The organism is Bacillus sp. K2I17 (genome assembly GCF_002209985.1).
Lineage (GTDB): Bacteria > Bacillota > Bacilli > Bacillales > Bacillaceae_G > Bacillus_A > Bacillus_A wiedmannii.
Genome location: NZ_NJGF01000006.1, coordinates 173,015 through 230,685 on the forward strand (window position 1 = coordinate 173,015; position 57,671 = coordinate 230,685).

A 57,671-nucleotide genomic window follows, 5' to 3' on the forward strand; every position below is an offset into this window, starting at 1 on the left:
AAACTCTTTCGCTTGGTAAGGATCTGTATAAATTGAGTTTTCCACTACTATATCTTCTTCTATTCCTAATAATTGCCCTAACTCAGCCTCTACTGTTACTCCATATTGTTTTGCATACGCCGAAACTTCCTGAACAATCTGAATATTTTTTTCAAATGGATGATGCGATGCATCAATCATAACAGAGCTAACTCCTAAATCGATACAATTTTTAATATCACTTATATCTTCATGATGATCCAAATGTAGACTAATTGGTATATCATATCGCTTTCTCGCTGCTTCAATCATATGCAAAAGATATTCTTTTCCCATATATTTTATCGTGCCTGGTGTAGCAGCTATAATAACAGGTGACCTAAGCTCTACTGCGGATTCAATTACTGCTTTTAAAGTTTCTAAATTATGAATATTAAAAGCCGGAACCGCATAACCCTGTTCTTGTGCATTTCTCAGTATAAATTGAGTTGAAACAAGCATACTCTCAAATCCTCTCTTTATTCTTTTTATATTTCATTTCTCCCCCTACAACTGTTCCTATAAGATCTAAATCCTCTGTTAATATAAGAAAATCAGCTCTTTTCCCTGGTGCTATACTTCCAATTTCATTATCAACTCCAATACTTTTAGCAGGAATTAACGATCCCATATGAACACATTCCCATAACGATGCATTTGTCCATTTCTCCATATTCTTCACACCATCAATAAATCGAAGTGTACTTCCCGCTAAAGAACCCGCCTCTGTTCGGGCAATGCCGTCTTGCACTTGGACAACAAATTCTCCTAAATTATATGTGCCATCCCCTAATAAGCCCGCTCGCATACAGTCACTAACTAAACAAGTTTTGTCGTATCCTTTACATTTATATAAAATATTCACTACGCTTGGATGTACATGATGTCCATCTGCAATGATTTCACCATACACATGCTCAGTTGAGAGTACCGCTCCAACAACGCCAGGTTCACGGTGATGTAATCCTCTCATTCCATTAAACGTATGCACAAAAATCGTCGCTCCTGCTTGAATCGCATTCTGGCATATCTCATAGTTTGCATTCGCATGACCAATTGCTACACGGACATTCTTTTTCACAGCATGACGTATACAAGCAATAGCATCTCTTCTCTCTGGTGCCATTGCAATTTTTTTAATAGTCCCTTCTGATGCAACAATCCACTCCTCTAACATTTCAATGGTTGGATCAATAAAATATTTAGGATTTTGTGCACCTTTATATACCTCCGTAAAACAAGGTCCCTCAAGAAAAGATCCAATAATACTTGCCCCTTCTACCCCTCTTTTTTTTGCATGAGCTATATTTTTCAAAGCTTCCATTATATTTTCCGAAGAATCAGTTAATGTTGTGGGCAAAAAGCTCGTAACACCATTTTCCAATAACTTAATAGAGATATTGTTTAACGATTGATATGTGCTATCCATGACATCATGTCCCGCTACACCATGAATATGTGTATCAACAAATCCTGGAGAAATAATTCTACCTTCAAAATCCATTACTAACGCTCCGTCTACTATTTCTTCAACATGTTTTAGAAAGTATCCATTTACAATATGTAAATATCCACTTTCACGAACACCATCTTCTAGTAGATATATAGATGCTTTGACGTAGTAGTTCATAAATTACTATTCCTTTCCTTTATAAGGATGTACTGTTACCCCTTGAACGATACGATTTACACTTCCACTTGGACAAGGGTTATCTGGAGTAATCCCTAATGCAATTGATTTATATAATGCTAAAATTTGTCCGTATAATATATAAATAAACGTAATATACATGTCATCTTTTAGATTTCGTCCTTCATTGCATAAAAACGTATTACAATGTCTCCTTGCTTCTTGATTATCTTGATGTGCTATAACAATAATCTCGCTCCTTTCTTTCTCTTGAAAAATCTCTTTTAATAAATCAAGATCATATTTTTTCGTATACTCATCATTAGATAAAAATAATACAACAACTGTATCCTTATCTAAAATTGATTTCGGTCCGTGCCTAAACCCAAGGGGGGTGTCAAACATAACTGGGATACGACCAGCAGTTAACTCTAGAAATTTTAAAGCAGCCTCTCGAGAAAGCCCTTCAAATACGCCTGATCCTAAAAATACAATTTTACGAAATTCTTTTTCTGCAATTCGTTGAATTTCCCGTTCTTGTTTTTCGATAACACCTTTTCCTAATCTTACAATTTCCATAATGCTAGGTTCTAAAAGATGGATATGATTATAGTTACATAACATAAGTGCAGTTAACATCATAGAGGTAAAGCTTCCTGTCATTGCGAATCCTTGATCATTTGCCTCCGGCGGCATATACATAACAAAAGCGTTCTCTTTATGTTGAAACTGCTTCGCTAAATTTCCTTCTTCATTACATGTTAAAATAATATGATAAACTGAACGAATAATTTGTTCTCCTAATTGTACTGCCGCTAAACTTTCTGGACTATTGCCAGAGCGAGCAAAAGATACTAAAATTGTTGGGATGTCTGGCTGAAGATAGTAATAAGGACTTGAAACTATATTTGTTGTGGGAATACTTTCAATATGCATTTTCTTTAAATTTGTTATTCTTTTTATATATGGAACAATTGTGTCTCCAACAAAAGCGGATGTCCCTGCACCAGTGAAAATAACTCTCACTTGTTCATGCTTTCTTGAAATACTTGAAAAGAAACCTATAATTTCATGATGCTTGCTTTGAAAATTTAAATATACTTGCTCCCAAAGATCTGGCTGTTGTGCAATCTCTTTCGTTGTAAAACATGCTCCATATATTTCTCTTATTTCATCATTTGCATGTAATAACATTTGAGAACCCCCTTAATATTAGTTCATATCTTATCACGTCATCATTACCAGTTGAATTACAATAAGTATAACCATACTTATTGTAATTCAACTGTGTAAGTAAATTTATCTCCTCTTGCAATGGTCTGCGTGTATTCGATTATATTTTCTTTCGCATATGCAATCCGTTCTAGAGATAAAGATGGTTCATTCTTTTCAACTTGTAGCCATGTTGCATGCTCTTTTTCTGCTGCAATCGCTTTGAAATTTTCCACCGCGCGCGTGATATGGACTTGATATTTTGTACGAAAAATCTCGTACATTGGTGTTTCTTCTAATTCTTTCTTCGTTAAATATGGAAAGAACTTTACAGGAATATAAGATGTTTCAAATAGCATCGGTTCTTTATCAGCTAACCTTAGTCTTGTAATTTGATATACCTCTTCTTCATGATTAAGATTCATAATTTTCGATATTTTTTTATCGCAATGAATTATGGAAAATGATACGACTGTTGATGATGGAACCTTTCCAAATTTTTTCATTTCTTCTGTGAAACTATAAAAACGAACAAGACTTTGATTAAATACACGAGGTGAGACAAAACTCCCTTTACCATGTTTTTTATAAATATATCCTTCTTTTTCCATTTCTTGCATTGTCTGTCTTACTGTCGTTCTACTTACATCATGAATCTCACATAGCTCGCGTTCTGATGGAAGCTTATCATGTTCTTGTAAATTCCCAGCTTCAATTTGCTCCACAATAATATCCATTAATTGGTAGTATAATGGTGTTCGATTATCTTTTGCAATCATGTTTTACTCCCTCATCTATAAAGTTGTTATAACCAGTTTATGGCTATTATATCGAATGAAAATAGGAATTACCATCACTTTCTCACATAGAAAGATAAGCTTATTCCAACTGTTAAAATTTACTTTAATCGTACATTTAATTTGTTCCTTTATATGCGCTCTTCTTATTTTGCTGGATTCATCGATTCTTGTAAGTCTGTCACATATTGCTTAAGATTTACTGTTTCACCCGTTATTCTTGATCTTTCAGCGGCAAAGGCAATCAAATGACTATTTGCCGAAATCATTGCAGACGTTAAACTTTCTGTTTTATTGCTTTTTACCTTTTCGATAAAATCAGTCATAATTGCATTATCTGCTCCCATATGTCCACCTTCTATTGTTTCTGGGTAAATCGTTTCAACCTCACCTGAAAAATATTTGACCTTCAATTCATTTAATACATCATGACCATGAATTTCACCATGTGTTCCCATAATTTTAAACGTACGGCAACACTCTTTCGTAAATGCAGACATTGTAAAAGCAACTGTTACATCATTATCAAATAGCAAATTTACCACTTGATGATCTACAACATCATTGTCACAATGGTACACACAACGCCCATAAGGTCCTTTTTTTAGTGCCTCCAGTCTATTTTCAATGCTTGTATCAATAGAAACTACATTCGCTGGCCATTCATCTCTCTCGTGTAAATACCATTTTAAAGCAGAATATTGGCAGTTTTCTTCAACTTCACAACCATCTGTACAACGTAACGTCGAACCCTTAGGTGCATGTTCGGATTTAAAATGAGTCAAACTTCCAAAAGATGAAATCTTTTCACACTCTGCACCCACAAGCCATTGTAGCACATCCATATCATGACAACATTTTTGCAAAATCATTGAACTTGATTCAGATTTATTACGCCAATTCCCTCTTACAAAACTATGCGCTTGATGCCAATGACCAACATTTTCATTCCATTGAATTGAAACGATGTCCCCTATCTTCTTTTGATCAACAATTTCTTTTAAAGTCCTATAAAACGGTGCATACCTTAATACGTGACATACTGTTAATAATGCGTTATATCTCGTGGCAGCCTCTGCAATTTCCAATGTCTCTGTAGGGCTTGGTGACATTGGTTTTTCTAATAAAATTTTGTATCCCTTCTCAATCGCTTGCATAACAGGTTTATAATGAAACCGGTCGGGCGAACAAATAAGCAATACATCACAAAGCTTTTCTTTCGCTAATAACTCTTCCCATGTTTCAAATTGCATATCTTCCGAAACGCTATGCATTTCAGAGAATTTCCGTCTTTTTGCATTATCCAATTCTGCAACCGCAACAAAAGTTATCTCTGTTGGATGTTCTAACGCGTAAGAAGCATAAGCGTACATTCCACGACTTCCTGCCCCAATTAATGCCGCTGTAATCATTTATATCCTCTCCTATTCTATTATTCTTATTTTCCACCTGTAATTGTAATTCCTTCAATAAATTGTTTTTGTAAAAAAACAAACAATAACAACATTGGTAAAATCGCTAAAAATGATCCCGCCATTAGTACCGGATAGTTTGTTGCATATTGCCCTTGTAGTGAAGATAAACCAACTGACAATGTCATCATATCTGGTGAATTATTTACAATCATCGGCCACATCAATTCATTCCAAGACCAGAGTGTTGTAAATATACCAAGCGCAATTAAACCTGGTTTCGCAAGAGGCAGCATAACATACCAATAAATTTGGAAGTGATTGCAACCATCTAATCTTGCTGCTTCTTCTAGTTCCTTTGGAACGCCCATAAAAAACTGACGTAATAAAAAGGTACCAAATGCACTAAATAACCCAGGTACAATTACCGCTTGTAATGTATTCAACCAATCCAGTTTTACCATAATTAAATATTGTGGAAGCAAAAACACTTGAGCCGGAACCATTAGGACGGAAAGAGTTAGTAAAAACAGTACATTTCTACCTGGAAATTGTATTCTAGCAAAAGCATAAGCTGCTAATGAGCATAAAAACAACTGCCCGACCGTTCTAGCTATTGTAACAATTACAGTATTCATCATAAATTTAAAAAATGGTAATAAGTTGAATATTTCCGTATAGTTACTCCACATAAATTGAGATGGGATAATAACTGGTGAAACTTGAACAGATTCTGTATAAGTTTTTAGAGACGTTAATATCATCCAAATAAAAGGACCAATGGTTAATAAGGCACCTATGATAAGTATTGCATGAATCATAATTGTATTTTTATTGACTGCACCTACTCTTTTATTCATCATAATGCACCCACTTTTTCTGTAATATCATTTGAATCGCTGTAATGATTAATATAATAATTAATAATACAACTGCTATGGCTGCCGAATATCCTTTCTCATTTAAAATAAAGGCATTTTGATAAAATAAATAAACAATAGATTGTGTATTTTCAATTACATTACTTGTTCTACCAATCATCATAAAGATGAGATCGAATACTTGAAATGCTCCAATTAAAGACATAATCGTTACGAAGAAAATAACTGGCGATAAAAGTGGCAATGTAATCTTAAAGAAAATTGTAATTGGCCGGGCTCCATCCATAATTGCCGCTTCATAGTATGTTTTAGGGATGTTTTGGAGACCAGATAGAAAAATAACCATGTTATATCCTATCCCCCCCCAAATCGCAACTATAATAATTGAATATAATGCAATGTTAGGGTTGGTAAGCCAATTAGGACCATCAATTCCAAACCATGATAACATGTAATTGAGTAACCCATAGTCAGAATTATAGATCCATTTCCATACCATAGCGATTGCAGCAGGCATTGTAATAACAGGTAAAAAATATAATGTTCTATAAAGGGATTTCCCTTTAATGTTTTGATTTAATAGCACCGCTAATATGATGGATAAAAATATACCGATTGGAACAGTAAGCACGATATAAATAAATGTATTTTGAAAAGCCTTTCCTAAATCTTTATCAGTAAACATCTTTTTATAGTTTTCTAGTCCAATCCATTCATAGCTACCAAACGCATCCCACGCTGTAAAACTAAAATAAATATTTTGCACAATTGGCCACATATAAAAAATGAATAACCCTAACATAGTTGGGGCAATCATGACATATGCCCATATATAATCTAATTTCTTTTTCTTTTTATATTTTTTTTGTATATGTGTGTTTTTTTGCTCCACTACCTTTATTGATAGATCCTCCATCTCTTCACTCCTCCCATAATTTTTGATTTAAAGCAAGGAGAGGATCCCTCTCCTTATTTTTTAGAAAGAACTTCATTTGCTTTCTCTGTTAATTCTTTTGTTGCTTCTTCAACATTCAATTCTCCTCCCCATACCCTTTTTAATACTTTTGTTTCTTGCTCCCATAAAGCTCCTGTATTTTTCACACTCGGTAATGGGTAAGAATATTCAAGACCAGTGATATACGCTTGTAAATTCAAGTTTGGAACGGATTTAACCCACGCTTCTTGTGTTCCATTAAAAGCAGGAATGACTGTTCCAGTTTCTGCAAACACATCTGCTGCCTCTTTAGAACCTAAATATTTCACAAATTCCCAAGCTGCATCCGGATATTTTGTTTTCGCTGAGATGACATTTGCTAGACCATGAATCATAACAGCTCTTTCTTTCCCTTTTGGCATAACAGCAATATTTAAATCAGGATTTTTCTTATATTCTGGTACCATCCAAGGCCCGTCAAAAATCATCGCTACTTTACCTGATAAAAACAAATCAGATGCTGTTGTCTCTGTCATTTGAGCAAATGTTGGTGATAATCCTTCTTTAATAAAACTAATGTTATAATTAATTGCTTCAATTGCTTGTGGTTTATTAAATCCTACTGTTTTTTTATCTTTAGAAAGAACATACCCTTTATTTTGGTAAATGAGATCATAATAACCACCTTGATTTCCCATTGCTGCTGCAAATCCCCAAACACCTTTTTCCTTTTTCGTCAATTGCTTTGCAGCTTCTTTCATTTTCTCCCAATCCCATGAATCATCTGGATATGCTACTCCAGCTTCATCAAATAATTTTTTGTTATACCAAAGTGCCGTTGTATCAAAATCTTTTGGAATACCGTAAGTTTTATTATCTACTGTATATAAATCAACTAAAGATTTTGGGTAATTTTCCAATTTATAATTATCTTTTTTCGCTTTATCATCCAAAGGCATCAATACTTTTCCCGAAGCGTATTTCACGGCATTTGGTCCATTCATCCAAAATACATCCGGCAATGCATTTCCTGTTGCTGCCGTTTCAAGCTTCTGAAAGTACTGTCCGTACGCTGTTAATTCTATTTTCACTTTAATATTCGGATGTTTTTCATTAAACTGTTGAACCACTTTCTCCACTGCTGGTAGTTGTTTCTTATCCCAAAGTGCATACCGTAATTCTATTTTTTCATCTTTAGATGACGTGTTAACTTTTTCGCCACTGTTAGAACATCCTACTATTGCCAATAGCAATGTTGACAAAAAGAAAATAAACCACTTTTTCATCCCTTTTCCTCCTCTAGAAACAATCATCTATATAACAAAATCTTTACTTATGTTTCTTGTAACTCACTGACAACAAATTAAACTAATATAATCAACTTTACAAAAGATTTGGAGCACCTTGTAAATAAAGCGTTTACAAACGAATTTTATTCATTTATAAAAACAATGCTCTTCTCTCCCTTCCTATCAATTTTAGTAGACTTATGTCATTACCAGTTGAAGGAATAAACTATCATTGATATATTATTTATACATATACCAATTCGATCACGACATGATGTTGTCATTACCAGTTGTTATGAAGTATAACACTATCACTTTTTCCTCTGCAATATATTTTCTGAATTTTTTAAATTTTTATCGCAAACTATGTCAATCCATTATCCCTATAGCATTTGTTATTAATAAATAATATAAAGATAAGGAGTGTTCATATGATTCAACAATTAAAAAGATATTACGATAAAGATATAAAAATTAATGAGGCCATACTTTCTGAAGAGTACAGTTGGTTTTTGATTGATGGGAATAGAGTAGGAATTCGTAAATCTCGCTTACATAAACAAGAGTGTCAATTACTTTCATCCCTCTTAACTCCCCTCCATACTGACACATGCTATGAAACAGAAATAGAAAAGTATTGGTACGAAGCGTTATATCAGAGTAAAGATATTCAAATAACATCTGTACGCTTTTTACATTTCTTCACAACGCATCCTATAACGGAACGAGAAGAATTTCATAATGCTTTACATTCAATACTTGGTTTTGATAATCCTACAATATGGGAAACTTCACAAACTGGAGTCCTCATCTTAACAGAAAATATATCTGAATATAGATTGCAAACAGCCCTTGATACGCTGGAAACAGATTTTTTTATATCCTTATCCTTTTTTGTCGGCAGACACTACACCCATACCAATCAAATTTCTCACTTGTATCAATGGGAACGAAATTTATTTTCTTATCTTTCTCCCTATCTATCAAAGAAAATTACATACATTGAACAACTCCTTCCTTATCAATTAATGACCTTATTACCAAAAGAAAAGAGGGAAAAATATACAAATCATTTATTAGCACATGTTTTCAATGATAAAGAGCTAATAGAGAGTATTAAAGTATTCTTCCAATGTAATTTAAATGTATCACTTGCGGCCAAACAATTATATTTACACCGAAATACTTTACAGTATCGAATTGACAAATTTATTGAAAAAACAGGATTGAATATAAAAACATTTGAAGGTGCTGTAGCTGTCTATTTGGCTTTTCTTTCTTTGAACATCTCGTAATTTTGCATAAAAAAATTAACATTTTTTGTGCAACTTGCCAATTCACCTTACAATCAATAAACCTTATAATTCAGTTAATTATAAAAATAGGGGTGATGTATAATGGCCGAACTCGTATTAGATCATATTTTCAAATTATATGATAATAAAACAACTGCTGTTTCTGATTTTAATTTACATATTCAAGATAAAGAATTTATTGTATTTGTTGGTCCTTCTGGTTGTGGAAAATCAACTACTCTACGTATGATTGCAGGTTTAGAAGATATTTCTAATGGCTCATTTTATATTGATGGTAAACTTATGAATGATGTCGCTCCAAAAGATCGTGACATTGCAATGGTATTTCAAAATTATGCACTATACCCACATATGTCTGTTTACGATAATATGGCGTTTGGTTTAAAATTACGAAAACTACCAAAAGATGAAATTAATCATCGCGTAACTGAGGCGGCAAAAATATTAGGTCTTGAAGATTATTTAAAGCGAAAACCAAAAGCATTATCGGGTGGGCAGCGACAGCGTGTTGCATTAGGAAGAGCTATCGTTCGTGACGCAAAAGTATTCTTAATGGACGAGCCTCTATCCAATTTAGATGCTAAATTACGTGTAAGTATGCGTTCAGAAATTTCTAAGCTTCATCGTCGTTTAAACACAACTACTATATATGTAACACATGACCAAACGGAAGCAATGACAATGGCATCACGCCTTGTTGTGATGAAAGATGGTATCATCCAACAAGTTGGTACACCAAAAGAAGTCTATGATACTCCTGAGAATGTTTTTGTTGGCGGATTCATTGGTTCTCCGGCCATGAATTTTTTTACTGGAACATTAAAAGATAACTATTTTCATATAGAAAACATTCGTTTTAAAGTACCAGAAGGACAATTAAAAAAATTGCAGAAAAAGGGATACAACCAAAAAACACTTATACTCGGTATTCGTCCAGAAGACATTCACGATGAACCAATTGTCCTTCAATCTTCTCCCGATTCAACTGTCGAAATTAATATTGAAGTTGCTGAATTATTAGGTGCTGAGACTATGATACATGGAAAACTTGAAAATCAAAGTTTTGTCGCACGAATTAATGCTCGATCAGAACTGAAAGCTGGCGATAAGCTTTCAGTAGCCTTTAGTTTAACAAAAGCACATTTTTTTGATAGTGATACAGAAGTACGTATACGTAACAATTAAACAAGCTTAATTGGTTATCCTAAAGTCAGACGTACGAAAAAAGCTGTGTAGTATGGCCTCTACACAGCTTTTTCCTCTAATCCCCTAAATATATTGAATATACTATTTAACGTTCTAATGAGGGCATTCTACTCTCAAACATTTTGATGTCACTCATTTTATTTTCTCATTATATTCGCAGGGCTAAGGAGTGATTGTCCGTGTACTTAAAAACAAATGAACGCGATTAGTATCACATAACATTGCGATACTAACCATATCAAGCTCGTTACATATCCCTTCAACCAATACTTTGAAACACTCTTCTATAATCATTTATTTCGGAAAAATTAAACAAAAAACCTGAAGAAACTACCTATACTTTGGATACTTAAATTACCACGGACCTTACGATTTTTAGTAGCATTCCGGATCCAGCTTCCCTTTCATTCTATGCCTAAAGGCGATCGGCTTTCTTGTTGGGAAAAAGCTGTACTAACACTAAGTATAAGCGTAACAACTAAGATAATGACTCCTAATCCGATATTCACAAAACAAACTCTTACATTATATGGTATACCCTTTCACAAAAAGAAAATAATAATAAATAAATCCGTTACAGAATGGGAGCTCTCTAAAAATGAAACGAAAAATATTTTCTCTCTTCGCACTAATCTGTTTAACACTACCAATACAAGCTAGTGCATACACATTTCAATCACTACCAATTGCATCAAAGTCAAAACAGTGGTATATCGAAATTGATAAATCCCATAACGCAAACAAGCAAGCAGTGCAGCCAAAACAAGGTGTATACGATACATATCGCTTACTCGTAAAAAACATCGGCAATGATGTGTCAAACGTAGCTGTAGAAATAGTTGATAACACCCCTACCTCTAAAGCTACTTTTAATCCTACTTTGCTAAATAGCAACGTTTCAAAAAATCAGACGAGCTTTGACTACATCGTATTCCCTTTAGATTTTAACAGCCACAATTTCAAAGTCGTCATCACTTGGGAAGAAAAGAATTTCTCTTACAACGGTCATCCGGTAAATGAAGGGAAACAAATGAAACAAACATTTGTATTTAATGAAGAGTAAGCCCTAATTTGATTAGGGCTTACTCTTCATTTACAAAACCAGATTGAATTGCTTCTGTCACTTCTTTTGTGATATCCAGTTTTGTTGCATCGGTGCTAATTTTCTTATGCCAAATATGTACGGAAGGCTTTTCGTTACAAAAATGTTTTATTAATACTAGTTGGTTATATGCTAGCTTATTTTCTCTATGGGTAGCAATATAGACTGTGAAATTTTTTGCTTCAAAGACCTTTTCCTGCAAAGTGTATTGGCTGTCCAATTCCTTTACTACTACATCGTTCAAGTTTTCTATAATCATATAAGTTATTCTCCTTCCCCTTATATCATCAATCAAATCGTCGAATACTTGGTACACATAATACTACTCCAATTGTTACAAGTACTAATATAGCTAGTGTTATAATCGTTATCTCACCACCTATGACAGTAGCTAACCATCCTACAACCACATAACCTAGTGGCAATAAAGCAAATGAACCTAGCATATCAAGGCTTGCCACTCTTCCAAATGCTTCTTCTGGCACAAGCTCTTGTAAACTTGTTTCCCAAATGAGTCCAAATATCATCATACCGAACCCTTCAATTGCCATTAATCCAATTAATGCAGGTGCCCAAGCAATAAACGGCATTATTAAAAGCGCACAACCACTTATTAATACACCACCATAGGCAAGTAATCCCCGCTTATGCCACCGTTCCCTCCCGCCAAATATTAGCGCGACAATTACAGCTCCAACACCAGAAGATGCCATTCCTAATCCATACACGTATGCTTCAAAATGATGATGAACATTAAATAACCATGGAATTAATACGACGATAATTCCTGCATAACAAATATTGATGAAAGAAAAAACTAAAATTGTAATCCATAGCCACGGATGATTTTTTAAAACGAAAACACCTTCCATAAACTCTTGTTTGTAATCGATTTGTCTCTTTTCAATGGATTTTACTTTTTTAAACTTTATTTCTCTTAAAAATATTAAACATAAAAATGATAGCAAATATGTTACTGCATCCAGTCCAAATCCTATTCCAGCAGATGCAACTGACACAATCAATCCTCCAAGAGCCGGTCCAATTAGTCGTATACCTTGATTACTCATTTGCGTTAATGCATTAGCTGCATTTCGAATTTCCGGTACAAATACTTTCGCCCTTACAGCCGCATATGCTGGCTGAAATATCCCTTCCATAAGCCCATATAATGCTACGAGTGCGTATAGAAGTGGAATTGTTAAAACGTCCATAAATATAAGTGTCGCAAGTAAAAGCATTAATATACAGCGAATTATATCTGTAAATAACATTAATTTCACTCGATCAATTCGATCTACTACTAATCCAGCAAACGGTAACGCAAGAATATTAGGAAGCATATACATTGCCATAGTCATTCCCATTACAACTGTTGAACCAGTTAATGAATACACAACGACTGGCAAAATAACCATCGTTATCGAACTGCCTAAAGTCGAAAGTAATTGCCCAATCCATAAAAATTTAAAATGTGGTGACGCTTTAACTGGCAATAACAATTTACCGACATAACTTACATGTTTCTCTGTTCGTATTTCTCCTTGCATACTTCTCTCCTCTTTTCAAATTAAGTTAACACTAAATATAAAACAGAAAATTCAATCTTTAATACTTATAATTATATATGAAACTGTTAAATTATTGGTAAAAATAAAAAAGGTGTTTTCATAAATGAAAACACCTTTTTTTATATTATAATTTTAAGTTCTTCTTCAATGTCCAATATTTTTCTTGAGTATTTTCAAATGAAAATTCTACCCAACCGTTTGGATCTTCACGATATACAGTTACTTTCTTACCATTTTCTAATTTTCCAACTTCATTTTGTGTAATATTTGGTACACTCTTAATTGTATAACCAAATGGATATGGCACTTGATAGTAAGAACCTACTAATTGAACCGTAGCCGTTGCATCTTTTGCATAATCTTTATATGGGATGTCTTTTCCTAATGCCTCTACATTTAATGTATTAGGATTTTTCGGTAATCGTTTTACATTTTCATAATCTTTCTTGTTAAACGGTTTAATACGCTCCATAATATTAGCGATTTTGCCAGCCCATTCTTTATCTGTTGCATACTTTTCATTCATAGCAGGTAATGTGTAACCATTAAAATGATTAGCACCTTCTTCTAAGTAGTTCTTCCTTACATAATCAGCATTGTAAGAAATACTTTCCTTGTATGACGGTAAATATTTTGCATATGCAAATGGGTCACGGTCATATGCTCTTAAGCCAAATAAATTATGTTTACGATATGCAATTTCTGATTTACCGTACGCTGATTCTAAGATTGCATGTGCAGCTAAATATAGTGCGCTCACACCATACTCATTTTGTGCTTGAATAAAATCTTTACCAGTTCCAATAAGTGGACTATCCGAATGAGATTTTTTAATGAAATTATCAATCTCTAGTGCCGTTACGTTAGATGGCAAAGTTACGTCTAGATTAATATACGATGGCTGTTCAACAGGAACATCATTTTTAATTTTCATCGCTTTATATAATAATTGCGCATAGCTTTCACGTGTTAATATACCTGATGGATCAAATCCTCCAAGTCCATTTCCTACCGATACACCATTGGATTGCAATGCACTAATTGCTTCTTTTGCCCACCAGTGTGTTGCATCTATATCATTAAATGTATGTGGTGCTTTTACTTCTAATTTAAATGCTCTTTGCAAAATAACAGACATTTCAGCACGAGTTAATGATTCTTTCGGTCTAAACGTCCCTTTACCATCACCTATGAAAATCCCCATATCTGTTAATGCCAAAATTTCTTTTGGGAACATCGTCGTTCCTGCGCTAATATCAGAGTATGGATTTTTATAATCGCTTTTTAATTCTGGTTTTAATGCGCGATACATTAATGCTGCTACTTGCTCACGAGTTACAACATCTCCAAAGCCAAATTTACCATTATCGTAACCTGCAATAACCCCTTTTGACGTTAAATCAGTAATCGCTTCAAGTGCCCAATGATTTTTCGGAACGTCTGGAAATTCTTTTGTAGATGCAAACGAAGTTGCTGGAGCCAGTACTACTTGAAGTGCGACTGTCACTGCTAACACATTAGAAATAACTTTTTTCATAAATTGTTTAACACGTTTTCTATATGCTTATACCGTGTTAACTTGCCTCCCTTTATCGTATAATTTTCCCTATTAAACTAACAAACTCTTAATTAGTCAACAGTAAAAGTATACGTGATAAAAATAAACTAATCTACCATTATTTTATTCATAATCAGCATAATACGATGTATCTTTCTATTTCGATATAAAATTACAAAAACTTACATAAAAAGCCCACCTCTATATAGACGATGGACTTAACAATCAACATTGTTATTTCGTTAAACGAGATTTTGAAGCATCAAAACCTTTCCACTCATAATAATCTAAAATACCCGCATAAATTGCCTCAGCAGCTATTTGTCTTCCAGATTCTGAAGCTAACTTCTCATAATCCGCGCTGTTATCTAAAAATGCTAGCTCCGTTAGTACTGCTGGCATCTCATTTTCTCTTAGTACATAAAAGTCTTCTGGTTTCACACCACGATTTCTTGTATCTAGAGCTTTAACTAATCGCTTTTGTATTTTATCAGCTAACATATAACTATCTTTTTCACGCTCAGTTAATTCTTTCTTTTCAGATCCTTTATAATAAAAAGTTTCTGTTCCATGTCCATCATGTTTTTGAGAAGCATTTGCATGGATACTTACAAAAATATCTCCATTATGTTCTTTCGCGAAATCCACACGATTTTTAAGGTCTTCTCCTTGTTTTTCACCAAGACGAATATCTGTTTCACGTGTTAACATCACACGGAATGGAGTATGTTTCTCTATTAAACTTTGTAATCTTTTAGATGTATCTAATACAATATCACTCTCATGTAATCCTTGTGTTGCTTTCCCAGGATCTGTTCCTCCATGACCTGGATCAATAATAATCATCTGTTCTACTAAAGGATTGCCTATTTTAAGTGAATCAGCCTTTGCAATAAACTGTGCTGCTTCTGCTTTCGTTACAGTTTTCTTAGGCTCCCACTTCTCACCAGTACCAAGAGAGATGCCTAATTCAACTAGGATGTTCGCTTTTTCTTTACCCCAGTTTAGTGTTTCTAAATCTTTGAATTTAGTTTCTGGAGTACCGTTTACTTTAGACTCTAATTTGTAAGCTTCTACAAGAAGAGATGCCATTGAAACACGGTCGATTTTCCCGTCTGGCTCGAATCCATTGCCTGTACCTTTAACAACGCCAGCTTTTTCTACAGCTGCGATGATTGGAGTAGCCCAATGTTTTTGAGAATCAGCGTAAGATGGCTTAGCATTTGTATCGATTCTTAAGTTTAATATTCGAGCCATCATTGTAGCTGCTTCGGCACGAGTAATTTCTTTTCCAGGCTCGAACATTCCTTTATCGTTACCTGTAACTGCACCTTTCTCTACTAAATAGTAAATAGAATCTTCTGCCCAATGTTTAGCTGGGACATCTGGAAATTTTTTTGTTTGTGCGAAACTACTAGATGAATAAGATAATATACTAGCTGCGATTAATCCTGCTGCGATTATTCTATTTTTCATAGAATATATTCCCCTCTCAAGTACAATGTATTTATGTAACAGACTAATTATAGTTCTGAAAATTAGTAATAGTCAATTGAAATTTGTATAATTTTGTATTATTATTGTATTTTTTGTCATATATAACTATAGTTAAAAACTATAAGATTTTATAAGAGGAGAGATTCGTATGAGCAACAATTGGAAAGATATAGAGCACCGTATTTATACAATGTGTATGATTCAGCGTAATAACAAAATATTGCTAATACAGCGCCCCGATCATCTAGGCTTCCCTGGTTACATCGCTCCTGGCGGAAAAGTAGATTTCCCAGAAAGTATCGTTCAAGCTGCTATACGAGAATCGAAAGAGGAAACTGGACTTCACGTTTCTAATTTAATTTTCAAGGGGTTAGACGAATATGTAAATCCGAAAGAAAATGTTCGATATATGGTATTCAATTATTGGACAGATTCGTTTGATCGTGAACTTCTTATAAACCCTCCTGAGGGCGAATTATTATGGGTGCCAATTGATGAGGCACTAAATCTTCCTATGCAAAATTGGTTTAAAGAGAGATTCCCATTATTTTTTGAAAAAGGTACGTTTGAAATTCAACGTGTTTGGGGTCGGGACTTAGATAAACAAGTTGCTATGACAATTACGCATACGTAAAAAAGCTTGGTATCTCTCCAAGCTTTTTTTACTTTCCTTCTATTTTCTTAATCTCATAATCAATTTCTAAAAACTTAACTCCAAATATCCACATTCTATGGTTAGCTTTTAATATGTGATTCGTGTTCTCTTTTATAATAAAAGTCTCTGCTAACGGTAAACGAATTGTAAAGAAACGAGTATGTAAATAAATCCCCTCATCTCCTTTACCGTTTCTTCTCAGCTTACTAGTAATGATTAAATCATTACTCTTATTACATAATTTTAAAACCCCCGTCATATTCGAATATGGTAAAGGTAATGCAATATTCATATATGTCTCGCTCTTATATGTGTGCTTTGAGTAAAGAGCTACAAAAATAGATTCTCCTGCTTCATTTTTTCTTAGCCAAGCCCTTACATTCTCCCTTCCATCTTTCTCATCTATTATCCCAACGATAGAGCCATGCATCGTTTCCCACTTACCGCCCATTCCTAAATGTATTTGTCCTACACGCTTACTCATTTTCTCATAGCAAAATGCAACCGGACGAAACCAACGAGCCCACTTAATATGCGATTGTAACTCATACTCTTTTGTATTTTCATAAAAACGAGTAATACTTAAAGGAATCTTTGCCATGTCAAATCCCTCACTATGAAAATCGTTCATATTATCAACTAAACCTTTGTATTCCTTGCTATCTATTAAACTTCTGTTATGTAAAAATGCTTCACCAACTGTCGTATTTCCTCTTAACCTGCTCATTGGTTTCCCGTAATATTTATAATTCGGAGCAGTCTTTTCAATCATCCAGCCGACAAATGCGGGTAACGCTACTCCAATTCCATTGGCAACACCGTGAATCCAAACCATTTGAGCAATTGTAATCGTCAGTACATGTTTCAAATTCCCATATGAATATATAAGCGAAAACATAATTGTTACCATGAGTGTACTAGACGATATGATCAGAAGAACCTTTGCACTAATAGCATTAAATGTCGTACGCCAAACATAAATCCCATAACTATAAATAGCGCATAAATATAGGAACACTGCAAAAAATTCAAATACTCTTGAGTACGTAATTCCTATTGCAACTGTCATAGGTGAAATGACGATGACAAACATAATAGCATCATATACTTTACTTCTCTTTTCTCTTTTCCTCCCAATTAAACCAGCTGATAACGGCAATAGAAATGCCGAATAATGAAAGTGTGCAGCTGTAAGCAAAACAATGTCGGAACTAAAGTGCATAATGGAAAACTTTGCTACAGAAGCAAAAAACCAGAAACCACCTAAAAACAAATACATAAACGCACTATCGATAGCTGTCTCCTCTAACGGTTTCCATCCTCTTTCTAGCACTCTACTTACACCGAATAACGCAACGATTCCTGTATATACAAACCAAAGTAATGCAAAGAAATAGTGATTTGTTACGAAAGCTAACATTGCACTAATTGCTGCGATTGGATATAAAAGCGATACTAGTTTATAAAAGGATACATATGATCCACTTCTTGTCTTTTTATCAAGAATGCAAAATGACATCGGTATAAATAACAAAATAGATAATAAAATAATTGCTTCAACTGGGTTTACATTTGTCCACTCACATATTAGAAAAACAATATAACAAGCAAGCCCAACTATTATATTTTTCATATCATTTATTTCCTCTCCACAAATGTTCCCTTATATGAAAATAATGAACCGATTAACGGATTGCGTACTTGTACATGAATTCGAAAGCATCGTCGTGTTTCATCATAACTTTCTACAATGTTGGCCTCTCCGTATAAGAATCTAGGTAACGGGACTTTTCTGCCAAACATGTAAAACCATTGTTTCTTTGAGGAAATATGCATTGCCCCCACCTCATCAATATGAAAATTCAATGTAGAAACAAGTATGTGTGGTTCACCAAAACAATCTACAATTTCATTATTCTCTTCATCCAACTGCATAACGGCGTTAAAATATCTTTTCTTATTGTGAAAATAAAAAGTACGATTCCACCGCACAAGTTCATGTCCATGTTCATCCCGCTCAGCGGTATTATGTATTGTAAATGGCACTTCCTTCCCTCGCTCAGAGAAAAACATACGGAACTTTGATGCAATTTTTAATATGAATTTTACGAAAAAAGAACCACCATAAATCTCATCCATCTTTCCTTCTCCAATAAAACTATTTTCTTCTGTAATTTCATAGCGTTTCTGTAATTTTGGATGTAGTTTTTTATAAGAATCCCCTAATAGTCTTTCATACATATTAGCCATACATTATCCCTTTCTCTTCCTCTTGCAATTTTTTGAGCTTGGCAAGTTCGTGCTATTTATATAACCGACAATTGATAATCCCATGATTAGAACGTTTAATGTAATTGGATTAAACGGCTCTGTAAAACTTGCAATATTCGTAATCCCTGCCGCTATCGTTAAGGCTATTAACATAAAAATATGTACGATAAATACTTTTCGTTTTGGAAATGGCAACAGCCATATGACACCAAAAATAATTTCTAACAATCCAATTATTCTAAGTACAAAAATACTATGTTCAGTTGAACCAATTATCACAGATAGCATTTTTACTTCTTCTGAATGGGTAAACATTAGTTTCGGTACTATTCCTTGATACATCCATACAAATGCAAATAAAAAACATACGAGCCAATATGTCATTGTTCTTCTAATTAGTAACCTAGGGTGCAATCCCTTTTCTAACCATAATTTTAAAGCATCAAAGCTCCAAGCAGTCGCCCAGCCTAATAACGGCCGAAACATATAAAAATCTATTACATTCCCTATACGACCAAACCTCGTATCATAATCATATTGCGTCTCAAAATGAATGTGTTCTTTACGAGGGGTATACTTCCAATAACCACGCCCTGTTTGAATAAGAGATAATTTATTATCCGTCCAAAATTTTAAAGAAGAAATACGTTCTCCCGTTTCTTTTCTTATTTCAGCTATCGATTCTCCTTCCCCAGCTATTTCAAGTCCAAATCCGATCTTTGTTTTATATAAAAACTTCTGTGGTTCTCCTTCTTTTTTCTCTAAATATGAAATTTCAGTAAAGCGAGCATCCCATTCTGTATGTATATGTGGTTCTTGCGTGTATTCCCATAATTTCTCCATTGTTGTGTTCATTTCTGCCGAAACATAAATAGGCTTTTTCCCCTTCATTCTTCCACCTCCAATGCACTATAATTTTAATGTACATGCAATGAATTTATTTTGCTACATTTTTCACAAACTTTCTCAGAAATAGAAAGAATTTTTAAAATATATATAAAACACTTGATTCCCCGAAAAATTTAAATTATTATAAAACAAATGTTACCAACAACTTCATAAATCAAACACTCTCGCCTAAAACGTGAGATAGAGGTTGCGATACTTATGAGTATTCTAATGGAGACACAGAGATGTCTATGAAATTAGATGAAAGGAAGTATTGCCGAAATCGATACATTTCTCTGCATTTATCGATTGGGGCTGTTTTCGAATAGAAACAGAACTGTCATATGTACAGACGTGTATGTATGAAGAGCTATCTACAAAAAAGAGATATCATTTTTATGGTATTCCTTTTTTGGCGGTTTTTTTATTAGCTCCGTTTTCTGTTTCCCTTTTCCTGTAACAGCACCATCCTCACTTATTTGAGATGGTGTTTTTTGTTTTTTCTCTGGTAACTACAGGAATATTGGGATCTATATATGTCCTAATCTATTCTTAAAAATGGATGAAAGAAGGAATTCGTAATGGAAACGATTGTACAAAAATTTGGTGGCACTTCTGTTGGAAGCGTTGAGCGCATTCAACATGTAGCAAATTTAATTATTGAAGAATATAAACGAGGACATAGCATCGTCTCTGTCGTTTCAGCAATGGGAAAAAGCACAGATGAACTCGTAGCACTTGCTAACGCGATTTCAGAAAATCCGAGTAAACGCGAAATGGATATGCTTCTATCAACAGGAGAGCAAGTGACTATTTCATTATTAACGATGGCACTACAAGCAAAAGGCTATAACGCGACTTCATTAACTGGATGGCAAGCTGGTATTACGACAGAATCTGTACATAGTAGTGCACGGATTACTGAAATTAATACTGATCGAATTCAGTCTTATCTTACTGAAGGCACGATTGTTATTGTAGCTGGCTTCCAAGGAGTTAGTGAAAAGCATGAAATTACAACACTTGGCCGCGGTGGTTCTGATACAACTGCTGTTGCATTAGCTGCTGCACTGAAAGCAAAAAAATGTGATATTTACACGGATGTGACCGGTGTTTATTCGACGGACCCACGAGTTGTAAAAAATGCTTATAAATTAGATGAAATTTCTTATGATGAAATGTTGGAACTTGCAAATCTCGGTGCTGGTGTATTACATCCGCGTGCTGTTGAGTTTGCTAAAAATCACAATGTCATGTTAGAAGTTCGCTCAAGTATGGAACGAGAAAACGGAACAATTGTAAAAGGAGAATGTAACATGGAACAACAATCAATCGTTAAAGGTATTGCATTTGAAGATAATATTACACGCGTCACAATGAAAGGATTAGAACAAGGTGCACTTTCAACAGTTTTCTCTACATTAGCAGCGGCACATATTAATGTAGATATCATCATTCAAAGTATTACAAATGAAGGAACTGTTCACCTCTCCTTCTCAATCCATTCTAATGATTTAAAAGAAACATTAGAGGTATTGGAACAAAATCAAGAAACACTTCACTATGAATCTGTAGAATATGAAAATCATTTAGCAAAAGTATCCATTGTAGGATCTGGTATGGTCTCTAATCCAGGTGTTGCTGCAAATATGTTCACTACTTTAAAAGAAGAAGATATTCATATTAAAATGGTAAGTACATCAGAAATTAAAGTGTCTGTCGTTATTGACCGCCTTCATTTAGTAATAGGTGTCGAGGCGCTTCATCAATCATTTATGGCGAAAATTGAGCCTTTAGTGCAGATGAGTTAATTTCCACCAGTAAAACTTAAAATAAATTATATAAATCTATTTCCTTCCTATATTAATAGCAATAGGGTCGGAATATTTTGCGGGCAAGTCGAAGTTATATTATCGAATAGAAACTACATTATTGAATTCTTAAAATGATAGCATTCTCGAAATAAAGTTCGCGCATATTTCAATAGTAGAGGGTTTAAAAAGTGTTGTTCGTTAACAAAATGTTTTATACTATACCCGAAAACACCTTGTCACATTTTCCTACACTGTGACAAGGTGTTTTTTGTTTAGAAGAGATTTTAGTATAATTATGAGGAGAATTAACTAATAAAATTATACATATAAGGAGATAAAGACTATGGCAAACAACAGATTACTAAGAATGGACAATGTCAGCATCGTTGTAGAATCCCTTGATAACGCAATCTCTTTCTTCGAGGAGATTGGACTAAAACTCGAAGGGCGAGCTACTGTCGAAGGTGAATGGGCTGGTCGCGTAACAGGACTCGGTTCTCAGCGCGTAGAGATTGCTATGATGGTTACGCCAGATGGCCATAGCCGAATTGAACTTTCGCGATTTCTCACCCCACCTACTATAGCAGATCACCGGACAGCTCCTGTAAATGCCCTCGGTTATTTGCGCGTCATGTTCACCGTTGAAGACATTGACGAAATGGTATCGAGACTTACAAAGCATGGTGCTCAGCTCGTTGGCGAAGTAGTTCAGTACGAGGACTCATATCGACTCTGCTACATTCGTGGAACCGAAGGTATTTTAATCGGTTTGGCGGAAGAACTCGGTAACAAATAAGTAATGTTTTATATGAAGTCTTTGCCGAAGTAAAAATACTTGAAAGAACTTTACGCTTAATAAAACTTAGATTTTGAACCCCGTCCTAGCTTTAGAACGGGGTTATACTTGTTTGAGCTTTTTAACATACTATCAACATCCCAAAATCATTATAAAACAATTCAATTACTTGTTATACTCTTTCCTAGGAAATATAACGGACTCTTCTCACTTCTTATCATATATATCTTTTCTTTTAAAAAACGATCTGAACTCATTCAAAATAACTTTCTTCACATCAGAGTAAAAAACCATCATGAATAGTGCAATTCCTAATAAAATCTCTTGCATTCCTTCATAATCAATGAAAGCACTCACAATTAGCAAACCAAACCCAATATAAAAACCAAACTCATTCTCTTTCTCAAAATCCTCATCTTCATCAATATGTATTTTCTCTTTTAAATTTCGGTTCCCTTTTATTAACTCATCGAGCGTAACATTATACATTTCGCTAAGCAAAATTAAATTATCAATATCCGGACAGCTTTTATCATGTTCCCACTTATACACAGCTTGCCTTGTCACACCAATTTTCTTAGCAACATCTTCCTGTGAAAACCCTTTTGACTCTCGTAATCTTTTAAGTTGTTGTCCTAAGCTCATAACATCCCCTCCTTTAACAAATTATTACATAAAAGGATCCAAAAAAGAAAGAAACCATTAGTAAAACCCACTGTAAACCATTCGTTTACACAATGAAAAAGAGAGAATAACTCTTTGAGCTATCCTCTCTCTTCTATTAAAACAGATGAATGTTTTCTTTCTTGCAAGCTTCACGTAAATCGTCAGGCCATACAGAAGATTGAACTTCACCAATATGTGCTTTACGTAAGAAGTACATGCACATTCTTGATTGTCCAATACCACCGCCAATTGTTAACGGTAGTACGTCTTCTAAAATACCTTTATGGAAATCGTACTCACGTTTGAAGTCTTCACCTGTTTTCGTTAACTGCTCATCAAGTGATTTACTATCAACACGAATTCCCATTGATGATAATTCGAATGAAGATTGTAATACTGGGTGCCAGAATAAAATGTCACCGTTTAATTTCCAATCATCATAATCAGCTGCGCGTCCATCATGCTTTTCACCTGAACGAAGTGTATCACCAATTCCGATAATGAAGACTGCACCGTGTTCTTTCGCAATTGCATGTTCACGATCTTTCGGTGTTAATTCTGGATATTTATCTTCTAGTTCTTGGGAAGTGATGAAAACAATTTCTTCTGGTAAATACTTTCCAAGGAACGGATACTTTTCAAATAAGTGGTCTTCTAAATCTTTGAATATTCCATAAATTGTTTGTACTGTTTCTTGCAAGTAATCTACAGTACGCCATTCTTTTTGAACGATTTTTTCCCAATCCCATTGGTCAACGTAAATGGAATGTGTTGCATCAAGTTCTTCATCACGACGAATCGCGTTCATGTTTGTATATAAACCTTCACCAGCTTCATATCCGTATTCATGTAATGCGAATCTTTTCCACTTCGCTAGTGAGTGAACAATTTCTAATTCTTCTCCTGAATGTAACATATCAAATTCAATTGGACGTTCTACACCGTTTAAATGATCGTTTAATCCTGATTTTTTCGTTACGAATAATGGTGCAGACACGCGGAATAGTTCAAGGCGTTTTGCTAATTGATCCTCGAAAAATGTTTTAACTTCCTTAATTGCGATTTGAGTCTCTCTTACTGTCATTAATGATTGATACATGGTGGTTTCCTCCTAAAATGTTTGGATGTTGTGAAAAGAAGCCAACAAAAAAAGCCCTTCTTTCCCAAAAAACTGGGACGAAAGACTTTGGTTCCGCGGTACCACCCAAATTAGCAACAGAGGTTGCTCACTTATACAATACGGAGATGAAATATCTCGATACTGTTCTTCTTGTAACGGCGAAGTTCCCGGCTAAGTCTACTTTCCTGTAAAGGATTTCGGTTAGCAACTCCAGGAGGTTCTTCATAATAGGCTTCGTATCAGGCTCACACCACCCCTGACTCGCTTAAACTACTTCCTACTACTACTCGTCCTTTCATAGTCGTTTTGTTGTCACATCTCTGAAACATTTTATTAATGATTATTCTATACAAAAAATAAAGAAAGTCAACAAAAATTTAAAAATATTTTTCAATTCTTTATTTTACGGCTTTATTGATTGTTTTCAATATAACGTCTTCACTTCTTTTGTCTTGTCAATCCAAAAAACGTTTCACTAACCGAAACTAACATATACACAACAAGTAATGTAATCGTTCGAAATATAGAATCCGCAGTATTTCGTATTATTTTCATTTTCTTTGTAATTCCTTTCAGTTTACTTGCAAATTCGTGTTATACTATAACATTCAAGCAGTTTATTTTTACTTAAAGCAATCATAGTCATTTATAAAGAGTATGTTCTAAATCATTGACTATTATCAAATAAGATTTTTATATAACGGAGTGATCATATGAGTAAAACGAAAGCAAAACCGAAAAAAGGTGTAGGGCAAGGTACAGGAAGTAAAGGATGGAATCGTTGGCAATCAAGTGCAAAGAAAAAGGCAGCTGCCAAGCCATATAAAAGTAAAGGGACTAAAAAATAAATTCTGTATTATCTCTTTACTTTGTTCAAAACAAATTATAATTATTACACTAAAAAAGCTATGCTCTCATACATGTGAAAGCATAGCTTTTTATATTAAATCATTAAAATATCTCGTATTTCTTCCTCCGTGATTGATGATAATTTCTCTTCTCCTGGCTCAATCACTTCAGCGATTAAATTTTTCTTACTCTCTTGCAGTTCATGCATTTTTTCCTCAATTGTTCCGTGGGCTACTAATTTTATAACTTGTACTGTATTTTTTTGTCCCATTCGATATGCTCTATCAGCTGCTTGTTGTTCAACAGCTGGATTCCACCATAAATCGTATAATATAACCGTATCGGCACCCGTTAAGTTAAGACCCGTACCACCAGCTTTTAAAGAAATGAGAAATAGATCCCCTTCCCCCTCGTTAAACCGATTACATAGCTCTACACGTTCTTGTGATGGTGTACTCCCGTCTAAATAAAAGTATGGAATCGCTTGACGATTTAACTCACGACCAATAATAGACAGCATCTTCGTAAATTGAGAAAAGATTAAAATTCTCTTACCAGTACTTCTGCATTCCTCTAGTATCTCTAATAGTTGTTCAAATTTAGCTGAACTACCCTTATAATCATCAACGAATAAAGCCGGATGATTACAGATTTGGCGCAGTCTTGTTAAGCCAGCTAAAATTCTAATTTTATTTTTACGTAACGTATCTTTATCTAAATGTTTTAACGTTTCTTCCCTTAATTTCGCTAAATAAGCAGCATAAAGTCTCTTTTGATCTGGTAATAACTCCGATGACTGTAAGTGCTCTATTTTATCTGGAAGCTCCTGTAATACGTCTTCTTTTAATCGTCTTAATACGAAAGGTTTTACGCGCTTCGCTATATCTTCGCGCCTTAAATCACCGAATTCTTTTCTTCCTGGTAATAATTCCGGAAATACGACATGGAAGATAGACCATAGCTCTTCTAATGAATTTTCTACAGGCGTTCCCGTTAGCCCGAAACGAAATTCAGCTTGAATTGTTTTCACTGCTTTTGCAGTTTGGGTTGTAGGATTTTTAAACGCCTGTGCTTCATCAAGAAACAGTGTATGAAACGGCCTCGCATACGATCTTATATCTCTTCTCAGTAATGGATATGACGTAATTACGACATCAAATTCCACTATGTCTTTTAATATTTTTCGCCGCTCTGTTTGATTTCCATCTGCAATAACCGCTCTAATATGCGGGGCGAATTTTTTCAATTCACTAAACCAATTATAAACGAGAGAGGACGGTGAAACGACTACTATAGGTAGTTTCTTTTCTCGAATTTCAGGCAACACAGAATCTATGTAAGCAATACTTTGCAGCGTTTTTCCAAGTCCCATATCATCTGCTAAAATACCGCCAAAACGGTAATAGGCGAGTGTTTTCATCCACTCAAATCCGTATACTTGATACTCTCTCATTACAGCAATTAAAGTTTGCGGCACTGTAAACTTTAATTTTTTCGGATTTTGAATGCTTTCTACTAAATCTTGAACAGACTCATCTAAACTTAAAACATTACCTTCGTGAAGTCCGTTCATCCATTTTACACTCCGGATAAGCGGAACGTTCACTTCTTCTCCGTGTAAAAACTCTTTCCGAATACCCGATTCTTTTACAAACTGATTAATTTCATTAAATTCTTTGCTCTCTAGTGATAATAAAGAACCATTCGCTAATCGGTAATATTTGCGTTTCTCTTCCAGAGCCACTAACACACCTTTAATTTCCGCTTCCGGTATTCCTTTTATATCAAAACGAAATGATAACCAATCAATTCTTTCTTTTCTTCTCACTCTAATAAGAGGTGCGGTATCGCCTTTATGAATGCGTAATTTAATTGCTGTCGTCGCATAAATGTCAACCAAGCCTTTTAACGACGGAACGACGTGATATAAAAAGTTATACTCAGCCTCTTCATTATGCATAAAATAACCGCCTTCTGTTTTTGCAAAGGCACTTTCACTCATAATGTCTAAAATCTCTTTTTCCTTTTTCTCATCACGATTAAAAACAGACGGCTGTCCATCTTCTTCTAACGGATTGATCATGACGTTTCCATAATGAAATTCAAGACCTGCTAACAAACGATTTTTCACTCGATCTAAATACAGCTTTGCTTTTAGCGACGGCGTTTCAACACGATCTGATATTACTTCATCAATGCGTACCGTTCCCAGTTTCATTAATCCTGGCACAACTTTCGCTACGAAATGTTCCATCTTACTTTCAGGAATATAAAACTGATTGCTATTTGAGCGACTCATCATCTTTTGTAATTCAATAAGTCGCATACAATCTTCCATAGGTAAATGATATAATTTCCCATCGTAAAGAGCGTTGTTATACATTTCCATAACTTGAACACGATTTAGGCCGTCTATATGAAGTGTGAATCCACCATTATTTCCTTTCGTAAACTCAAAATGTAATGGCAATAAACCGTTTGAAATTTGTAAGCCCTGAAACTGTTGTTCATTTTGTTTCAGCTGTACATACTCAACTTTAGAAAGTGAAGAGAGCATATCTTTCCACGAAGCTGGCGGTATGAATATCATACTTTCATCTTGTTTCGCATGTACTTCTAACGCATCTTCATACATTTTTTCATTATGATACATTTTAATAAGTTGCTGAATAACCGCATCCGTTTCTTGCCTGAAGCTATGTACATCTGGTGTGTATGTAAATTCATTAGAACAATGAAAAGTCTCTCTTTTTTCCACTTTAGAAAGAAATTCTCTAATATGCTTTATAAAATATGTTTGCGCAAGTTTTAACTGAATTCCAAGAAGGGCCCCACCACTTTTCGTATCCACTGGTGAACATATAAAAGCCACATCTAATATTTCACGTGTATCAAAACGGTGTTGTTTACTTTTTGGCCTAAGTGGTTTGTCTGCAAACAACTGAAACATCCCGCTCGTTAATTGATCATTTCCGCTCATATTTTCGGACATGCCGCCCGTTTGCTGGTTATAATTTATTTGTATTAGTACGGCTGCAACATGTTGACAATACGTTTGAAAAGACGCTAATGAAGGACAACTACATCTCGCAACTACATCACCTTTTTTAACTTTTTCTACTGTAACATGAAAATCCTCATTCCCTTTTACCGTCGCCTCACAAATTTCTTTCGTTTCATCATAATGATTCACGATTACTTTATTTGCTTTATAATAAGCTTCGCCTCTTTTATATGAGGTCTCTCCGCATACTTCTTTTATAATCGATTTATTTAATGTAAAACTCATTGTTTTGACACTTCCTTAATGTAAAACCATTTTCTCTTACTTAACATTTTACATGCTCTACGAGAAAATATAAAATATTGATTGAACAAAAAAAGATGCTTATTTATAAGCACCTTCTTCACTCTATCTCCATCAACCGTTTCGCCTCAAAATATAACACTTGAATAAATTTTTTCGTATTAATTCGTATATGGCCAGAAGTTGCTACTTCATCCTTTGTCATTTCTGTCATCCGTTTTCTAACTACAGTGAAATCAAAAAATTTCGGAGCATAGCTTTCAAATTTTGGATTTGAAAAGTCTGTTAGTCCGAGGGAGGCTAAATGATTCAATGATTGATAAATTGCTCTGCGGACTCTTTGTTCAGATGCTTTTTTCTCTTTATCAATATCCGTATGTAAAGCTTCATCCCCTAATTTTTTTATCGTAATATAGTGAAAAATATCTTTTAACGCAGGAAAGCCAAATTCAAATGTTTGCGCCTTTTCTTGTCCGTATAAATATTCCAGCATACTAAGTAAATCTTTACTTCCGTTCTCTCCCGCAATACCAAGCTCTGCTAGTAAGAAGCGTCCTGAATCTGATATCTTTTTTCCTTCTTGTACTGTTTCACTACGCATTGGCGGCTTTTCCCACTGAAACACATTATTTAATGATTTTTGAATGTCATGTATAGAACGTTCCAAACGAATACGCTCCATCACTTTTCGTACAACAGATACTACTTCTATTTTATTTAGTGGTTTTGTAATATAATATTCCACACCAAGTGTATACGCCTCACCAATGAGCTGTTTCGATTCAACTTGGGAAATCATAATAATTTTCCCAGTAAATGAAGACGCTATATGACGAACTGTTTCAATGCCGTCTCTCATCGGCATTAGTAAATCAATAAATAAAATATCTACTTTTTTATAATTTAGCTGTTCTGCTTCAATAAACGCTCCATCTTCCGATTCTCCAATTACTTCCCCAAGATCGCCATCCTCAATAATTTGCGAAAGCATTGAACGGAAAACTTCATCATCATCTACAATATAATAAAACAAACCTATTCCCCTTCCCGCTTTAAACTGCACTCCGGTAAACAAACGATAAACTTACACCCTTTTTCAGTTTCATTGTCTTCTAACCTTACTTCTCCGCCGAGCTCTGTTACCATTTCGTGTATGTAAGAAAGTCCAATACCTGTTGACGGTGTTCCTGTTTGATCATACTTGGAAGTAAACCCTGGCTTAAATACTAATTTCTTATACTTTTGTGCAATACCAGGGCCATCGTCAATTACTTCAAAGATTACATGTTGCTCTCGTTTATATAACTTAATACGAATGAGACCTCTATCTTCAATTGCTTCCACTGCATTGGCAACTAAGTTATTAAAGATTGATAGCACTGTATACACGTGATATGCAGCGTGTTCACCTTCTATATGTTTTGAAAAACGTATATCTTTCCCTAGCATTTCAGCATATTTCTCATTTATTCTTACGATCATTTCTGTAAGCTCATGTCCTTCTACATACTCAGTCACATTTTTATCTAATAACAGTTTAGATAATCCTGCAAAAATCCTTTGATTATCCTTTTTTATTTCGTGCACTTCTCCTGCTATTTTCAATGCTGTTTTACTACTGGAATCATCGTCTGTCTGTAAATTTCGATATAGTTGATATGCTTCTTGTGTAATCAATTCTGCATTTTGTAACGTTTTTTTCAAGTGAACAGATTCTACATATAAATTTGAAAGGTGCATGAACATTTTTTCATTTTCTTTTCGGACTTGTGACTCTTTTAATTTCGTTTCATATAAAATCATCATATTTAAAAAGCCAAGTGCAAAGAAACTACGAAAAATAGCAATAATAATTAATTTATTCACTTCAGAAACTGTTATTGTTGTACCGAGTACTACCATATGATAAATCGCAAGTTCTGACATACTTGCGATAATTTCAATTGTAATTCCAAGGCACCCAATAACGATTGGTTTCTGATGAAACTTATTCACCCTACAAAGTGAAAAAAGACTTCCATAAATAAAATAATAAAAGAACACAGGATAGCGCAAATAAAATGATTCTGTCATATGAAATGAACCTTGCATGATCCAATCAAGGCATACACGGAATAAAACGACACATATACCGACAAGAATACCTGCAGCCGCTGCTGGTATTCTTCTTAAAAATAATAATAAAAAGAAGAAAAGCGGTGTCCCAAAGCTAACGCGAAACGTATCGTTAAAAGGATGAAAATTAAGCTCTCCAGCAATCGGAACAACAACCATTAATATAATTAAAAGGGATATATCTTTCTTCCATAATTGATTCCAATTCAAAGGTGCCACTTCCTATACTTTTTTCGGTAATAAAAGTGAAAGCCCGCTTATTTTTATAAACGGGCTTTATTTCTATATTCTAACCTTTTCTACCGCTTTTATTTGGCGATACTCTGGTTCCCAGATTGCTTCTTTCACTGCAATCTTAATATCGTTATCACTTAAGTTCTCTCTAACAACACCTTCTGCAACGGCAACTTTCGCTACTTCAATTGCAACCATTTCCGAGATATTACGTAACTCTTCAACCTCTGGCAAAATAGGTGCTCCTGGCTGACTTGTGTCTACCATGCTTGCAACTGCTTCAGCAGCTGCTGCGAACATTCCATCCGTCATGACGCTTGCACGTACAACAATTGTTCCAAGACCAAGACCTGGGAAAATAAGTGCGTTATTTGATTGTCCAATCACATACGTTACACCGTTGTATGTAACTGGTTCAAATGGACTTCCTGTTGCAACTAATGCTCTTCCTTCTGTCCACTCGATTAAATCAGCTGGTTTTGCTTCAGCAAGTGGCGTCGGATTCGACATCGGTAAAATAATTGGTCTTTCTACGTGAGAAGCCATTTCTTTAATAATCTCTTCTTTGAATGCTCCTGCAACAGTTGATGTACCGATTAAAATTGTCGGTTTTACATGCTTCACAACTTCAGCAAGTCCGATCACATCATTTTGTTTCCACTCACTTACTTCCGCTTCTTTTCTTGCATATGGAATTTGGAAATCAAGAAGATCTTCCATATTATCTGTAACTAACCCGTTACGATCAATACACCAGAAACGCTTATATGATTCTTCTTCTGATACGCCAACGCGGACCATTGCATCTCTAACTTGATCTGCGATACCGATTCCAGCCGTACCAGCACCAAACACAACAACGCGGTGTTCACTTAAAGGTACACCCGAAACTTTCACTGCCGATAACACAGCAGCAAGTGAAACTGCACCTGTACCTTGAATATCATCATTAAATGTACAAATATCATGACGATATTTATCTAAAATTTTTCGTGCATTTCGAGAGCTAAAGTCTTCCCAATGTAAAAGTGCTTTCGGGAATTGTTTATTCACTGCTTGTACAAATGTATCAATAAATTCATCGTAAGCTTCACCAGTTATACGAGGGTGACGATTTCCAATATAAAATGGATTGTTTAATAGTTCCTCACGATTTGTACCCACATCTAAAATTACCGGTAATACACGGCTAGGATCGATACCAACTGCGGCCGTATAAACAGCTAATTTCCCGATTGCGATGTTTATACCACCAACACCCCAGTCACCAATTCCAAGTATGCCTTCTCCATCTGTTACAACGACTAAATCAATGTTTTCAGCTGTTGCACCGATATTCGCAAATGCTTCTTCAATACCCGACGGATCGTTAATTGATAAATACACACCACGCGGTTTACGATATTCATGACTATATCTTTGAATCGCTACACCAACAGTTGGTGTATATACGATTGGTAACATTTCACGTAAATGATTTGTTAATATACGATAAAATAACACTTCGTTTCGATCATGTAACGCTGTTAAGTATACATTCTTTAATAAATCGTCCGGCTGAGAACAAAATTGTTCATACGCTCGGCGTGCTTGTTCTTCTAATGTTAAAACCGCTGGCGGTAATAACCCTTTTAAACCTAATTCTTCTCTCTCTTCTTGCGTGAAAGCGACCCCTTTATTTAAAAGTGGTGTTGATAATACTTCTACTCCTCTTAATGTCGTTTCTAATGAACCATTAGAAGCTACTGTAAACTTACTCATAACATCCCTACCTCTATTCATATATAGCATTTCTATATTGTAAACAAAAAAGAGGGGATTGTCCCCCCTCTTCTTTTAATTTTTCTTTAAAAGAGTTGCTCCTGCAATCCCTGGGTGTGTCATTTCGAATGGATCTAGAATTAACTCTAAGTCTTCTTGTGACAGTACACCGTTTTTCACACAAAGTTCTCGAACGGATTGACCTGTTGCAATTGCTTCTTTCGCAACGCGAGCTGCTGCTTCATAACCGATATGAGGGTTCACGGCTGTAATAATTCCTACACTCTTCTCAACATACTCTTTTAAGCGATCTTCATTCGCTTCAATTCCTTTTAAGCAATTATCTGTAAAGGCACGGAAACCGTTATTCATAATGCTAATAGATTGAAGTAAGTTGAAAACAAGTACTGGTTCCATAACGTTTAATTCTAATTGTCCTGCTTCTGAAGCAAGGCAAATTGTATGGTCGTTACCAATTACTTGGAACGCAATTTGATTAATTACTTCTGGCATAACAGGGTTTACTTTCCCTGGCATAATAGAAGAACCTGGTTGACGAGCTGGTAACATAATTTCTGCTAAACCAACACGCGGACCTGATGCCATTAGACGAAGGTCATTCGCAATTTTAGACATATTCATCATACATACTTTAAGTGCTGCTGATACTTCTGTGTATGCATCCGTATTTTGCGTTGCATCTACTAAGTCTTCTGCACCAACAAGTGGTAATTCACTGATTGCAGCTAAATGTTTTACAACTGCTTCAATATATTCTGGATCTGCATTTAAGCCTGTACCAACTGCAGTTGCTCCCATATTTACTTCATATAGATGTTGACGTGATTGCTTGATACGTTTCATATCACGTTCAAGTACGCGGGAATACGCTTTAAATTCTTGTCCAAGACGAATTGGCACAGCGTCTTGTAAATGTGTACGACCCATTTTAATAACATGATCGAACTGCTCTGCTTTTAATTCAAATACATCATGCATATACCCCATCGTTTGTAATAAACCTTCTAATGCGTTTAATGTTGCGATATGAATCGCCGTTGGGAATGCATCGTTTGTTGATTGCGCCATGTTTACATGACTATTTGGACTAATATAATGATAGTCTCCCTTTTCCATTCCTAATAATTCAAGAGCACGATTGGCCATGACTTCATTTGCGTTCATATTCATTGAAGTACCTGCTCCGCCTTGGATTGGATCTACGATGAAATGATCATGCCATTTTCCATCAAGAATTTCTTGAGCAGCTTCTGCGATCGCGCCGCCCTTGCTCAATTCCAATCTTCCTACATCTGTATTAGCAAGCGCTGCAGCTTTTTTTACAATTGCGAACGCTCTAATTAAACCTTCATGGATTTTATATCCTGTAATTGGGAAGTTTTCAACTGCACGCATTGTTTGTACGCCGTAGTATGCATAATTCGGTACTTCTTTTTCACCTAAAAAATCTTTTTCAATTCGAACACCATTTTTAACTTCAGTTAATGTTGCCATGATTATTCACTCCTTAACGATTTCTTATGCTGCTTTTGTTTCTTTGACTGTTTCTACATATTGTTTTGCTTTCTCATCATCGAATTCGCCTTCCCACTTCGACATAACAATGGCCGCTAATGCATTTCCTAATACATTGACAGATGAGCGAATCATATCTAAAATGCGGTCAATTCCCGCAATTAACGCGATACCTTCTAGTGGTAACCCCATTGAACCTAACGTTGCTAATACAACAACGAACGATGCACCTGGAACTCCCGCCATACCCTTGGATGTTAACATGAGAACGAATAATAACGTTATTTGCTCTGTCAGTGACATGTGCACACCATACATTTGTGCAACAAACAATGCCGCTAACGCTTGATAAATAGCCGATCCAGTCAAGTTAAATGTATAACCTGTCGGAATTACGAAAGAGGCAACTGCCTTTGGACAACCGAATTCTTCCATTTTTCTCATTATATTAGGTAAAACAGCTTCTGAACTTGCTGTCGTAAATGAAAGAATGAGTTCTTCTTTTAAAATTTTCATTAATGTAAAAATGTTTACGCCAACCATTCGTGCATTAATACCTAATACAATCACAACGAATAGTATAACAGTTACGTATACAGCTAGCACTAGTTTTCCTAAAGGAAGTAGTGTTGCTACACCAAATTTTGCAACCGTAACCGCAATTAATGCGAATACACCAAATGGTGCAAATTTCATAACTTGATTTGTAACCCAAAACATCGCTTCGAGTACACCTTCAAAGAAGTTAAAGACAGGCTTCCCTTTTTCCCCAATTGCCGCAACTCCTAAACCGAATAATACGGAGAAGAAAATAATCGGTAATAAGTCACCTTGTGAAATCGATTCAAATACGTTTTTCGGTACAATATGAACAATCGTCTCAGCGAATCCTTTCTTCTCTGTAGCATCTGCCGTTTGTTTATAAGAAGAAATATCACTTTGCTGTAAATTACTCATATCAACGCCAGTACCTGGTTGGAATATATTCGCCGCAAGTAATCCCATTAAAATAGCAATCGTCGTAATAATTTCGAAATAAAGAATTGTCTTACCACCCAGTTTCCCAAGCTTCTTCATATCTCCTACACCAGCTACTGCAACAATTAATGCTGAAATAACAATCGGTACTACAATCATTTTAATTAAGTGAATAAATATATCCCCAATTGGTGTGATATAAGAAATCGCCGTTTTATTGCCATAAAAGACTGCCCCTACTACAATCCCTAAAACAAGCGCGACAAAAATTTGTGTTGCCAATCCGAATTTTTTCATTTATGTTCATCCCCTTCATGCGAACGCTTTCAATTTGAATTTATAAAAGCTACTCACACATCTTATAAGCGAACCTACAAAATCATACAAAAACCTACAAGTTCGTCACAAAAAATTCGAAAATTTTTCTTTTCTTTTTCATTGACACCTTTTTATTAAAAAGAGATACAATATACTTGATAAGTAATCAGATTGTTTCGTATAATCAAAAAGATATACACTTACAATAAATCGAAATGAAAAGGAGTGGATGGTATGAAAAATTATGTACAAAAATTCGTCCTATCTTCTTCTTTTCTTTTTCATTTTCTTAAAAAGGAACAAAGGCATTTGCCTTTGTTCCTTTTTTATTGCGATCTATATAGGGGGAATTGTTATGAAGCCATATAAAAGAGTCTTAATTAAATTAAGCGGCGGCGCACTTGCTGATCAATCCGGAAATAGCTTTAACTCCAAAAGATTAGAACATATCGCAAACGAAATTATATCCATTATTGACTTAGGTATCGAAGTATCCATTGTCATCGGCGGCGGTAACATTTTCAGAGGTCATCTAGCTGAAGAATGGGGCATTGATCGAGTAGAAGCTGATAATATCGGTACGTTAGGTACAATCATTAACAGCTTAATGCTTCGCGGCGTCTTAACAAGTAAAACAAATAAAGAAGTACGCGTTATGACTTCCATCCCGTTTAATGCAGTAGCAGAGCCTTATATTCGCCTCAGAGCAGTACATCATTTAGATAACGGTTATGTTGTCATTTTTGGCGGCGGTAACGGGCAGCCGTTCGTTACGACAGATTATCCAAGTGTTCAAAGAGCCATTGAAATGAATAGTGACGCAATATTAGTCGCAAAACAAGGAGTAGATGGCGTCTTTACTAGTGATCCAAAACATAATAAATCAGCAAAAATGTACAGAAAACTAAACTATAACGATGTTGTTAGGCAAAACATTCAAGTCATGGATCAAGCCGCTTTATTACTTGCTCGTGATTACAATTTACCAGCACACGTCTTTAACTTTGATGAGCCTGGTGTAATGAAAAGAATTTGCTTAGGGGAGCATGTGGGGACATTGATTAATGATGATGCTTCATTGCTTGTGCATGAAAACTAATTATCTCTCATTAAAAAAGGGTGTCTATAAAAGACATCCTTTTTCATTAACCTTTATAAATAAAAATCCACTAATCCTGCCACTTTCTCCTTACAACGCTCCCAAAACGATAACTTCTCAAAAAATTGTTTCGTCATCTCTTTCGAATCACGAAAATCTTTTGTTAATGCCTCATTCACTTCTGATACGATAGTCCCACCGTGAATATACAAATTCATCTCATCATTCATATAAAAGCTACGTGCAGTCATGTTCGTTGTACCGATAACAGTTAGTTCATTATCAATCAGCATTAACTTCCCATGAAACATTCCTTTTTTATAACCATATACTTTAATTCCATTATTAACAGCTTGACGAATATAAGGATACGCTGCCTCTTTAATGAGAGGAATATCTGGTTTATATGACCAAAGTATTTTCACTGTAACACCACGTTTTTGCGCTTCAATTAAAGCATTCATAAATTCTTTATTTTTCGCTATAAAATAAGGTGTTGTAATTACGATTGAATGCTTCGCTTGTTTTATTAATTCGATATACTTTTCAGCGACGTAATGTCCATTGTAGCTAGTCATCGTATGTAATGTGTTGCCCTTACTAGCTTTATTCGTACTTCTTTTTATATTTTCTTTCGTATCTCGTTTCCAATCTAAAGCGAATTGCTCTTCTAAATCTTTTGCCCCTTCTCCTCTAAGCCGCACATGATAATCACGCCAATATCCAAATCGCTTATCTTTACCTAAGTACTCATTCCCCATATTAAAACCACCTGTATACCCAATCTCCCCATCAATCGTCGTAATACGGCGATGATTACGATGGTGAAGTGAATAAAATCCGAATGGCAATTCAGGTTTTCTACTATATGTAAAATGTACACCACTTTCCCGCAATTCACTTATCATCTTTCTTTCAAATGATAAATCATTAATGCGATCAACGGATAAATAGACGTTTACTCCTTCTTTTGCCTTCTCTTTTAATAAGTTTAAAAAAGTATGGCTACTTTTATCATCCGACAAAATAAAAAAGTACGTGTAAATAGATTGCTTCGCCTCTCTTATATCAGTAAATAACTGTTTATAAAATGACTTTCCTTCTACAAATAATTGAAAATCACTATAATGAGGTGCATACTCTGTCGGCATGTTTTTCCCGGCTTCCATTTTCCTACCTAAAGTAACATCGATATGCATCCAAATTAAAATAAAAACAACAATAGCAATAATAATAGAAGTAACTCGCAATATTTTTTTAATCATTTTGATTTCCTTCCGCTCATTTTCTTTCCACTCTTCTATTTTGTCATTCAAATTTAGATTTCATGCTCCATACAAAAAAAGGATGCGACTTAACGTCACACCCTTTTCATATTAAACAAAGTTTCTCGCATCATTATTTCTTCCAAATTTATAAATAGCAATTAAGAAGAATGCTATCGCAAAGGCGAATAAGATTAATATATTTAAATACAAATCTGAAATCGGAATTCCTTGTTGTAGTTTTGATACCGTATCTAATAGCCATCTTTGCGGAAGAAAATCAGCTACTTTTTGCACTGCTTTCGGCATAATATCATACGGAAAATAGCATCCAGCGAGTAAACATGTCGGTACAATGATCATATTTTGCAGTGCGTTTGCCGATGCTGAGTTTTTCGAAAAAGCGACAAGCACTAACGATATTCCAATCGCTATTAAAGCAAATAGCATGAGTACGCCAAGCATCACTATGAAAGGCATATTGATATTCGTATGAAAAACATTCGTTAGGAATAGGATTGTAATCAGAATTTGTACTGTTAATATCATCATATTTACCCCGACATTAGATAATATGAATTTCTTCCCATCTATCGGCGTTGATAAGAGTCTAAAATACGTTCTATTTTCTTTTTCTTTTAAAATATAACCTGATAAGTTCGCTGCTGAAAATAGCATAAACATAATAAGATAACCCATCGTTTGGTTTGTCATATCTTTATTTTTCGAAGTATCTTCTAGCGTCTCAGTTTTCATTTTAAATGAACCTTTTTGATATCCTGCGTACATACTATCAAATGCACTTTGATCAGTTCCTGCTACTTTACTAATAGCTGCTACATTATCAATATAATTGTATAAATATGATTTTATAAATCCTGTTACTTGATCACCTTTAATCGATGAAATTTCAATATGATTTGGTTTCCCTTCTCGAACACTTTTTGAAAAACCAGAATCTAATGTAATAACTCCATCAAGTTTTTTGGAAGTGAGTTTATCTTCTACTTCAGATTCTTTAATTTTACTTACCTTTACATGATTTAATCCTTCTAAAAATTTCACCGTATCATTTGCTATAGATTGATTTTCTTTATTTATAACCCCGATATTTAACGTCCCTTGCCCGACATTCCCATACATTGAGAAGGAGATTAATGTTCCAATTATCGGCAAACTAATAATAATGAATAACCCTTTTTTATTTTTCAAAAGTACAGATAACGTTTTTTGTATGAGCCATAAAATATCTTTCATACTATAGCCCCTCCCGTCTACGTAATGCAATAATTGCAATTAATAAAAAGAGTGCCGAAATGCCAAGATTTAAACATATTACTGGCAGCGCTGCTCCTACATCATTTGCATAAATAATTTTCATAATAGCTGTGTTTGCCCACGTTAATGGTGATAAATTCGTAACGAAATTTTCTTCTATTACGAAATATGCACCACCAAAAATAGAGGCTAATTGCACAACTACAAGAATAATCGCTCTCGATGATTCAGCTGTTTTCGTAATATATCCAATCCCTAAACCGAAGCTAATTGCTAGAAAGATTTGTGTTAATAAAATAATAAATATGATTCCAAGATGTTCGCCCCAATTCGCTTGAAAGACAAATTTACTAAATAACATGACAAGTAATACGCAAAGAGCATTTGCTACTAGGCTACCAAGTACTTTTCCAATGAATATTTCAGCCTTACTTATAGGCGCAGCAATGAGGCGATCTCCTGTTTTACGTATTCGTTCTCCACGAATTAAAGAACTCGCTCCCATCGCAGCATATAGTGCAATCATCGTCGTCATTACAACCGCATAGTAATCCATAGAACCTGGCTTTTTCGCAGCTTGTAAAGATGTTTCTTTTATATAATCATTATGATTTCCGCTTGAAATAACCGCGCTCACCTTACTAGGATCAACTTTTGCAACTTCGGCCGCTACATTGTACTTATCAATAAATGTTGTAAGCATGCCTTCCACAATACTTCCCTCAATACTACTTTTGTCACTTCCATAAAATTTCGCACCATCTTTATTTAATTCTACATAAGCAGCATATTTATTTTGCTTCACTTCTTCTTTCCCATCTATACTGCCTGAAGCTTTTTTAAAATGAATACCCGATTTATCGACTTCTTTCGTAAATGCTTCGAACGTTTGAGAAAATGTGCTACTCGCTTCATCTTTGTAGAGCACTTGTATATCTTTAATCGCTTGACTATCGCTATCAAATGCATTCGTTAACGCTGTTCCTAACACAAGCATTAGTACAATCGGAAATGCTAACATAAAAACTAAAGTTCTTACGTCTCTGAAATCTCTTTTTATATGCATAACTGCAATATTGAAGATGTTCAATTGATGAACCTCCCTTTACCTTTTCTTCATTTACCTTTTATTTATCTCGTAAGTTTCTTCCAGTCAACGTAAGGAATACTGTTTCTAAGTTCGGGGCCTGCTCCTCTAATGAACGAATTTCAATGTCATGATTAATGAAATGCTGAATAATTTTATTTAAATTATTTACTCCTGCATCCGAGTTTACCTTGATTACGTTCTCTTCAACTTGAACAGCTTTCACACCGTTTATCTCTTTTAACTTTTCTACATCTAAATTTTCTACTGACTTCACTTCAACCCAAATGTCTTTCGTATCAGTAATAATCGCTTTTAACTGTTCTTTCGTTCCTTCTGCAATCACTTTACCGTGATCTACAATTGCTATTTTCGTACAAATCTCTTCTACTTCTTCCATATAGTGGCTCGTGTAAATAATAGTGCTGCCCATTTCATTTAATTTTCGAACCGACTGGAGAATATAGTTTCTTGACTGTGGATCAATTCCAACTGTCGGCTCATCCATAATAATTAACTTCGGTCTATGAGCAATCGCACAAGCAATATTCAGTCTTCGTTTCATCCCGCCTGAAAAGTTTTTCGGGTAACTTTTATGTTTATCACTAAGTCCCACAAATTGAAGTGCTTCCTCTACTCTCGCTTTTAGTTCAGCTCCTCTTAACCCGTACAGTCCAGCAAAGAATTTCACATTTTCATAGGCAGTTAACTCTTCATAAATCGCAATATCTTGCGGAACGATACCGATATTCATCTTCGCAAATCGATTATGTTTCTTTATATTTTTTCCTAATATGCTAATTTCACCTTCATTACTTCTTAACAACCCAGCAATCACATTTATCGTTGTACTCTTACCAGCACCATTTGATCCTAAAAAGCCAAATATCTCTCCTTCTTTAATAGATAAAGACATATTATCTACCGCGATGAAATCACCAAATTTTTTCGTTAAATTTTTAATTTCTAATGTATTCATCATTTCACCCCTATTTCGGTTTCTCTGCTATTCATTATAAACAAAAAAAATGAACCTGCTCAGTGCAGAAGTTCATTCTTTTCACATGAGATTATTCACTTTTTTCATATGAGATGATTCATCTTCGTCCCATTTTCTTATATCGGCAACAGCATCGTTACTGAAAAGCCACTTGTTCCATCTACAATAATTTTTCCGTTTACTGATGCTGTTCGCTCCTCCATCCCCATAATCCCGAGACCTTTCTTAACGAGAGCTGCACCTTTTCCGTTATCCTTCACTTGTACTTTCACCATCTTGTTAAGTACATGAATATCGATTGAAATGACTGTCGCATCAGCATATTTCATCGCGTTCGTTAGTGCCTCCGTAACATTTTCACCGATAATCTTCCACTGAATCGGTGAGATCATATCTAAATTCCCTTTATATACGAAAGGGATATTTATATCATGCTTACCGGCAAATTCCTCTATGAATAATTTCATACGATGAATGCCAATTTGCTCCGTTGGTGGCTTCATATTTTTTAATGTAACTCGAATACTTTCAATTCCATCTTTCGATATATGAATTGCATTTTGTAATAACTCGGCAGATTTTTCTTTATCTATCCCCATTAATCTCTTTGCTGCTTCCATTTGAATTAGCGCCCCTGTCATCGAGTGGCCAATTTTATCATGAATTTCTTGTGACAACCGATTTCTCTCTTCTAACTTAAATGTGTACTCTGATTGCTTTATGTACTCTTTATTTTCATTTAAGCTTTTCGTCAGCCGCTGCATATCTTTTCGCATCTTATCATTTTGTGATTCAAGCTTTAATACGCGCGATATATACCGTTCTGCCATAGTTAATACGATAAAAGAAAATGCAACAATTAATCCATATGTCATTCGAATACTTTCTTCTGTAAAGATAATAGGAATCATCATAATGATAAAGAGCTGCCATTTCTTCTCTATATAATGAAATATAATTTCATATACGTTCAATGGTAAAAATAAAATAAAAAACGGATGAACCTTCCATGTCAATAACATAACTATGCCAATTGAAACACTAGATAATATGTTTTTGTACGTATCTTTTTTAAATATAGAAATCAGCACATTTACAGAAAGATATAAAAGCAAAGTAAGTATAATCCATGGTAAGTTCGCGACATTTAAATAAATGTAGCTAAACACAATATATATAAAGACAATTAATTTACTTACAATTAACCAAAATTCCATATCTTTAATCTACTTTCCCTGTTAAATAATAAATCGCAATTTGTGTGCGATGTTCAAGTCCAGTTTTCCCTAAAACTGATGTAATATAATTTGCAATCGTTCCTTCTGATATGAAAAGTTGCTTTGAAATTTCTTTATTCGAGAAGCCTTTCGCAATTAATGCGATAATACTAAGTTCTCTTTCTGTAAAAAGACTTGTATCTATTTTACATTCGTCCTCTTTGCTCTCCATTAAATTGCTCTTAATTTTATCAAGCACTACATCTTGCATAACAGTTTGACCGTTATATACTCCTTTTATTGCATCACGAATACGCTCTGGATCATTATTTTTTAATAAATAACCTTTCGCTCCGTTCTTCACTGCGTCCAAAATATATTCATCATCATCGAACGTCGTTAAAATTAGTGGTTTCGTTTCCGTTTCTTCACAAATAAATTTCGTTGCCTCTACCCCGTTCATATTTGGCATGCGGACATCTAAAAGAGCGATATCAACGTCGTTCTTTTTGCAATATTCCACCGCTTCTTTCCCATCATTCACAGTATCTACTACTTCGAACTCTTCATATGTATTTAAAATAATTTTCATGCCTTCTCTAATAAAAGAATTATCATCCGCTATTAATATTTTAATTTTCATGTTTGTTAGTATGGACCTTCCCCTACTAACATTCACATCCTTTCTTCACGTAACATTTCCCACTTGCTCATTATATACTTCTTTTTACCATTTTTTCACACCTTTTTTCATATAGATTCCTTCCTAAAAATATATTATTCTTTTTTTACAACATGTGTAGGGTGCCCAATCATTTCTTACGTCTATATAATAGAATGCGTCAAAAAGGAGGGAGAGACCCATTGAGGAAAAACAATTAATTGAAAAAGCACAACAAGGAAGCGAACATGCTTTTCGTATCCTTGTGCAAACATATCGTCATTATATTTTTCAAGTTATCTTTTCTATTTTAAGACATGAAGAAGATGCGAAAGATGTTACACAAGAAGTATTCTTAAAAATTCACGCCTCTCTCCCAAATTATCAATTTCGCGGATTAAAAACGTGGATGGCACGTATTGCCACCAATCACGCTATTGATTATAAAAGGAAGAAAGCTAGAGAAAACGAAGAACTCTCCTTATGTAAAGAAACTGAGGAAAATATAAAATCCTCTCATAATATTGAGGCTTTACTATTGACGAAAGAGCAAAAATTACTCATTGCTCAAAAACTGAGAGAACTTCCCGAAAACTACCGTGACGTCGTTCTCGCACATTACTTAGAAGAAAAAAGTTATCAAGAAATTTCTTTACAGGAAAACATCGAAGTGAAAACAGTCGAAATGAAACTGTACCGGGCAAGAAAATGGATTAAAAAACATTGGAAGGAGGAAGAGTTTCTATGATGCATTATTCAAAAGAGGATTGGCGCAATTATACTTTAGATTTTATAGAAAGCAATGGACGTGAATCTATGGAAGAACACCTTTATGAATGTGATCATTGTTTAGCACTTTATATGGAAAGTATCGATGAACAACATGAAAACCTTCCAATGATAAATGATGATTCATTTACGAACGAAGTTATGACGCAAATTAATTTTGAAACGCTACAACCTAATGAAAATATAAAAACAAACTCACTAAAGCGCACCATTATTCACTACATAATTGCGACTGCGGCTACAATTATTTTTATGGTAAGTGGTTTATTCCAGTATATTTTCACAGCGACATCAAATTTCGAGAAATCTTCAAAACATAACGAGTCTTCTATCTCACAACAACTTGTAAACAAATCGGTAGACACATCAAAAAAGGACGGAGGTTCAAAGCATGAATAAAAATCCCTTTTTAGCACTTGTATTAGGGCTAATTCCCGGGCTTGGACATTTATATTTAAAGAAATTTGGACGGTTTATTTTATATAGCGGAGGGGCTGTATTTCTATTTATCTTTGCAGCATTTTGTACAATAGCATTAGGTGCGCGTGATATTGCTTTTCTTTCTCTATTTTTACTAGTCGTCTTATGGGCAATCAATTTATTAGATTTAGTTATCACTATTATTAACCAATCAAAAAAACAAGCAGCCGGAGAATTAACAGATTCCTCTAAAGAAAGCGAACGATTTTATATCATTCTCCTATCCATCATACCTGGACTTGGTCATTTCCAATTAGGGCTTATGCAACGTGGACTTACATTTTTAGTAGCTTGCACAGGGATCGGAAGTATGATTATTTTCGTTGCACTTTTAACATCACAAGAAAGTTTCCTTATCTTCCTTATAACATTACCTGTTTTATGGATTTACAATTTCTTCGATGTTGTTCAGCAACTCCAGAAAAAAGAACGTGGCGAGCAACTAGATGACCGTACTATTTTCGAAGAGTTTGAAGAGCATCGTGAACAAGGAAAGAAGAATAAAACATTCGCTTCTATTTTAGCGATGTTCCCTGGAGCGGGACATATGTATTTAGGCTTACAACGCCGCGGTCTTCAGCTTATGGCAGCCTTTTTACTTTCCATCTATTTACTCGACTTATTAAGACTTTCAGCGTTTTTATTTTTAGTACCAATCATTTGGTTCTATAGCTTCTTTGACGCTTTACAGCAAACTGCAAAGTATGGAAAAGAACTTGTACATGACGAACCTATCATTGATTATTTTATCAATCATCAAAGATGGATCGGTATTGGGTTAATTACACTCGGTGGTTATTATTTATTAGATCAAACACTCCTTCCTATTTTGAATGATTACTTTGCAACTATATTTAACATTCATCTTAGCGAGCTATATTATCGCTATTTCCAAACATCTATCGTTGCACTCCTCTTAATTGGTGGCGGCTTTAAATTGTTACTTGGAAATAAAGAAAACAAAGGTGGTACAAAAGAATGAGAACATGGCGCGTTGGAACATTTTCAATGGGGCTTTCTATTATTGCATTAGGTTGCTTCTTACTATTTTCAGTTATAAAAGGTACTGAGGTATTAGATTCCTTAACAGCTTGGTGGCCTGTTTTACTTGTCATACTTGGCGCGGAAATTTTACTATACCTTCTATTTTCTAAGAAGGAACAATCCTTTATTAAATATGATATTTTTAGTATTTTCTTTATCGGCGTTTTAGGAAGCGTTGGAATTGCTTTTTACTGTTTATTATCAACTGGATTACTAGATGAAGTTCGCCATTCTATTCATACCACTCGCCAAACGAGTAATATTCCAAGTGGACAACTTGATATACCTGAATCTATCAAAAAAATTGTAGTGGATGCAGGACCGCACCCTCTAACAATAGAGGGTAATGATACAAATCAAATTCACCTTCTTGGAACATATGTAATGACAACGAAAGCTAATGAAAAACTTAATTTAAAACAAGAAGATTTCCTTTCAGTTCAAACAGCTGGGGAAACGATGTATATCACTTTAAAATCATTACCAGTTCAACATACGTTATGGAATTCAGCACCACAGGTAAAACCAACACTCGTTCTTCCGCAAAATAAAAATGTAGAAGTTCGTGCTTCAAATAACGAACTATCCCTTTATCCTGGTCAATTACAAAATAATTGGTTTGTACAAGAAAGTTCACATGTATCTGTTCATTTAGCAAAAGAAAGCGATGTATCTTTAATCGCCATAACAAACAAAAAAGAATCCCACGGAAACACACCTTGGGAACAAGTTGAAGATTTAACGAAAAAAGAAGAGAATACTTCAGAAGAAAATAAAGAATTCAACGAACAAGAACATTGGTATAAAAATTCGATTAAAACAGGCAATGGGACGTACAAGTTAAATATTGAAAAAGCTTATAATATCAATATGAGTATTATTGAAAAATAAAAACCTTCCACAATTGTGGAAGGTTTTTCTCATATAATCGCTTTAATTCCTTCTAACACTAATCCAATCATAAATCCGCAAACAGCCCCGTTTACTCGGATCCACTGTAAATCTTTACCGACGTTATTTTCAATCATTTCAATTAACGTTTTATCATCTAACTTATCAAGGTTTTCTTGTACAAGTTTTCCGATTTTCGAATGATTCTTTTCCACAAGTGTGACAACTTGTTTTTGTAACCAATCTTCTATTTTTTGAACAGTCTGTTCATCTTCTTTTATTTTATTCATTTGTGTTTGTAAAAATGGAATAACATATTTATCCGTAAACTCTTCGTTTTTCACAAAAGTAATTGCCCTTTGTTGCACTTGCTCCAGCATCTCTTTAATTTTGTCAGTAGCATTCCAATTGGCAATCCATTTTTCTTTCCAATTTTCTAATTCTTGTAGTAAAGCTTCATTTTCTTTTACATTTATAATTTCTTGACGAATTTTCGATAATATAAGTTGTCTCGTACTATTATCTGCATCTTGTAAGCTGTTAATATTGCTAATAATAAATTTCTGCAAAATGCCGCCAATTTTATCTTCATCTACAATATTCATAAACGATTTCAAAGTAAACTGTAAGAATCCATCTACTTTTATGTTTTCCATCGCCTTCATACCTAAGCTTCCGAGCTGGTAACGTGCTTCATCTTGCGCTGTCCAATCTTTCACTTTTACTAATATGTAATCCAGTGTCTTTTCATCGTACTCTTGCACTACCAATTGATCAACAAGCACTTGTAATATGTTACTTGTATTAATTGTATGCAAATACGTTTTTAATTCTTTTTCAATAATAACCGCTAACTTTTCCGTATCTATTGTAACAATCGCCTTCTCAGCAATTTTTACAATTCCCTTTTTCACAGCGTCAGACTGCATTTCTCTCTCAGCGATTTGCAGTACCATTTGCGCTAGCTGCATTTCTTTTACTTTATTCGTAATACTTTCTTTCGTCAGCCACTCATTTTCTAACGTATGAATGAGCCCTTTCGTTACTCGTTTACGATTTTTAGGTAATAACGCTGTATGAGGAATTGGAATTCCCATCGGATGACGGAATAATGCTGTAACTGCGAACCAATCCGCAAGTCCACCAACTAATCCAGCTTCAAATCCCCCTTGTATAATCTCTCCAGCTACCGTTCCTTGAAAAGGGATAGAAGCCGCAAAACCTACTCCCATAACCCCAAGCGAAATACCCGCTATATATTTAGTCTGTAATGACATCGTATACACATCCTCTTATTATGTAAAATAAAGCTTTTTTGTTATGTTTATTTGCTATTCGTTCTTTATATCTATACTATAATGAACTAATGCGAAAATAACAAAGAATTTATAATAATACATTTGTCATATAAATAAAAAATGAGGCCACAATTAGCCTCATTTTTCTAATATTGTTAATGACTCACCTGTTTTATAATATCCACTCATCACATCTTCTGGAACCATACTACCGCCAGTTCCCCACACAATATGAGTACCTTTCTTCATCTTCTCTGTTAACTGTTGTTTTTGTAAATACTCATCTTCTTTGCATACTTTCACTGGCCCTATCATTCCCGCTAGCGCAGAAGGCTCTAAATAAATATTTTCCGTATCAGCTAGTTCTTTTAACAATCTATATAACTCTTCATCACTTACTGTGTAATTTCCACTCAAAAATGGTTCCATCGTTTTACCAACAAATCCAGATGGTCTTCCTACCGCTAGTCCGTCCGCGTCTGTTACATTATCAATCCCGATATCTTGAACGGCAATTTTATCATGAAGTCCTGTCATTAAACCGAGTAACATACATGGAGAGTGCGTTGGCTCCGCAAAGAAACAGTGCACGTTGTCTTTATACAATAACTTTAAACCAAATGCGACTCCGCCAGGTCCGCCCCCTACTCCGCAAGGAAGGTAAACGAATAAAGGGTGCTCTTCATCTACTACGATCTCTAACTCTTTTAATTGCTTTTGTAAACGCGATGCTGCTACTGCGTATCCTAAAAATAAATCATGTGAGTTTTCATCATCTACAAAATAACAGCTAGGATCTGCATCTGCTTGCTGACGCCCCTCTTCTACTGCTTTACTATAATCAGCTTCATATTCAATAACGTTTACACCTTTACTTCTTAATAAATCTTTTTTCCATTCTTTTGCGTCTGCTGACATATGAACAGTTACGTTAAAACCTAGTTTTGCACTCATAATCCCAATGCTTAGTCCTAAATTACCTGTAGAACCTACCGCAATTGAGTATTTTGCAAAAAACTCTCTACATGTATCACTGTCTAAAATGGAATAATCATCTTCTTCTGTTAACATTCCATACTGCAAAGCTAATTTCTCCGCATGCTTCAGCACTTCATAAATGCCGCCTCTAGCTTTAATTGACCCTGATATCGGAAGCCCGCTATCACACTTTAATAGTAATTCACCTAATATAGGTTTCCCGTAATTTTTCTCTAAAGACTGTTTCATAGTAGGTATCTTCACTAAAGGTGATTCTATAATGCCGCCCGTTTCTTTCGTTTCTGGAAAAACTTTCGCAATGTACGGTGCAAAACGCTTTAACCTCTCTTCCGCATCTTTTACATCACCTTCATTCAATGGGGAATCTTTTATTGCCGTTTCATACTTTTCCATGTTCGGATTCACCCAAAACACTTCTTCTGTTGAGATTAATTTATTTAATAGTGGATATTCCTCTTTTAATTTCTCTATTCCCTTCATTTCTCTTCCTCCTCATAACCTTGTAGCTTACGATTCAATAAATTATAATTAAATTAATTTTAATTTAGTTTAACATAAATTATTTACTTTAGTTAATTTTAATTTAATTTATTTAAATATAATTTAATAATTAGTAAGGAGCCTTTCATTATGGAAAATATAGATATTGGTAAAAAGATTGAAAAGCAAAGAAAAGAAAAAGGTTTAACTAGTAAAGAACTAGCAACGATGGCAGGTATTACACCATCTATGTTAAGTCAAATTGAGCGTGGGTCTGCTAACCCTTCTATTCAAACATTAAAAGTACTCGCTAAAGCTCTTGATGTTCCAACATTTAGCTTTTTATTGGAAGATACAAATACAGACGATTTAATTGTACGTTCTCATAAACGAAAAAAAATGATTATCGATAATTTATCATATGAATTGCTATCACCTGATTTTACAGGAAATTTAGCAACAGCAATTATGACTGTTCCACCGAATACAGCTTCATCAGAAAATGTACTAGAACATAAAGGTGAAGAGTTAGCATACGTATTAGACGGGAAAATTACATTACATTTAAATGAAGAAGAATACATATTAGAAACGGGTGATAGCGTAAAAATACCTGCTTATTTAAAACATAAATGGGTAAATCAATTCGAGAAAAATGCCATTGTTTTATTTTCTGTTACTCCGCCGATTTTTTAATATATAATAAAAAGATAGCCACGTACGGACACACTCCATATGTGGCTATCTTTTTATTTTTTCGGCACCAACAAAATCCCTAAACTAATAAAAAAGAAGCTCATTATTTGCTGTATTGATAAACCAAATAAAACCGAATTTTGTTCACTAATAAGCGAAATAATAATATGAGCAAATCCCTCAACCATTAGAAAAACACTTATGTTCTTTCCATTTCCAAGTCTTTCATTTTTCATCCATAACAAGCCGATTATACAAAGGGCGAGGATGATCTCGTATACGAAAATAGGGTGATATAAAAATTTAGATTCATATATTTTCACACCCCAAGGCAATGTCGTTTGTACACCTATTTTGTGGTTGAATAGAAAATAAAAAATAATGCTCATACATAGTCCAATAGGTAATGCATCAAGTAAAATACGAAGCGAAAATTGTCCCTTTTTACTTTTCCAAACAATGTATATACTCGCAATTATGCATCCTACTATCATATGCTTCATACTTCCTATAGCTAATAATGCTTGCACTGGCGCTTTAAAAGCCCATACTGGATTTAAAATTGCCGGTGCAAATTTCCATACAAATACGATGATAAGAAAGGCATTTGTTACTGCATCCATCATTTTTTCATATGGTACACTTTCGTTCTTCATCTTTCGTTTCATCAACATAAATCCAAATAAACTTCCAATTATAAGAGATACGGGTTGTAACCTCACGATCCACTCCATCAATACAAAATCCCCTCTTTAACTCTCAATTAATTTCTTAAATTTCTCTTCTAATTGATCTGGAGGTAATACGCCTCGTACTTGCTCTACGATAATTCCATCTTTATTAACAAAAAATGTCGTTGGTAACGAAAATACTTTATAATCTAATCCAGCTACTCCGTCCATATCTAGTAAAACAGGAAACTTAAATCCGTGACGATCTGCAAATGCACTCGCTTCTTGTACTGGATCTCCAATTGTCGCATTTACCGCAAAAATTTCAACATCCTTTTTATATTTATCATACATACGAACTAAGTCAGGTGCCTCCATTTCACATGGGCCACACCATGATGCCCAAAAATTAATAAGGTATGGCTTGCCTTTTGCATCATTTAACGAATACAGCTTCCCGTCTAACCCTTTTAATGTTATGTTTGGCGCTTTAAATCCTACTTGTGGTAATACTTCTGTTTCTTGTAACTCCGCTTGTTTTGCTTTTCTTTCTTTTTCTTCTTTCTTTGTATTATAAAAATTAACTCCGGCCCAAATTAATGCCCCGGCCAGTATAATCGCAATTAGTTTCTTCACTTTTCTTCCTCCTCATTTTTAAAAGCCTGTAAATCCACCGAATAGACGAATAAAGAATGCGGTAATTTTCGTCATTTGATTTGTATACAATAAAACCCCTGTTACAATCATCATTCCACCGCCAATTTTCATCATGACATTGGCATATGTAACAATCCATTTTACTTTCCCAATAAAGAATGCCATCACGAAAAATGGAACCGCAAACCCAAGAGTATACGCGGTAATATAAAGAAGTGCCCCTTCAGGATTTGTCGCACCAAGCATGAGTACAGCTGAAAATATCGGTCCAACACATGGCGTCCAACCCGCTGCATATGTCATACCGACTAAAATCGAGCGAATATATCCAGTCGATTTACTTCTGTATTGTACTTTTTTCTCTGCCATAAGCCACTTAGGTTGAAACAAACCTGTCATAAACAGTCCCATCAAAACAATAAAAACCCCACCAATTTGTTGAATCAATTTTTGGTTAGATGAAAATGTTATTCCAATCCAACTTACCGATAAACCTAACGCATAAAATATAACCGAAAATCCGATCATAAAAAATACGGTATGTATAATCGCTGATTTTTGCATAATTCCACGATTCTCTTTTAAATCTTGAATAGACACACCTGTAATATATGATAAATAAGATGGATATAGCGGTAAAGAACATGGTGATATAAATGACAATACCCCTGCCCCAGCTACAAGCCAAATTGTTAAATCTGCTGCATTCATTTTACTCCCCCTAAAACACTACAATAAGTAGTGTTAATTCTTAAAAAAAAGAGGCTATATGCACTCTCCGACAATAAGTACAATCGACATACAGAATAAACCTAATGTTACATATACCGAATTCGTATGTAATGGAATATTGAGCTTAACAACTTTTTCATTTAACACTTGCTCGATTCGTAAATTTATTGCTGTTTTTGCAAATGAAGCTGTCACACATCGATTTTCCATTGTCTTTATTTTAATTAATTTTAATAACGCACTACCTAATTCGAATGAAGATTTCATCTTTTGCATTGCATATTTATCTGCTGCTAGCTCCTGATACACATGATAGCGCTGCAATAACCCTTTTAATATCGGAATGTACACCATTCCTTCTGCTAATAACGTAAAACAAAATAATTTTAATGGATCTCGATTAGTTTGATGATATTCTTCATGGAAAATAATCGCATCCATTTCTTCATCTGAAAATGTTTGAAGCATGCCTTCTGACATGACAACTTTCGGACGAAATAACCCAATTGTAAATGCCGCAACTTCTAAGGTCGGCAATATATATATTTGTTTTCCTTTTCGAATGAAAGGGATAAGTACTTTTTGTAATTTTTTACTATAGAAAAATTGTCGCCAAATTCTTTTGCACACTATGAGTACTGTAAGTAATAGTAATCCAGCAATTATAATACGAATGAGCGATAATTCCTTCATATGTTTTTCTAATTGAAACAAGCAAAAATTTGAAAAAAAGAACGCCTTATTTTGAAACAGAAATGGATATGTAACGTAATACACTAACATACTGAAAAAGAGGGTACTAACAATTACTGCTAACAATACGATTTTACGCATTTGCCATTTCATTTCATTGATCCTCTTTTTTTAACTGACTCAATTTGTCTTCTAATTTTTTTATTAAAGTCGGATCAGCCTGCTCTAACTCATCTAGCATATGATTTACTACTAAATCTCCAAATTCCCCCATCAATTCCTGTGTCATTTTCTTCGTTTGATTGGATAAGAATTCTTCTTTTGTTTGTACAGTACGATATATGCCACTTCTTTTCACCGTCTGTTTTTCTAAGTGTAATTTCTCTACTAACCTGTTCATAACTGTCATAACAGTGTTAAAATTCACAGGTGATTCTTCACTTAATTTCTGCTGCACTTCTTTAATCGTAATACCCTCGGTAGACCAAACAATCTCCATAATTTTTGCTTCAAGAGGTCCAAAAAAGTGATTTAATCCTTGCTCATTTAATTTATAGTTTTGAGTAAACATAGTATGGCTCCTTTCACACTACAAATTGTAGTACAAATTAAATGAAAGGTCAAACAAGAATGATATACACTAAAATTCACTACCTATAAATACGTAGGCCATTCCATTCATTTTAAACCTAATTTCTCTCCAAATGTCTCAAAGAGATACTGCTCTAATATTTGTACATTAAACTTCTCATTGCGCCCAAGTGCAAATAATTCCCGATCCTTTGCTACGATAGTATCTAAAGGAATAACGACATTATCCACTATTTTTGTAATTTCAATGATGTTACTTTTTACATTTACCTCTGTTTTAAATTCAACATTTTCTAATACGATATGTGAACGTCTTCCTGATGTAAAAAAAGTAAAATTAGGATTTTTCACAACGCCAATTTCAGCCTCTAACGCATATAAATAGTGAAAAATTATATCTCTATGTCCATCTTTTATTATTTTTTCATCCTTCTCATCATCTAAGTATTCTTTCACCTTCGCTGCAAACTCAAATCGAAAATCCACCTTTTTCACGCTCCCTCTTTGTATTTTTATATTAAATAAATATATTGAAATAATTTTACCATATTGTAATACAAGTTCCTATTAAAAGTAAAAAACGATTTGTAAAATCCCTATTATTTCCGATTCCTTTTTAAAATATAAACACTAATTCAATTTGAATTAATGCTTTGTTATATCCATTTAAACATATTGTTTCCATATTTTAAAACAATAGTATGAAATATTATATATCGATAAAGTGAAACTTTAATCAATGGGAGTTTCGTTCATCCCCCACTGATTATCAGCCCTCACCAATCAAGCTTTTACGGGCAGCCCGCAAATAGCCGGGTAATTTGTTTCAAATTCATTTTTCTATATAGTTATCACTACCTTTACTATTCCGATATACTTAAACTATATTTTCTACTTATTCATTACTTGAGAGAAGGAATGTTACTCTCTTCTATCGAATTTTTATATAACAAAAATGATTAGGTGGTGCTTTACTATGAAATTAGCTGTCATTGGTGGCGGTGATTTACAAGATTCAAATCACTCGCCTATTAATGAGCGACTTATAGAATTAACAAATAAACAGTATCCAAAAGTATTATTCATTCCTACAGCTAGTCATGATGATGAAAGCTATATAAAGCTATTTTTAGAGACGTTTGAAAAACAATTACACTGTGAAGTACAAATTTTACGTACTATAGCTGATACACCTTCTAAATATGAAATAGACGAAATGATTCAGTCTGCTGATTTAATTTATCTCGGTGGCGGGAACTATATTCAAATGGTTACAGAATGGAAAGAACTTAAACTCGATGAAAAATTACTATTGGCTCTGCAACAAGGAACACTCATTGCGGGCAATAGCGCTGGTGCTATGTGTTGGTTCACATCTAGTATCCGATCAGATTATGAAGGTTCTGGTTATATAGAGTGTAACGGTTGGGGGATTGTTAACAAAAGGTTTTGTCCACATTATAATCAATTAAATAGAATGAACGCCTTCCATTCCTTTTTACAAAATCATCAAGGTAATATAGAAGGAATTGCACTAGAGGATAATTGCGCTTTATATATTACAGAAGAATCTTTTGAAATTATCGGTGAACCTGAAAAAGCGTGGGAGTTTTATATGAGCGATAACAAGCTCATTAGACAACATTTTGATATCACTTTAAAAAGCTATTTGTAAACATACACTTACAAAAAATGTCCCTAAGTATAATAGCTTAGGGACATTTGCATGATTTAACTCACTAGTCGTGTAATTCGTTTCTTCTGCCATGAAAGCTTATAATATGCATACTGTAATATTAAGCTGACAATAAATGCTGCTGGGTACCCAATCCATATCCCTTCTATGCCAAGACTTGTATGGTAAGAAAGGTAATACGCTACAGGTACTTCAACAAGCCAAATTGATACAACTCCGATAACAGTTGGCCATAATACTGTACCACTCGCTCGCATTGTCGCACTAATAATTTGCGCATGCCCGAAAATTAAATAACTCCATAACGTAATCATAACTAGACTATGAGCAATTTCAATTGTAGTTTGACTCGTTAAAAATAGTGATAGAATGTCTCTTGAGAACAAGTAAATAAGAGATATTAGCACACCACCGATGACGTAGTTCATAATAATTCCGGCCTTCACAACTTTCTGCAATCTATCAAATTGATTCGCACCAATTGATTGTGCTGCAAAAATGGAAACTGTAATACCAAGGCTAACTGCTGGCATTTGTACATAACTTGCAACCTGGTTCACAACGCCATAAGCTGCTGTTGCATCCGAACCATAACGATTCACAAACGCGATTACCGCAATTTCAGATAATGAAACTAATATCATATTAATACTCGCTGGAATTCCGAGTCGTAACAATAGCTTCAATAATTCCCTATCCATGCGAAGATATTTCCTTACCGTACTATCTAATTGTAGTGGGTGATTTTTCTTCTTTAAATACACCAACATGACAATAAACGTAATAACTGTAGATATAACAGAAGCATAGGCTGCTCCATACACATCTAATTTCGGAGCTCCTAACCATCCAAAAATAAGAATTGGTAATAAGATCATATTTAGCGCTGTACTTACAATTAAAAAGTAAAATGGCGTTTTAGAATCTCCTGTACCTCTCATAAATGTTGTGTATGCAAAATATAAAAATAATACTGGCATCGATATAAATAAAATACGTGCATAATGAACACTTATATCAATAATATTTTCTGGCGTTCCCATTAGGCGCATAATATCCATCGCAAAAATACTACCTATAATCGCCAACACAACTCCAATAATAAATGTAAATGTCAGTGTCGTACCAACGATAGCTTTTAAACGATCTTCGTTTTTAGCACCAAACGCCTGACCAATTAAAATAGAACTCCCTGAACCAATACCAATTACAAATGAAACGAGTAAGAAAAATAGTGGAAAGAATGCTGATATAGCCGCTAAATCATTAACGCCAAGCCATCTTCCTACTACTACCATACCGAATAATTGTCCAATCGATTGTAATACATTACTTAATAGTAACGGCACTAAAAACATGGACATCGATTTCCAAATCGGTTTACTCTCACTTTCTAACTTATGTGACTCCGCACCTTCTTTATTATTATCTGTAGGTGGTTTCAAATTTCATTTCTCCTTTTATTAAAAATCTGTTTTTCAACTTCTATTTCTTTGTATAGTTGTTATAATAATGTGCCTCTATTTATTTTCTTTTCCATATTATCATAACTTTACCCAATATTGGCTTCCATCTGCTGTTCTATCTAAAAACCCATATTCGATTAAATACCTTCTTAAAGTTACAAAATCCGGGTATACTCTTTCTATGATAGTATTTACTTCTTTTTCAGTGTACTTTTTATTACTATCAAACTTCGTCACTAAATGGCGTAATATAATTAATTTGCGCTTTTGCTTTTTCGGAAATGTAGAAAGTGGTCCATCTAATCCTTCTGTAAAATGCGCTTTTAATACTTCATCATTTTCTTCTTCCGTAATATTGTAGCGATCATCTACCATCGTTGCGGTTCTATGAATTGGTACAAATTTCGTTTGTACTTTTGATTTTTCTTCTGACAGTTCCATTAATGCTAAAAACACTTTCGCTTGCTTCATTTTCTCTCGAAGTGTAAATCGATGATTACGAATGGTTGATGTACTTCCGCCATCCATCTCTTTTACAATCTCTTTATCATTCAGCCCCATATGGAAAAACTGAACCATTTTCTTTTGCAAATCCGTTAAACCCGTATACTTTTTATCAAGGTTTAATAAATAATCAAACATAGACGTATGTTCATTTTGCACATGCAATTGCACAAACTTCTCTGCTTCATACAAAACTTGATTATCTTGATAAATAACCCCCTTAATAAACGCTTCTCCACAAGCTAAACAAATATACTCCTCTGCTTCCGCTTCAAATACATACCCTTTCTTCAATTCTTCTACCGAAGCATCCCAAAACTTCTCTGAAATATCACTCATACTAAACACTCCTTTAAAATGTTTATCTAAAAACAGACGTTTCCCAATAACGTTTACTATCTCTTCATCATCTTAACATACAGTAAATAAACATTTCAACATTCCGTTTACCCATTTTACAAACTTTTATAAAAAACGTCTACTAAATAATTTTATAAAAAGAATTAAAGTAACAAAAAAGCGAATGTATTTAATACACTAATGAAGATAGGATGTGAAACAAAACATGACTATTCTGCAAGATCCTTGGTTTACTGTTAATCAAATTTACGGTTCACATCATACTCTTGGTCTCCCCCTACTATAC

Annotated in this window: 53 protein-coding genes, 1 pseudogene, 1 riboswitch and 1 other annotated feature (2 of these 56 running past the window's edge); of the genes and pseudogenes, 15 read left to right on the forward strand and 39 right to left on the reverse strand. The window is 34.4% G+C overall.

The window, feature by feature from the left end:
• The 8 genes from CER22_RS10105 to CER22_RS10140 form a co-directional block, all read right to left on the reverse strand.
• Positions 1–480, reverse strand: the 5' portion of a protein-coding gene (locus CER22_RS10105) for a tagatose-bisphosphate aldolase subunit GatY (RefSeq protein WP_088608700.1). It extends 366 nt beyond the left edge of the window; only the first 480 of its 846 coding nucleotides appear in the window; its start codon is at positions 478–480; its stop codon lies off the left edge, out of view.
• Positions 481–484: 4 nt separating this feature from the next.
• Entirely contained in the window at positions 485–1,648 is a 1,164-nt protein-coding gene (nagA, locus tag CER22_RS10110; RefSeq protein WP_088608701.1) for an N-acetylglucosamine-6-phosphate deacetylase, read from the reverse strand.
• A 6-nt stretch (positions 1,649–1,654) separates the two neighbouring features.
• Positions 1,655–2,842, reverse strand: a complete 1,188-nt coding sequence (locus CER22_RS10115) for an SIS domain-containing protein (protein ID WP_088608702.1) — start codon at positions 2,840–2,842, stop codon at positions 1,655–1,657.
• A gap of 77 nt (positions 2,843–2,919) precedes the next feature.
• On the reverse strand, positions 2,920–3,639 hold the full coding sequence (locus CER22_RS10120; RefSeq protein ID WP_088608703.1) for a GntR family transcriptional regulator: 720 nt from the start codon (positions 3,637–3,639) through the stop codon (positions 2,920–2,922).
• A 164-nt stretch (positions 3,640–3,803) separates the two neighbouring features.
• Positions 3,804–5,069 carry a Gfo/Idh/MocA family protein gene (locus CER22_RS10125; protein WP_073517940.1) on the reverse strand — a complete coding sequence of 422 codons (1,266 nt, stop codon included), beginning with the start codon at positions 5,067–5,069 and terminating at the stop codon, positions 3,804–3,806.
• Between the two features lie 26 nt (positions 5,070–5,095).
• Positions 5,096–5,929: a carbohydrate ABC transporter permease gene (locus tag CER22_RS10130; RefSeq protein WP_033659821.1), complete on the reverse strand. Its 834-nt coding sequence runs from the start codon at positions 5,927–5,929 to the stop codon at positions 5,096–5,098.
• The gene (locus tag CER22_RS10135; RefSeq protein WP_000389888.1) at positions 5,922–6,866 is read right to left on the reverse strand and encodes a carbohydrate ABC transporter permease; all 945 of its coding nucleotides are present in this window, start codon (positions 6,864–6,866) and stop codon (positions 5,922–5,924) included. Before CER22_RS10135 ends, CER22_RS10130 begins: the two co-directional genes overlap by 8 nt.
• Positions 6,867–6,919: 53 nt before the next feature.
• Positions 6,920–8,170, reverse strand: coding sequence for an ABC transporter substrate-binding protein (locus CER22_RS10140; RefSeq protein ID WP_088608704.1), 1,251 nt, complete (start codon positions 8,168–8,170; stop codon positions 6,920–6,922).
• Positions 8,171–8,604: 434 nt separating this feature from the next.
• Between CER22_RS10140 and CER22_RS10145 the strand changes: the two genes are divergently transcribed.
• From CER22_RS10145 to CER22_RS10155, 3 genes are all read left to right on the forward strand, one after another.
• Positions 8,605–9,468 (forward strand): PucR family transcriptional regulator, encoded by an 864-nt coding sequence (locus CER22_RS10145; RefSeq protein WP_016134130.1) that lies wholly within the window; start codon positions 8,605–8,607, stop codon positions 9,466–9,468.
• 102 nt (positions 9,469–9,570) lie between these two features.
• Positions 9,571–10,674, forward strand: a complete 1,104-nt coding sequence (locus tag CER22_RS10150) for an ABC transporter ATP-binding protein (protein ID WP_000829430.1) — start codon at positions 9,571–9,573, stop codon at positions 10,672–10,674.
• A 619-nt stretch (positions 10,675–11,293) separates the two neighbouring features.
• Positions 11,294–11,758, forward strand: coding sequence for a hypothetical protein (locus tag CER22_RS10155; protein ID WP_088608705.1), 465 nt, complete (start codon positions 11,294–11,296; stop codon positions 11,756–11,758).
• 19 nt (positions 11,759–11,777) lie between these two features.
• Here CER22_RS10155 and CER22_RS10160 read toward each other — a convergent pair whose 3' ends face one another.
• The 4 genes from CER22_RS10160 to CER22_RS10175 all read right to left on the reverse strand — a co-directional run bounded on the left by CER22_RS10160 (position 11,778) and on the right by CER22_RS10175 (position 16,402).
• Positions 11,778–12,056 carry a hypothetical protein gene (locus CER22_RS10160; RefSeq protein WP_088608706.1) on the reverse strand — a complete coding sequence of 93 codons (279 nt, stop codon included), beginning with the start codon at positions 12,054–12,056 and terminating at the stop codon, positions 11,778–11,780.
• A gap of 28 nt (positions 12,057–12,084) precedes the next feature.
• On the reverse strand, positions 12,085–13,347 hold the full coding sequence (locus CER22_RS10165; RefSeq protein ID WP_088608707.1) for an MFS transporter: 1,263 nt from the start codon (positions 13,345–13,347) through the stop codon (positions 12,085–12,087).
• A gap of 145 nt (positions 13,348–13,492) precedes the next feature.
• Positions 13,493–14,905, reverse strand: a complete 1,413-nt coding sequence (locus CER22_RS10170; protein ID WP_088608708.1) for an S-layer homology domain-containing protein — start codon at positions 14,903–14,905, stop codon at positions 13,493–13,495.
• A gap of 255 nt (positions 14,906–15,160) precedes the next feature.
• Positions 15,161–16,402, reverse strand: coding sequence for an N-acetylmuramoyl-L-alanine amidase (locus tag CER22_RS10175; protein WP_088608709.1), 1,242 nt, complete (start codon positions 16,400–16,402; stop codon positions 15,161–15,163).
• 169 nt (positions 16,403–16,571) lie between these two features.
• On the opposite strand from CER22_RS10175, the gene CER22_RS10180 reads away from it, so the two are divergent.
• Positions 16,572–17,057: an 8-oxo-dGTP diphosphatase gene (locus tag CER22_RS10180; protein ID WP_088608710.1), complete on the forward strand. Its 486-nt coding sequence runs from the start codon at positions 16,572–16,574 to the stop codon at positions 17,055–17,057.
• Positions 17,058–17,085: 28 nt separating this feature from the next.
• Here the strand turns inward: CER22_RS10180 and CER22_RS10185 are convergent, their stop codons facing one another.
• From CER22_RS10185 to CER22_RS10195, 3 genes are read right to left on the reverse strand one after another with little or no spacing between them, the layout of a single operon-like run.
• The gene (locus CER22_RS10185) at positions 17,086–18,711 is read right to left on the reverse strand and encodes a YndJ family protein (protein WP_088608711.1); all 1,626 of its coding nucleotides are present in this window, start codon (positions 18,709–18,711) and stop codon (positions 17,086–17,088) included.
• Between the two features lie 5 nt (positions 18,712–18,716).
• Positions 18,717–19,328, reverse strand: a complete 612-nt coding sequence (locus CER22_RS10190; protein ID WP_088608712.1) for a DUF4166 domain-containing protein — start codon at positions 19,326–19,328, stop codon at positions 18,717–18,719.
• Positions 19,329–19,331: 3 nt separating this feature from the next.
• Positions 19,332–20,240, reverse strand: a complete 909-nt coding sequence (locus CER22_RS10195; protein ID WP_088608713.1) for a DoxX-like family protein — start codon at positions 20,238–20,240, stop codon at positions 19,332–19,334.
• A gap of 191 nt (positions 20,241–20,431) precedes the next feature.
• A riboswitch (Lysine riboswitch) is annotated at positions 20,432–20,618 on the forward strand.
• 200 nt (positions 20,619–20,818) lie between these two features.
• On the opposite strand from CER22_RS10195, the gene CER22_RS10205 reads away from it, so the two are divergent.
• Together CER22_RS10205 and CER22_RS10210 are read left to right on the forward strand one after the other, a co-directional pair.
• Positions 20,819–22,048: an aspartate kinase gene (locus CER22_RS10205; RefSeq protein WP_088608714.1), complete on the forward strand. Its 1,230-nt coding sequence runs from the start codon at positions 20,819–20,821 to the stop codon at positions 22,046–22,048.
• Positions 22,049–22,394: 346 nt separating this feature from the next.
• The gene (locus tag CER22_RS10210) at positions 22,395–22,847 is read left to right on the forward strand and encodes a VOC family protein (RefSeq protein WP_087983092.1); all 453 of its coding nucleotides are present in this window, start codon (positions 22,395–22,397) and stop codon (positions 22,845–22,847) included.
• A 207-nt stretch (positions 22,848–23,054) separates the two neighbouring features.
• Here the strand turns inward: CER22_RS10210 and CER22_RS10215 are convergent, their stop codons facing one another.
• The gene (locus tag CER22_RS10215; protein ID WP_088608715.1) at positions 23,055–23,492 is read right to left on the reverse strand and encodes a helix-turn-helix domain-containing protein; all 438 of its coding nucleotides are present in this window, start codon (positions 23,490–23,492) and stop codon (positions 23,055–23,057) included.
• A 136-nt stretch (positions 23,493–23,628) separates the two neighbouring features.
• Positions 23,629–24,612 carry an aspartate--ammonia ligase gene (asnA, locus tag CER22_RS10220; RefSeq protein WP_088608716.1) on the reverse strand — a complete coding sequence of 328 codons (984 nt, stop codon included), beginning with the start codon at positions 24,610–24,612 and terminating at the stop codon, positions 23,629–23,631.
• 70 nt (positions 24,613–24,682) lie between these two features.
• Positions 24,683–24,941, reverse strand: a binding site (T-box leader).
• Between the two features lie 405 nt (positions 24,942–25,346).
• On the opposite strand from asnA, the gene CER22_RS10230 reads away from it, so the two are divergent.
• Positions 25,347–25,481: a DUF3934 domain-containing protein gene (locus CER22_RS10230; RefSeq protein WP_000047588.1), complete on the forward strand. Its 135-nt coding sequence runs from the start codon at positions 25,347–25,349 to the stop codon at positions 25,479–25,481.
• Positions 25,482–25,576: 95 nt separating this feature from the next.
• On the opposite strand, the gene CER22_RS10235 is transcribed toward CER22_RS10230, so the two are convergent.
• The 6 genes from CER22_RS10235 to CER22_RS10260 form a co-directional block, all read right to left on the reverse strand.
• Complete coding sequence (locus tag CER22_RS10235; protein WP_088608717.1) at positions 25,577–28,771, reverse strand: DEAD/DEAH box helicase; 3,195 nt, start codon at positions 28,769–28,771, stop codon at positions 25,577–25,579.
• Positions 28,772–28,889: 118 nt separating this feature from the next.
• The gene (locus CER22_RS10240) at positions 28,890–29,822 is read right to left on the reverse strand and encodes a response regulator (RefSeq protein WP_048543316.1); all 933 of its coding nucleotides are present in this window, start codon (positions 29,820–29,822) and stop codon (positions 28,890–28,892) included.
• Between the two features lie 2 nt (positions 29,823–29,824).
• Complete coding sequence (locus CER22_RS10245; RefSeq protein ID WP_079998372.1) at positions 29,825–31,123, reverse strand: sensor histidine kinase; 1,299 nt, start codon at positions 31,121–31,123, stop codon at positions 29,825–29,827.
• Between the two features lie 63 nt (positions 31,124–31,186).
• Positions 31,187–32,899 carry an oxaloacetate-decarboxylating malate dehydrogenase gene (gene malS / locus CER22_RS10250; RefSeq protein ID WP_142293461.1) on the reverse strand — a complete coding sequence of 571 codons (1,713 nt, stop codon included), beginning with the start codon at positions 32,897–32,899 and terminating at the stop codon, positions 31,187–31,189.
• A gap of 75 nt (positions 32,900–32,974) precedes the next feature.
• Positions 32,975–34,414: an aspartate ammonia-lyase gene (gene aspA, locus CER22_RS10255; RefSeq protein WP_048543319.1), complete on the reverse strand. Its 1,440-nt coding sequence runs from the start codon at positions 34,412–34,414 to the stop codon at positions 32,975–32,977.
• Between the two features lie 24 nt (positions 34,415–34,438).
• Positions 34,439–35,710: a cation:dicarboxylate symporter family transporter gene (locus tag CER22_RS10260; RefSeq protein WP_048543320.1), complete on the reverse strand. Its 1,272-nt coding sequence runs from the start codon at positions 35,708–35,710 to the stop codon at positions 34,439–34,441.
• A 376-nt stretch (positions 35,711–36,086) separates the two neighbouring features.
• Between CER22_RS10260 and pyrH the strand changes: the two genes are divergently transcribed.
• Entirely contained in the window at positions 36,087–36,830 is a 744-nt protein-coding gene (pyrH, locus tag CER22_RS10265) for a UMP kinase (protein WP_048543321.1), read from the forward strand.
• A 53-nt stretch (positions 36,831–36,883) separates the two neighbouring features.
• On the opposite strand, the gene cls is transcribed toward pyrH, so the two are convergent.
• From cls to CER22_RS10295, 6 genes are all read right to left on the reverse strand, one after another.
• Positions 36,884–38,095 carry a cardiolipin synthase gene (gene cls / locus CER22_RS10270; protein WP_142293462.1) on the reverse strand — a complete coding sequence of 404 codons (1,212 nt, stop codon included), beginning with the start codon at positions 38,093–38,095 and terminating at the stop codon, positions 36,884–36,886.
• A 111-nt stretch (positions 38,096–38,206) separates the two neighbouring features.
• Positions 38,207–39,352 (reverse strand): ABC transporter permease, encoded by a 1,146-nt coding sequence (locus CER22_RS10275; RefSeq protein ID WP_088062959.1) that lies wholly within the window; start codon positions 39,350–39,352, stop codon positions 38,207–38,209.
• A gap of 1 nt (position 39,353) precedes the next feature.
• Positions 39,354–40,463 carry an ABC transporter permease gene (locus CER22_RS10280; protein WP_088062958.1) on the reverse strand — a complete coding sequence of 370 codons (1,110 nt, stop codon included), beginning with the start codon at positions 40,461–40,463 and terminating at the stop codon, positions 39,354–39,356.
• 37 nt (positions 40,464–40,500) lie between these two features.
• Complete coding sequence (locus tag CER22_RS10285) at positions 40,501–41,439, reverse strand: ABC transporter ATP-binding protein (protein ID WP_088608718.1); 939 nt, start codon at positions 41,437–41,439, stop codon at positions 40,501–40,503.
• Positions 41,440–41,576: 137 nt separating this feature from the next.
• Positions 41,577–42,677 (reverse strand): sensor histidine kinase, encoded by a 1,101-nt coding sequence (locus tag CER22_RS10290; protein WP_088062957.1) that lies wholly within the window; start codon positions 42,675–42,677, stop codon positions 41,577–41,579.
• 4 nt (positions 42,678–42,681) lie between these two features.
• A complete protein-coding gene (locus CER22_RS10295; protein WP_000694104.1) occupies positions 42,682–43,320 on the reverse strand; it encodes a response regulator transcription factor in 639 nt (212 codons plus the stop codon).
• Positions 43,321–43,603: 283 nt separating this feature from the next.
• On the opposite strand from CER22_RS10295, the gene CER22_RS10305 reads away from it, so the two are divergent.
• The 4 genes from CER22_RS10305 to exsE are packed head-to-tail and all read left to right on the forward strand — an operon-like array spanning position 43,604 to position 46,542.
• Positions 43,604–44,086, forward strand: a complete 483-nt coding sequence (locus CER22_RS10305; protein ID WP_240516353.1) for an RNA polymerase sigma factor — start codon at positions 43,604–43,606, stop codon at positions 44,084–44,086.
• Positions 44,083–44,526: a hypothetical protein gene (locus tag CER22_RS10310; RefSeq protein WP_088062955.1), complete on the forward strand. Its 444-nt coding sequence runs from the start codon at positions 44,083–44,085 to the stop codon at positions 44,524–44,526. Before CER22_RS10305 ends, CER22_RS10310 begins: the two co-directional genes overlap by 4 nt.
• A complete protein-coding gene (locus CER22_RS10315; RefSeq protein WP_088608719.1) occupies positions 44,519–45,589 on the forward strand; it encodes a hypothetical protein in 1,071 nt (356 codons plus the stop codon). Before CER22_RS10310 ends, CER22_RS10315 begins: the two co-directional genes overlap by 8 nt.
• Positions 45,586–46,542: an exosporium protein ExsE gene (gene exsE, locus CER22_RS10320; RefSeq protein ID WP_088608720.1), complete on the forward strand. Its 957-nt coding sequence runs from the start codon at positions 45,586–45,588 to the stop codon at positions 46,540–46,542. Before CER22_RS10315 ends, exsE begins: the two co-directional genes overlap by 4 nt.
• A 29-nt stretch (positions 46,543–46,571) precedes the next feature.
• Here the strand turns inward: exsE and CER22_RS10325 are convergent, their stop codons facing one another.
• Positions 46,572–47,819: a DUF445 domain-containing protein gene (locus CER22_RS10325; RefSeq protein WP_087983120.1), complete on the reverse strand. Its 1,248-nt coding sequence runs from the start codon at positions 47,817–47,819 to the stop codon at positions 46,572–46,574.
• Between the two features lie 159 nt (positions 47,820–47,978).
• Positions 47,979–49,319: a D-serine ammonia-lyase gene (dsdA, locus tag CER22_RS10330; RefSeq protein ID WP_088608721.1), complete on the reverse strand. Its 1,341-nt coding sequence runs from the start codon at positions 49,317–49,319 to the stop codon at positions 47,979–47,981.
• 150 nt (positions 49,320–49,469) lie between these two features.
• Between dsdA and CER22_RS10335 the strand changes: the two genes are divergently transcribed.
• A complete protein-coding gene (locus tag CER22_RS10335; RefSeq protein ID WP_000427657.1) occupies positions 49,470–50,015 on the forward strand; it encodes a helix-turn-helix domain-containing protein in 546 nt (181 codons plus the stop codon).
• Positions 50,016–50,068: 53 nt separating this feature from the next.
• Here CER22_RS10335 and CER22_RS10340 read toward each other — a convergent pair whose 3' ends face one another.
• The 6 genes from CER22_RS10340 to CER22_RS10365 all read right to left on the reverse strand — a co-directional run bounded on the left by CER22_RS10340 (position 50,069) and on the right by CER22_RS10365 (position 53,845).
• Positions 50,069–50,749 (reverse strand): prolipoprotein diacylglyceryl transferase family protein, encoded by a 681-nt coding sequence (locus CER22_RS10340; RefSeq protein ID WP_088062951.1) that lies wholly within the window; start codon positions 50,747–50,749, stop codon positions 50,069–50,071.
• 18 nt (positions 50,750–50,767) lie between these two features.
• Positions 50,768–51,322, reverse strand: coding sequence for a TlpA family protein disulfide reductase (locus CER22_RS10345; protein WP_000733169.1), 555 nt, complete (start codon positions 51,320–51,322; stop codon positions 50,768–50,770).
• 18 nt (positions 51,323–51,340) lie between these two features.
• A complete protein-coding gene (gene ccdA / locus CER22_RS10350; RefSeq protein WP_000990445.1) occupies positions 51,341–52,054 on the reverse strand; it encodes a cytochrome c-type biogenesis protein CcdA in 714 nt (237 codons plus the stop codon).
• Between the two features lie 54 nt (positions 52,055–52,108).
• Entirely contained in the window at positions 52,109–52,921 is an 813-nt protein-coding gene (locus CER22_RS10355; protein ID WP_088608722.1) for a M56 family metallopeptidase, read from the reverse strand.
• A 1-nt stretch (position 52,922) separates the two neighbouring features.
• Positions 52,923–53,339, reverse strand: coding sequence for a BlaI/MecI/CopY family transcriptional regulator (locus tag CER22_RS10360; RefSeq protein WP_000495070.1), 417 nt, complete (start codon positions 53,337–53,339; stop codon positions 52,923–52,925).
• Between the two features lie 107 nt (positions 53,340–53,446).
• On the reverse strand, positions 53,447–53,845 hold the full coding sequence (locus CER22_RS10365; protein WP_002108594.1) for a DUF3942 family protein: 399 nt from the start codon (positions 53,843–53,845) through the stop codon (positions 53,447–53,449).
• A gap of 490 nt (positions 53,846–54,335) precedes the next feature.
• Between CER22_RS10365 and CER22_RS10370 the strand changes: the two genes are divergently transcribed.
• Complete coding sequence (locus CER22_RS10370; protein ID WP_088608723.1) at positions 54,336–55,034, forward strand: peptidase E; 699 nt, start codon at positions 54,336–54,338, stop codon at positions 55,032–55,034.
• A 56-nt stretch (positions 55,035–55,090) separates the two neighbouring features.
• Here the strand turns inward: CER22_RS10370 and CER22_RS10380 are convergent, their stop codons facing one another.
• Together CER22_RS10380 and CER22_RS10385 are read right to left on the reverse strand one after the other, a co-directional pair.
• A complete protein-coding gene (locus CER22_RS10380; protein WP_000804152.1) occupies positions 55,091–56,500 on the reverse strand; it encodes an MATE family efflux transporter in 1,410 nt (469 codons plus the stop codon).
• Positions 56,501–56,599: 99 nt separating this feature from the next.
• Entirely contained in the window at positions 56,600–57,364 is a 765-nt protein-coding gene (locus tag CER22_RS10385; RefSeq protein ID WP_064470811.1) for a DUF2087 domain-containing protein, read from the reverse strand.
• Positions 57,365–57,620: 256 nt separating this feature from the next.
• On the opposite strand from CER22_RS10385, the pseudogene CER22_RS33630 reads away from it, so the two are divergent.
• A pseudogene (locus CER22_RS33630) lies at positions 57,621–57,671 on the forward strand (MBL fold metallo-hydrolase) (its annotated part continues 101 nt past the right edge of the window); the annotation flags it as partial.

Excerpts from the sequence above, each read along its gene's own strand:
- CER22_RS10310 (WP_088062955.1), top strand. The coding sequence starts at position 44,083 with ATGATGCATTATTCAAAAGAGGATTGGCGCAATTATACTTTAGATTTT.
- CER22_RS10355 (WP_088608722.1), bottom strand. The coding sequence starts at position 52,921 with ATGAAATGGCAAATGCGTAAAATCGTATTGTTAGCAGTAATTGTTAGT.
- ccdA (WP_000990445.1), bottom strand. The coding sequence starts at position 52,054 with ATGAATGCAGCAGATTTAACAATTTGGCTTGTAGCTGGGGCAGGGGTA.
- aspA (WP_048543319.1), bottom strand. The coding sequence starts at position 34,414 with ATGGCAACATTAACTGAAGTTAAAAATGGTGTTCGAATTGAAAAAGAT.
- CER22_RS10185 (WP_088608711.1), bottom strand. The coding sequence starts at position 18,711 with ATGAAAAATATAATAGTTGGGCTTGCTTGTTATATTGTTTTTCTAATA.
- nagA (WP_088608701.1), bottom strand. The coding sequence starts at position 1,648 with ATGAACTACTACGTCAAAGCATCTATATATCTACTAGAAGATGGTGTT.
- CER22_RS10135 (WP_000389888.1), bottom strand. The coding sequence starts at position 6,866 with ATGGAGGATCTATCAATAAAGGTAGTGGAGCAAAAAAACACACATATA.
- CER22_RS10195 (WP_088608713.1), bottom strand. The coding sequence starts at position 20,240 with ATGAAGGGGAAAAAGCCTATTTATGTTTCGGCAGAAATGAACACAACA.
- CER22_RS10285 (WP_088608718.1), bottom strand. The coding sequence starts at position 41,439 with ATGAATACATTAGAAATTAAAAATTTAACGAAAAAATTTGGTGATTTC.
- CER22_RS10230 (WP_000047588.1), top strand. The coding sequence starts at position 25,347 with ATGAGTAAAACGAAAGCAAAACCGAAAAAAGGTGTAGGGCAAGGTACA.
- CER22_RS10145 (WP_016134130.1), top strand. The coding sequence starts at position 8,605 with ATGATTCAACAATTAAAAAGATATTACGATAAAGATATAAAAATTAAT.
- CER22_RS10115 (WP_088608702.1), bottom strand. The coding sequence starts at position 2,842 with ATGTTATTACATGCAAATGATGAAATAAGAGAAATATATGGAGCATGT.
- CER22_RS10190 (WP_088608712.1), bottom strand. The coding sequence starts at position 19,328 with ATGGCTAATATGTATGAAAGACTATTAGGGGATTCTTATAAAAAACTA.
- CER22_RS10130 (WP_033659821.1), bottom strand. The coding sequence starts at position 5,929 with ATGAATAAAAGAGTAGGTGCAGTCAATAAAAATACAATTATGATTCAT.
- cls (WP_142293462.1), bottom strand. The coding sequence starts at position 38,095 with ATGATTAAAAAAATATTGCGAGTTACTTCTATTATTATTGCTATTGTT.
- CER22_RS10290 (WP_088062957.1), bottom strand. The coding sequence starts at position 42,677 with ATGGAATTTTGGTTAATTGTAAGTAAATTAATTGTCTTTATATATATT.
- CER22_RS10175 (WP_088608709.1), bottom strand. The coding sequence starts at position 16,402 with ATGAAAAATAGAATAATCGCAGCAGGATTAATCGCAGCTAGTATATTA.
- CER22_RS10180 (WP_088608710.1), top strand. The coding sequence starts at position 16,572 with ATGAGCAACAATTGGAAAGATATAGAGCACCGTATTTATACAATGTGT.
- CER22_RS10340 (WP_088062951.1), bottom strand. The coding sequence starts at position 50,749 with ATGGAGTGGATCGTGAGGTTACAACCCGTATCTCTTATAATTGGAAGT.
- CER22_RS10150 (WP_000829430.1), top strand. The coding sequence starts at position 9,571 with ATGGCCGAACTCGTATTAGATCATATTTTCAAATTATATGATAATAAA.
- CER22_RS10215 (WP_088608715.1), bottom strand. The coding sequence starts at position 23,492 with ATGAGCTTAGGACAACAACTTAAAAGATTACGAGAGTCAAAAGGGTTT.
- dsdA (WP_088608721.1), bottom strand. The coding sequence starts at position 49,319 with ATGAAGGGAATAGAGAAATTAAAAGAGGAATATCCACTATTAAATAAA.
- CER22_RS10275 (WP_088062959.1), bottom strand. The coding sequence starts at position 39,352 with ATGAAAGATATTTTATGGCTCATACAAAAAACGTTATCTGTACTTTTG.
- asnA (WP_088608716.1), bottom strand. The coding sequence starts at position 24,612 with ATGTATCAATCATTAATGACAGTAAGAGAGACTCAAATCGCAATTAAG.
- CER22_RS10125 (WP_073517940.1), bottom strand. The coding sequence starts at position 5,069 with ATGATTACAGCGGCATTAATTGGGGCAGGAAGTCGTGGAATGTACGCT.
- CER22_RS10385 (WP_064470811.1), bottom strand. The coding sequence starts at position 57,364 with ATGAGTGATATTTCAGAGAAGTTTTGGGATGCTTCGGTAGAAGAATTG.
- exsE (WP_088608720.1), top strand. The coding sequence starts at position 45,586 with ATGAGAACATGGCGCGTTGGAACATTTTCAATGGGGCTTTCTATTATT.
- CER22_RS10315 (WP_088608719.1), top strand. The coding sequence starts at position 44,519 with ATGAATAAAAATCCCTTTTTAGCACTTGTATTAGGGCTAATTCCCGGG.
- CER22_RS10155 (WP_088608705.1), top strand. The coding sequence starts at position 11,294 with ATGAAACGAAAAATATTTTCTCTCTTCGCACTAATCTGTTTAACACTA.
- malS (WP_142293461.1), bottom strand. The coding sequence starts at position 32,899 with ATGAGTAAGTTTACAGTAGCTTCTAATGGTTCATTAGAAACGACATTA.
- CER22_RS10335 (WP_000427657.1), top strand. The coding sequence starts at position 49,470 with ATGGAAAATATAGATATTGGTAAAAAGATTGAAAAGCAAAGAAAAGAA.
- CER22_RS10140 (WP_088608704.1), bottom strand. The coding sequence starts at position 8,170 with ATGAAAAAGTGGTTTATTTTCTTTTTGTCAACATTGCTATTGGCAATA.
- pyrH (WP_048543321.1), top strand. The coding sequence starts at position 36,087 with ATGAAGCCATATAAAAGAGTCTTAATTAAATTAAGCGGCGGCGCACTT.
- CER22_RS10235 (WP_088608717.1), bottom strand. The coding sequence starts at position 28,771 with ATGAGTTTTACATTAAATAAATCGATTATAAAAGAAGTATGCGGAGAG.
- CER22_RS10325 (WP_087983120.1), bottom strand. The coding sequence starts at position 47,819 with ATGTCATTACAGACTAAATATATAGCGGGTATTTCGCTTGGGGTTATG.
- CER22_RS10160 (WP_088608706.1), bottom strand. The coding sequence starts at position 12,056 with ATGATTATAGAAAACTTGAACGATGTAGTAGTAAAGGAATTGGACAGC.
- CER22_RS10370 (WP_088608723.1), top strand. The coding sequence starts at position 54,336 with ATGAAATTAGCTGTCATTGGTGGCGGTGATTTACAAGATTCAAATCAC.
- CER22_RS10360 (WP_000495070.1), bottom strand. The coding sequence starts at position 53,339 with ATGTTTACTCAAAACTATAAATTAAATGAGCAAGGATTAAATCACTTT.
- CER22_RS10260 (WP_048543320.1), bottom strand. The coding sequence starts at position 35,710 with ATGAAAAAATTCGGATTGGCAACACAAATTTTTGTCGCGCTTGTTTTA.
- CER22_RS10165 (WP_088608707.1), bottom strand. The coding sequence starts at position 13,347 with ATGCAAGGAGAAATACGAACAGAGAAACATGTAAGTTATGTCGGTAAA.
- CER22_RS10205 (WP_088608714.1), top strand. The coding sequence starts at position 20,819 with ATGGAAACGATTGTACAAAAATTTGGTGGCACTTCTGTTGGAAGCGTT.
- CER22_RS10210 (WP_087983092.1), top strand. The coding sequence starts at position 22,395 with ATGGCAAACAACAGATTACTAAGAATGGACAATGTCAGCATCGTTGTA.
- CER22_RS10170 (WP_088608708.1), bottom strand. The coding sequence starts at position 14,905 with ATGAAAAAAGTTATTTCTAATGTGTTAGCAGTGACAGTCGCACTTCAA.
- CER22_RS10120 (WP_088608703.1), bottom strand. The coding sequence starts at position 3,639 with ATGATTGCAAAAGATAATCGAACACCATTATACTACCAATTAATGGAT.
- CER22_RS10295 (WP_000694104.1), bottom strand. The coding sequence starts at position 43,320 with ATGAAAATTAAAATATTAATAGCGGATGATAATTCTTTTATTAGAGAA.